This window comes from Corynebacterium sp. CCUG 71335 (assembly GCF_024454075.1).
Lineage (GTDB): Bacteria > Actinomycetota > Actinomycetes > Mycobacteriales > Mycobacteriaceae > Corynebacterium > Corynebacterium genitalium.
In genome coordinates this window covers 1-56,157 of record NZ_JAGPYY010000005.1, presented here as the reverse complement: position 1 = coordinate 56,157, position 56,157 = coordinate 1, and the positions used below count along the sequence as shown (strand labels likewise).

Annotated in this window: 58 protein-coding genes; 31 read left to right on the top strand and 27 right to left on the bottom strand. The window is 62.1% G+C overall.

The window, feature by feature from the left end; translation table 11 throughout:
• Positions 1-24: 24 nt before the first annotated feature.
• Positions 25-291: a glutaredoxin family protein gene (locus KBX19_RS05125; RefSeq protein ID WP_005286979.1), complete on the bottom strand. Its 267-nt coding sequence runs from the start codon at positions 289-291 to the stop codon at positions 25-27.
• A 53-nt stretch (positions 292-344) separates the two neighbouring features.
• On the opposite strand from KBX19_RS05125, the gene KBX19_RS05120 reads away from it, so the two are divergent.
• The gene (locus KBX19_RS05120; RefSeq protein WP_370686999.1) at positions 345-1,265 is read left to right on the top strand and encodes an HAD family hydrolase; all 921 of its coding nucleotides are present in this window, start codon (positions 345-347) and stop codon (positions 1,263-1,265) included.
• Positions 1,266-1,348: 83 nt separating this feature from the next.
• Here KBX19_RS05120 and KBX19_RS05115 read toward each other — a convergent pair whose 3' ends face one another.
• The 5 genes from KBX19_RS05115 to KBX19_RS05095 all read right to left on the bottom strand — a co-directional run bounded on the left by KBX19_RS05115 (position 1,349) and on the right by KBX19_RS05095 (position 5,113).
• Positions 1,349-1,450 (bottom strand): 30S ribosomal protein bS22, encoded by a 102-nt coding sequence (locus tag KBX19_RS05115; protein WP_003855542.1) that lies wholly within the window; start codon positions 1,448-1,450, stop codon positions 1,349-1,351.
• Between the two features lie 162 nt (positions 1,451-1,612).
• Entirely contained in the window at positions 1,613-1,816 is a 204-nt protein-coding gene (locus KBX19_RS05110) for a helix-turn-helix domain-containing protein (RefSeq protein WP_255997768.1), read from the bottom strand.
• 178 nt (positions 1,817-1,994) lie between these two features.
• Entirely contained in the window at positions 1,995-2,807 is an 813-nt protein-coding gene (gene proC, locus KBX19_RS05105) for a pyrroline-5-carboxylate reductase (RefSeq protein ID WP_255997767.1), read from the bottom strand.
• A 119-nt stretch (positions 2,808-2,926) separates the two neighbouring features.
• The gene (locus KBX19_RS05100) at positions 2,927-4,171 is read right to left on the bottom strand and encodes a hypothetical protein (RefSeq protein WP_255997765.1); all 1,245 of its coding nucleotides are present in this window, start codon (positions 4,169-4,171) and stop codon (positions 2,927-2,929) included.
• The gene (locus KBX19_RS05095; RefSeq protein ID WP_083770225.1) at positions 4,172-5,113 is read right to left on the bottom strand and encodes a Ppx/GppA phosphatase family protein; all 942 of its coding nucleotides are present in this window, start codon (positions 5,111-5,113) and stop codon (positions 4,172-4,174) included.
• 34 nt (positions 5,114-5,147) lie between these two features.
• Between KBX19_RS05095 and KBX19_RS05090 the strand changes: the two genes are divergently transcribed.
• Positions 5,148-6,020 (top strand): hypothetical protein, encoded by an 873-nt coding sequence (locus KBX19_RS05090; RefSeq protein WP_040423430.1) that lies wholly within the window; start codon positions 5,148-5,150, stop codon positions 6,018-6,020.
• A gap of 19 nt (positions 6,021-6,039) precedes the next feature.
• Here KBX19_RS05090 and KBX19_RS05085 read toward each other — a convergent pair whose 3' ends face one another.
• Genes KBX19_RS05085 through KBX19_RS05075 form a run of 3 tightly spaced genes read right to left on the bottom strand, consistent with a single transcriptional unit; the run spans position 6,040 to position 8,718 of the window.
• Complete coding sequence (locus tag KBX19_RS05085) at positions 6,040-6,741, bottom strand: response regulator (RefSeq protein ID WP_005286999.1); 702 nt, start codon at positions 6,739-6,741, stop codon at positions 6,040-6,042.
• Positions 6,738-7,940 carry an ATP-binding protein gene (locus KBX19_RS05080; protein WP_255997764.1) on the bottom strand — a complete coding sequence of 401 codons (1,203 nt, stop codon included), beginning with the start codon at positions 7,938-7,940 and terminating at the stop codon, positions 6,738-6,740. The genes KBX19_RS05085 and KBX19_RS05080 overlap by 4 nt, the downstream gene beginning before the upstream one ends.
• 31 nt (positions 7,941-7,971) lie before the next feature.
• On the bottom strand, positions 7,972-8,718 hold the full coding sequence (locus KBX19_RS05075; protein WP_255997762.1) for a phosphoglyceromutase: 747 nt from the start codon (positions 8,716-8,718) through the stop codon (positions 7,972-7,974).
• Between the two features lie 96 nt (positions 8,719-8,814).
• Here KBX19_RS05075 and KBX19_RS05070 point away from each other — a divergent pair, with 96 nt between their 5' ends.
• The gene (locus tag KBX19_RS05070; RefSeq protein ID WP_255997761.1) at positions 8,815-10,074 is read left to right on the top strand and encodes a hypothetical protein; all 1,260 of its coding nucleotides are present in this window, start codon (positions 8,815-8,817) and stop codon (positions 10,072-10,074) included.
• 4 nt (positions 10,075-10,078) lie between these two features.
• Here KBX19_RS05070 and mshA read toward each other — a convergent pair whose 3' ends face one another.
• Together mshA and KBX19_RS05060 are read right to left on the bottom strand one after the other, a co-directional pair.
• The gene (mshA, locus tag KBX19_RS05065; protein ID WP_255997760.1) at positions 10,079-11,350 is read right to left on the bottom strand and encodes a D-inositol-3-phosphate glycosyltransferase; all 1,272 of its coding nucleotides are present in this window, start codon (positions 11,348-11,350) and stop codon (positions 10,079-10,081) included.
• A gap of 10 nt (positions 11,351-11,360) precedes the next feature.
• Positions 11,361-12,422, bottom strand: coding sequence for a MinD/ParA family protein (locus KBX19_RS05060; protein WP_005287012.1), 1,062 nt, complete (start codon positions 12,420-12,422; stop codon positions 11,361-11,363).
• A gap of 256 nt (positions 12,423-12,678) precedes the next feature.
• Here KBX19_RS05060 and KBX19_RS05055 point away from each other — a divergent pair, with 256 nt between their 5' ends.
• A complete protein-coding gene (locus KBX19_RS05055; protein ID WP_255997756.1) occupies positions 12,679-14,598 on the top strand; it encodes a long-chain-fatty-acid--CoA ligase in 1,920 nt (639 codons plus the stop codon).
• A 234-nt stretch (positions 14,599-14,832) separates the two neighbouring features.
• Here KBX19_RS05055 and KBX19_RS05050 read toward each other — a convergent pair whose 3' ends face one another.
• Positions 14,833-15,945, bottom strand: coding sequence for a UDP-N-acetylmuramate dehydrogenase (locus KBX19_RS05050; protein WP_255997755.1), 1,113 nt, complete (start codon positions 15,943-15,945; stop codon positions 14,833-14,835).
• Here KBX19_RS05050 and KBX19_RS05045 point away from each other — a divergent pair.
• From KBX19_RS05045 to KBX19_RS05035, 3 genes are all read left to right on the top strand, one after another.
• Positions 15,934-16,425, top strand: a complete 492-nt coding sequence (locus KBX19_RS05045) for a DUF2505 domain-containing protein (RefSeq protein ID WP_255994357.1) — start codon at positions 15,934-15,936, stop codon at positions 16,423-16,425. The genes KBX19_RS05050 and KBX19_RS05045 overlap by 12 nt on opposite strands.
• Before the next feature lie 33 nt (positions 16,426-16,458).
• On the top strand, positions 16,459-17,274 hold the full coding sequence (locus KBX19_RS05040) for a class I SAM-dependent methyltransferase (RefSeq protein WP_255997754.1): 816 nt from the start codon (positions 16,459-16,461) through the stop codon (positions 17,272-17,274).
• A gap of 84 nt (positions 17,275-17,358) precedes the next feature.
• Complete coding sequence (locus KBX19_RS05035) at positions 17,359-18,165, top strand: LmeA family phospholipid-binding protein (RefSeq protein ID WP_255997753.1); 807 nt, start codon at positions 17,359-17,361, stop codon at positions 18,163-18,165.
• 16 nt (positions 18,166-18,181) lie between these two features.
• Here KBX19_RS05035 and KBX19_RS05030 read toward each other — a convergent pair whose 3' ends face one another.
• The 8 genes from KBX19_RS05030 to KBX19_RS04995 form a co-directional block, all read right to left on the bottom strand.
• Positions 18,182-18,790 carry a hypothetical protein gene (locus KBX19_RS05030; RefSeq protein WP_255997752.1) on the bottom strand — a complete coding sequence of 203 codons (609 nt, stop codon included), beginning with the start codon at positions 18,788-18,790 and terminating at the stop codon, positions 18,182-18,184.
• Positions 18,787-19,110 carry a DUF2516 family protein gene (locus tag KBX19_RS05025; RefSeq protein ID WP_005287032.1) on the bottom strand — a complete coding sequence of 108 codons (324 nt, stop codon included), beginning with the start codon at positions 19,108-19,110 and terminating at the stop codon, positions 18,787-18,789. The genes KBX19_RS05030 and KBX19_RS05025 overlap by 4 nt, the downstream gene beginning before the upstream one ends.
• Before the next feature lie 20 nt (positions 19,111-19,130).
• Positions 19,131-19,775 (bottom strand): CGLAU_01105 family protein, encoded by a 645-nt coding sequence (locus KBX19_RS05020; protein WP_005287033.1) that lies wholly within the window; start codon positions 19,773-19,775, stop codon positions 19,131-19,133.
• A gap of 84 nt (positions 19,776-19,859) precedes the next feature.
• Complete coding sequence (locus KBX19_RS05015; protein ID WP_255997750.1) at positions 19,860-21,173, bottom strand: DUF445 domain-containing protein; 1,314 nt, start codon at positions 21,171-21,173, stop codon at positions 19,860-19,862.
• Between the two features lie 67 nt (positions 21,174-21,240).
• Positions 21,241-21,618, bottom strand: a complete 378-nt coding sequence (locus KBX19_RS05010) for a hypothetical protein (protein WP_255997749.1) — start codon at positions 21,616-21,618, stop codon at positions 21,241-21,243.
• Between the two features lie 35 nt (positions 21,619-21,653).
• A complete protein-coding gene (locus KBX19_RS05005; RefSeq protein ID WP_005287042.1) occupies positions 21,654-22,403 on the bottom strand; it encodes a succinate dehydrogenase/fumarate reductase iron-sulfur subunit in 750 nt (249 codons plus the stop codon).
• A complete protein-coding gene (locus KBX19_RS05000) occupies positions 22,403-24,577 on the bottom strand; it encodes a fumarate reductase/succinate dehydrogenase flavoprotein subunit (RefSeq protein ID WP_255997747.1) in 2,175 nt (724 codons plus the stop codon). Before KBX19_RS05000 ends, KBX19_RS05005 begins: the two co-directional genes overlap by 1 nt.
• Before the next feature lie 21 nt (positions 24,578-24,598).
• A complete protein-coding gene (locus tag KBX19_RS04995; protein WP_255997746.1) occupies positions 24,599-25,357 on the bottom strand; it encodes a succinate dehydrogenase cytochrome b subunit in 759 nt (252 codons plus the stop codon).
• A 460-nt stretch (positions 25,358-25,817) separates the two neighbouring features.
• Here KBX19_RS04995 and KBX19_RS04990 point away from each other — a divergent pair, with 460 nt between their 5' ends.
• Complete coding sequence (locus KBX19_RS04990) at positions 25,818-26,300, top strand: SRPBCC family protein (RefSeq protein WP_005287052.1); 483 nt, start codon at positions 25,818-25,820, stop codon at positions 26,298-26,300.
• A gap of 84 nt (positions 26,301-26,384) precedes the next feature.
• Here the strand turns inward: KBX19_RS04990 and KBX19_RS04985 are convergent, their stop codons facing one another.
• Positions 26,385-27,560, bottom strand: a complete 1,176-nt coding sequence (locus KBX19_RS04985; protein ID WP_255997744.1) for a hypothetical protein — start codon at positions 27,558-27,560, stop codon at positions 26,385-26,387.
• Positions 27,561-27,795: 235 nt separating this feature from the next.
• Positions 27,796-29,208, bottom strand: a complete 1,413-nt coding sequence (gene lpdA, locus KBX19_RS04980) for a dihydrolipoyl dehydrogenase (RefSeq protein ID WP_255997743.1) — start codon at positions 29,206-29,208, stop codon at positions 27,796-27,798.
• A gap of 107 nt (positions 29,209-29,315) precedes the next feature.
• Between lpdA and KBX19_RS04975 the strand changes: the two genes are divergently transcribed.
• From KBX19_RS04975 to rfbB, 8 genes are all read left to right on the top strand, one after another.
• Complete coding sequence (locus KBX19_RS04975; RefSeq protein ID WP_255997742.1) at positions 29,316-29,870, top strand: hypothetical protein; 555 nt, start codon at positions 29,316-29,318, stop codon at positions 29,868-29,870.
• Positions 29,818-30,786, top strand: coding sequence for an alpha/beta hydrolase family protein (locus KBX19_RS04970; protein WP_255997740.1), 969 nt, complete (start codon positions 29,818-29,820; stop codon positions 30,784-30,786). The genes KBX19_RS04975 and KBX19_RS04970 overlap by 53 nt, the downstream gene beginning before the upstream one ends.
• A gap of 532 nt (positions 30,787-31,318) precedes the next feature.
• A complete protein-coding gene (locus KBX19_RS04965) occupies positions 31,319-32,461 on the top strand; it encodes an alpha/beta hydrolase family protein (protein WP_005287069.1) in 1,143 nt (380 codons plus the stop codon).
• 44 nt (positions 32,462-32,505) lie between these two features.
• Complete coding sequence (locus KBX19_RS04960; protein WP_255997738.1) at positions 32,506-34,467, top strand: prolyl oligopeptidase family protein; 1,962 nt, start codon at positions 32,506-32,508, stop codon at positions 34,465-34,467.
• A gap of 23 nt (positions 34,468-34,490) precedes the next feature.
• Entirely contained in the window at positions 34,491-35,117 is a 627-nt protein-coding gene (locus KBX19_RS04955; protein ID WP_255997737.1) for a copper chaperone PCu(A)C, read from the top strand.
• Between the two features lie 6 nt (positions 35,118-35,123).
• Complete coding sequence (locus KBX19_RS04950; protein WP_255997736.1) at positions 35,124-36,398, top strand: Dyp-type peroxidase; 1,275 nt, start codon at positions 35,124-35,126, stop codon at positions 36,396-36,398.
• Between the two features lie 12 nt (positions 36,399-36,410).
• Complete coding sequence (locus KBX19_RS04945; RefSeq protein WP_255997734.1) at positions 36,411-37,643, top strand: hypothetical protein; 1,233 nt, start codon at positions 36,411-36,413, stop codon at positions 37,641-37,643.
• A complete protein-coding gene (gene rfbB / locus KBX19_RS04940) occupies positions 37,640-38,644 on the top strand; it encodes a dTDP-glucose 4,6-dehydratase (protein WP_255997732.1) in 1,005 nt (334 codons plus the stop codon). The genes KBX19_RS04945 and rfbB overlap by 4 nt, the downstream gene beginning before the upstream one ends.
• A 397-nt stretch (positions 38,645-39,041) precedes the next feature.
• Here rfbB and KBX19_RS04935 read toward each other — a convergent pair whose 3' ends face one another.
• Both KBX19_RS04935 and KBX19_RS04930 read right to left on the bottom strand, forming a co-directional pair.
• On the bottom strand, positions 39,042-39,371 hold the full coding sequence (locus KBX19_RS04935; RefSeq protein ID WP_083770227.1) for a helix-turn-helix transcriptional regulator: 330 nt from the start codon (positions 39,369-39,371) through the stop codon (positions 39,042-39,044).
• A 576-nt stretch (positions 39,372-39,947) separates the two neighbouring features.
• Positions 39,948-41,189, bottom strand: coding sequence for an MFS transporter (locus KBX19_RS04930; protein ID WP_255997730.1), 1,242 nt, complete (start codon positions 41,187-41,189; stop codon positions 39,948-39,950).
• A 516-nt stretch (positions 41,190-41,705) separates the two neighbouring features.
• On the opposite strand from KBX19_RS04930, the gene KBX19_RS04925 reads away from it, so the two are divergent.
• From KBX19_RS04925 to KBX19_RS04890, 8 genes are all read left to right on the top strand, one after another.
• Positions 41,706-41,873, top strand: a complete 168-nt coding sequence (locus KBX19_RS04925; RefSeq protein ID WP_005287091.1) for a hypothetical protein — start codon at positions 41,706-41,708, stop codon at positions 41,871-41,873.
• Between the two features lie 25 nt (positions 41,874-41,898).
• Positions 41,899-43,248 (top strand): sugar nucleotide-binding protein, encoded by a 1,350-nt coding sequence (locus tag KBX19_RS04920; RefSeq protein ID WP_255997728.1) that lies wholly within the window; start codon positions 41,899-41,901, stop codon positions 43,246-43,248.
• A 240-nt stretch (positions 43,249-43,488) separates the two neighbouring features.
• A complete protein-coding gene (locus KBX19_RS04915) occupies positions 43,489-45,030 on the top strand; it encodes an HNH endonuclease signature motif containing protein (protein ID WP_255997727.1) in 1,542 nt (513 codons plus the stop codon).
• A gap of 139 nt (positions 45,031-45,169) precedes the next feature.
• Entirely contained in the window at positions 45,170-46,033 is an 864-nt protein-coding gene (rfbA, locus tag KBX19_RS04910) for a glucose-1-phosphate thymidylyltransferase RfbA (protein WP_255997861.1), read from the top strand.
• 6 nt (positions 46,034-46,039) lie between these two features.
• Positions 46,040-46,885 (top strand): glycosyltransferase, encoded by an 846-nt coding sequence (locus tag KBX19_RS04905; RefSeq protein WP_255997726.1) that lies wholly within the window; start codon positions 46,040-46,042, stop codon positions 46,883-46,885.
• A gap of 20 nt (positions 46,886-46,905) precedes the next feature.
• Positions 46,906-47,616: a glycosyltransferase family 2 protein gene (locus tag KBX19_RS04900; protein ID WP_005287108.1), complete on the top strand. Its 711-nt coding sequence runs from the start codon at positions 46,906-46,908 to the stop codon at positions 47,614-47,616.
• Entirely contained in the window at positions 47,613-48,008 is a 396-nt protein-coding gene (locus KBX19_RS04895) for a DUF2304 domain-containing protein (protein ID WP_255997725.1), read from the top strand. The genes KBX19_RS04900 and KBX19_RS04895 overlap by 4 nt, the downstream gene beginning before the upstream one ends.
• A 6-nt stretch (positions 48,009-48,014) precedes the next feature.
• Entirely contained in the window at positions 48,015-48,941 is a 927-nt protein-coding gene (locus KBX19_RS04890) for a thioredoxin domain-containing protein (protein WP_255997724.1), read from the top strand.
• A 36-nt stretch (positions 48,942-48,977) separates the two neighbouring features.
• On the opposite strand, the gene KBX19_RS04885 is transcribed toward KBX19_RS04890, so the two are convergent.
• Genes KBX19_RS04885 through KBX19_RS04875 form a run of 3 tightly spaced genes read right to left on the bottom strand, consistent with a single transcriptional unit; the run spans position 48,978 to position 51,608 of the window.
• Complete coding sequence (locus KBX19_RS04885) at positions 48,978-49,598, bottom strand: MBL fold metallo-hydrolase (RefSeq protein WP_255997723.1); 621 nt, start codon at positions 49,596-49,598, stop codon at positions 48,978-48,980.
• Positions 49,599-49,609: 11 nt separating this feature from the next.
• Positions 49,610-50,749 (bottom strand): S-(hydroxymethyl)mycothiol dehydrogenase, encoded by a 1,140-nt coding sequence (locus KBX19_RS04880; RefSeq protein ID WP_255997722.1) that lies wholly within the window; start codon positions 50,747-50,749, stop codon positions 49,610-49,612.
• A gap of 25 nt (positions 50,750-50,774) precedes the next feature.
• Entirely contained in the window at positions 50,775-51,608 is an 834-nt protein-coding gene (locus tag KBX19_RS04875; RefSeq protein WP_255997721.1) for a GDSL-type esterase/lipase family protein, read from the bottom strand.
• Positions 51,609-51,912: 304 nt separating this feature from the next.
• Here KBX19_RS04875 and KBX19_RS04870 point away from each other — a divergent pair, with 304 nt between their 5' ends.
• The 7 genes from KBX19_RS04870 to KBX19_RS04840 all read left to right on the top strand — a co-directional run bounded on the left by KBX19_RS04870 (position 51,913) and on the right by KBX19_RS04840 (position 56,042).
• Positions 51,913-52,257 (top strand): hypothetical protein, encoded by a 345-nt coding sequence (locus KBX19_RS04870; RefSeq protein ID WP_255997720.1) that lies wholly within the window; start codon positions 51,913-51,915, stop codon positions 52,255-52,257.
• Complete coding sequence (locus KBX19_RS04865; RefSeq protein ID WP_255997719.1) at positions 52,182-53,309, top strand: AMP-binding protein; 1,128 nt, start codon at positions 52,182-52,184, stop codon at positions 53,307-53,309. Before KBX19_RS04870 ends, KBX19_RS04865 begins: the two co-directional genes overlap by 76 nt.
• Positions 53,310-53,370: 61 nt before the next feature.
• Entirely contained in the window at positions 53,371-53,931 is a 561-nt protein-coding gene (locus KBX19_RS04860) for a DUF4442 domain-containing protein (RefSeq protein ID WP_255996019.1), read from the top strand.
• A 97-nt stretch (positions 53,932-54,028) separates the two neighbouring features.
• Complete coding sequence (locus KBX19_RS04855; RefSeq protein WP_255997717.1) at positions 54,029-54,484, top strand: MarR family winged helix-turn-helix transcriptional regulator; 456 nt, start codon at positions 54,029-54,031, stop codon at positions 54,482-54,484.
• A 95-nt stretch (positions 54,485-54,579) separates the two neighbouring features.
• Positions 54,580-55,200: a DsbA family protein gene (locus KBX19_RS04850; protein WP_255996015.1), complete on the top strand. Its 621-nt coding sequence runs from the start codon at positions 54,580-54,582 to the stop codon at positions 55,198-55,200.
• On the top strand, positions 55,197-55,670 hold the full coding sequence (locus KBX19_RS04845; RefSeq protein WP_255996013.1) for a nucleoside deaminase: 474 nt from the start codon (positions 55,197-55,199) through the stop codon (positions 55,668-55,670). The genes KBX19_RS04850 and KBX19_RS04845 overlap by 4 nt, the downstream gene beginning before the upstream one ends.
• 51 nt (positions 55,671-55,721) lie before the next feature.
• Entirely contained in the window at positions 55,722-56,042 is a 321-nt protein-coding gene (locus KBX19_RS04840; RefSeq protein WP_255997712.1) for a multidrug efflux SMR transporter, read from the top strand.
• The last annotated feature ends 115 nt before the right edge of the window (positions 56,043-56,157 follow it).

Genomic DNA, 56,157 nt, shown 5'->3' with positions numbered 1-56,157 from the left:
ATCCCCTGATCGTCGCGTGCGAATCTAGCGCGAGTCTACCTGCCCGCCACGGGCGAGTTCCGCAGCCAGTTCCGCGTTATCGACTTCCCAGCAGGCGAACTCTTCACCGTCGATGACCACGACGGGAACTCGGTCACCGAATTCGATGGCTAGGCCGGGGTGGGCGTCGACGTCGACAAGCGAAAGACGCGCTCCCGCTTCCGCCACCACGGGCGCGATCTGCGCCGCCACGCGCTCGCACGAGCCGCATGTGGAGCGGACCATTAGTTCAACCTCAGCTACTGCACCCATTGGGAACCTCCTAACATACGATGGATCACACTACACACGAAGGGAGAGAAGGCTTGAGCGGCAATCTGCGGCGCTACCTTGAGGAGACTGCGCTTCCGCCTATCGACGACGCCCACCAGCGCACCGCAGGCGAAGCCGCCGCCTCCGCCGCATCCTCGACCGTAGGCCAGAGCGCTGAGCGCGTCACCGAGCCCGACCCGGACATCCCGCAGCACGCGACCGCCGCTGCATTCTTCGATGTAGACAACACCCTGATCCAGGGAAATTCGCTCATCGCACTGGGATACCAGCTGTTCAAGCGCGGATTTTTGACGCTGAGCGAGATCTTCCCGTATCTCGTGGCTCAAGGCCGGTACCGTTTGTTCGGCGCGGAGCTGCCAGACGCGATCGCGCAGGGCCGTGAGAAAGCGCTGAGCTTCATCACGGGGTGGAGCGTGAGCGAACTGCGCGACCTGTGCGCAGAGCTTGTCGACGCTCACTTGATCGCCCGCACCTACACCGGCACCCGCGAACTCGCCTCGATGCACATCAACGCCGGCGAGCAAGTGTGGCTCGTGTCCGCAACACCAGTGCAGGTCGGGCAAATTCTGGCTGAGCGCCTCGGTTTCACCGGCGCCCTGGGCACCGTTGCGGAGGAAGAGGGCGGACAGTTCACCGGCCGTCTCGTCGGAGATATCCTCCACGGCCCGGGTAAGGCGCACGCCGTGGCTGCTCTGGCAAAGGCACAGGGGCTCAACTTGGAGGAGTGCACCGCCTACTCCGACTCCGCCAATGACATTCCCATGCTGTCCATGGTGGGCACCCCCGTGGCCATCAACCCCGACAGCCAATTGAGAAAGCACGCCGCGAAACACGGCTGGCTCATCCGGGACTACCGCCCGGTGCGCCGGGTGTTCCTCAGCGTGCTTGTCCCGCTCGGCGCCGTAGCCGGCATTGGTGGCGCGCTGGCGTGGCGCCGCCGCCGGAAGCGCTAGGCCGAACGCTCGCCGGGGTCAACCAAAGCCGAAAAACGCCCGCTCCGGCCAAACGGCGGGGACGGGCGTGAAGCGGGGCAGTTTTACTTGCCCAGTTTGCGACGCTGAACGCGTGTACGGCGCAGCATCTTGCGGTGCTTCTTCTTGGACATGCGCTTACGGCGCTTCTTGATCACAGAACCCATAGGTTTCCTCGCTTCTCTTTGTACGTACAGTTCCGTGCCGCGTTCCGGTTCCAGGGCAGGTCCGGGGCAACGCCGCGAGGTGCACTCTCGAGGCGGCGCTCACGCAACATGAATGGGTACAAAGTTTAGCGCCGTGACCGGGCGAATCCAAAAAGAGGGGGACTAGCTCACGTCGGAGTCGACGTCGTAGACCGAGGAATCCAGGTACTCGCTGACGGCGTTCTCGTTCACGCGGAACGAACGGCCCACGCGCACTGCCGGCAGCTCGCCGGAGTGGACCAGACGGTAGACCGTCATCTTGGAAACGCGCATGATCTCAGCGACCTCAGCGACGGTCAGGAACTTGCCTTTATCTTCAGTTGCCATGTTCTAGTTAAACCTCCAGCACTAGAGAGCCGGTGCGCGCTGTAGGCTTCCCCTCCCACAGTTGGACACGCACGTGCCGGGACCAGCCTAGCGTGAAAACAGTGTCACATGCGACTCAAAAGCAAGAAAACTTTCACTTTTTTCACAGCGGACCCCGGGGTCACTATCGTCAATCTGGTTATTCTCCCAGCTCAGCCGCCCGATTGGTCGCAGCCTCTACGGCCCGATAGAAGGCCCCACGCATCCCGGATTCCTCGAGTTCCCGGACGGCTTGGACAGTCGTTCCTGCCGGAGAACACACGTCTGCACGTAGATCTGCGGGCGGCTTACCCGAGCGCGCCAACATGGCCCCGGCACCTTCTGCCGTACCCGTGGCCAGCAGCATGGCAGTCTCACGCGGCAACCCCATCTGCACACCGGCATCCACCAACGTCTCCGTGAGGAGGAAGTAGTAGGCGGGGCCGGAACCGGACAGGGCTGCGGCAGCGTCGATAAGAGACTCAGGCACGACGGCGACCTTGCCGCACGCACCCAGCAGCTCCGTGACGAGCTCTTGCTGGTCCTCATCGACATACTTGCCAAATGCAACAACGCTGATGCCTTTGCCCACCTGCATCGGGGTGTTCGGCATGACGCGGACGATGGGTGTGCCCGCGCTCTGCGCCGCCTCCGTCATCGCACCGAGCGTGACGCCGGCTGCCATGGAGACGACGACAGTTGCAGTCTCGTTGCTCGCGATCGTCTCCGACAGCTCCTCGATCAAATCCGTGACCGCGTACGGCTTCACGCACAAAAAGCACACGTCAGCGTTCGTCGTAGCCGCCTCGTTGTCGTCTGTCGTGTTCACGCCGTACCGGCGGTTCAGCTCCTCACTGCGCTGCGGAGTGCGGTTTGTCGCTGTGATCGTTTCCGGGTCGACGCCAGAGTTGACCAGCCCTGAGATCAGGGCCTCACCGATATTGCCTGCGCCGATGACTGCAATGTTGCTCATGGCTCACTAGCGTGCCACACCCGCCGAAATTCTCAACGAGAACAACCACGGGGATTCTTCTCCTGTAAGCGCAAACCCCGCACGCTGAGCGTGCGGGGCGGGCGGGGTCAGTGTTGAGACTAGACGGCTGAGATCAGCGCCGGGCCGAACGTCATCACCGCGCCGGCAACACCGGCGAGCGTGAGAGTCAGGCCGTCGCGGCCGGTCTTCATCGCGCGAACGAGCAGCACAATGAGGCCCGTTGCGGCCACAGCCAACACTGCGACCACAATCGCATTCATGGTGGCCCAAAGGTACTGGAAACCAAGGAAGACCAGCACACCCAGGATCAAGCCAGCGAAGACGAGCAGCACCAGCATGATCGGGTTGACACTAGTGTCCTCTACCTCAGCGTCGTACTTGGCCACATCCTCGTAGGTCGGCTCCACAGCGCCATCGGCGCGGGCTTCATCAAGGCGATCCTCTGCCCGCTCCTGACGCGGCTCGACCTTGCGGTCCCGCACGTCCTCGCGGGCCCCTTCGCGAACGGGAGCGGCAAAAGCAGCCGTCTTCGGCTCGGTGCTCTGCTCATCCTCGACAACAGGGATGACGTTGGTTTCGCTCGAATCGCGCTTCACCGGGGTCTCGTGCTGGACAGATGTCATCGGCGCGGGCTTCTCAGCAGGTTCCGGACGCACGGCAGGCTGAACCTGCGTAGCCGGCTCCGTCTCCGCGGCCTCAGCAGTGTCGCGCTCCTGGACAGCATCCGCGCGGGAAACCTTGCGCAGGGTCACGCCATCTGCGTTGTCAGGCTGCTCCGACGTGAGCTGCGTCGGCTCGGGCTTGGCTGGCTGCGCTGCCTGTGCTGGCTGCGCTGCCTGTGCTGGCTGAGCTGTCTGATCCGCCTCAGACTGGGACGACTCAGCTTGGGACGGCGTGGACTGAACAGGACGGAACTTGGTCAGTGCGACCGGGGACTCGTCAGAACGCCCCTCGGTGGCAGACGCCTCGGCCGCATCCTTGGACGCGGACTTCTGCGCAGTCTTTTCCTCGGACTTCTGCTCGACCTTCTGCTCGTCCGCAGGCGCCTCCGACTCGGCGGACTTCACACCCGCGTCAGACTTAACTGCCTCGTCGGGCTTGACCGTTTCGGCTGACTCGGAGCTTTCGGCAGCATCGTCGTCAAGCGGCACAGAAGAGTGCTTGACCTGGGCCGGGCGGGCATTGACCTTCTTGAAGGAGCCAGTCAGTTCGGCGACGGTCACACCGCCTTCTTCAATGCTGCGGCGACGACGGCGGCGGGGCTGGCCCTCAGCGTCGGTGTCGGGATTCTCCTGCTGCGCCCGGGCCATCAGCTCGGCAACAGTGAGTTGCTTTTCGGCCATCTACTCGTCTCCTTCAGACTGTCCCATGTCTATCTGACGCAGGATCACGCCTTCGCGCAATGCCCACGGGCAGATATCTAACTTATCAAGTTTCAGTGCCCTCATGGCTGCTTCCGCCACCAGCGCGCCGGCCACAATTTGGTGGGAGCGGTCGGAGGACACGCCTTCAAGTTCCGCCCGATCGGACGCCGTCATGCGGGTAATGAAGGCGATGAGCTGGCGCAAACCCGGAGCCGTCAGCGTGCGCTGGACGTAGGGGCCAGCGGACGACGGAGCGGAACCGGTCAAACGCGCCAAGGTCCGGAACGTCTTCGAGGTACCCACGGCCAGACCTGCTTCACCGCGGACGAGGAACTCTTCAGCGGCGGAAGACAGTTCCGCGTCAATGAAATCACGAAGAGCGTTCACCGTCTTCTTTTCCGGCGGGTCAGAGTCAAACCATTCATGGGTCAGGCGGCCAGCACCCAAGTCAAGGGAAACGGCGATATCCGGGACTTCGTCATTACCCGTGCTCATCTCCAGCGAGCCGCCCCCGATGTCCAAGTTGGTAATGCGCCCAGCGGACCAGCCGTACCAGCGGCGCACTGCCAGAAATGTCAGCCGTGCTTCGTCCTGACCGGAAAGCACCTTGAGCTTCACGCCGGTCTTCTTTTCCAGGTGAGCCAGCACTTCTTGGGAGTTGGTGGCAGACCGCACCGCAGAGGTGGCGAAGGCGAGGAATTCTTCGCACTTGAGGTTATCCGCCAGATCAGCGGCCTCTTGCACCGCTTCGGTGAGCTTTTTCACGCCCTTGTCGTCGATGTTGCCCTCAGAATCGAGCATTTCCACGAGCCGCAGCGACTGCTTCCAGTCGCTCATCGGCGTCGGGCGGCCGCCGCTTTTTGCATCTACTGCCACGAGGTGGACAGTGTTACTGCCCACGTCCAATACACCTAGTCGCACAGGCTCAACACTAGACCGTCTACCGTGATTCACTGTGAACCAACCTGTGTTTTTGGGCTTTCCATCTGACTCCCCCGCTGGAAAATCAATCCGTGCAGGCCATGAATTGCCACCTGATTTCCCGCACGAATGGTTCGAATTCGTCCACCCCGACGATCCATTGCACTACTTCTCCCTCGACCTCACGTGGCTGGAATCGACATGGTCGTGCCGCTTCGGCACACCGCAGTGCCGCGGTATTTCACAAGAACTCCCAGTCGTTGGGTGCTGCATCCACGGTGCCTACCTGTCGGACGAGCACGACCGCGACGACCTTTACAACGCTGTCGCCGACATGCCCGCACGGTTCTGGCAGCTGCGCCCCGACGACGTCGACAGCTATATAGAGGCAGCCGACCCGACCGAGTTGGAGCCGTGGCTCGAGTGGGACGAGGACGATGAGGAACCCTCCATCAAAACAAAGCTTGTCGACGGAGCGTGCATCTTCGCCAACCGCCACGGCCACCCCACCGGCCCCGGGTGCGCACTGCACCAGTGGGCAATGGATGAAGGCCGCAACATCATCGGTTCAAAACCGGAAGTGTGCTGGCAGGTGCCATTTTCCCGCGAAGACTCGTGGGAGGAGCGCGGCGACGGCCAAGAAATCCTGCGCACCACCATCGGCGAGTACGACCGCCGTCAGTGGGGCGACGGGGGCGAAGACTTCGACTGGTGGTGCACCAACGACCCTGCCTGCCACTCTGGCTCGAGCACTGCGGTTCCTGTGTGGAAGTCGATGAAAGACGAGTTGACGCAGTTGATCGGTGCGGAGGCATACGGGATCGTCGCAAAGCATTGCGAAGCCCGCGCCGCACTACCCGCAGAAGCGAAGGCCGTGCACCCGGCGACCCGCGCCGCACAATCGTGACGCCGCGACGCCGGCGACATCACGCTTCGAACTTGTAGCCCAACCCGCGGACAGTGATGAGCTGCTCCGGACGGGAGGGCTCTTGTTCGATCTTCGTGCGCAGGCGCTTGACGTGCACATCGAGGGTCTTGGTGTCGCCGACGTAGTCCGAACCCCAGATACGGTCGATGAGCTGACCGCGGGTGAGCACACGGCCAGCGTTGCGCATAAGGTACTCGAGCAAGTCGAATTCCTTCAATGGCATCGGAACAGGCTGGTCGTCGACGTAGACGGTGTGACGCTCGACGTCGAGACGCACGCGGCCGCCCTCGAGGATGTTCTCGCTGGACTCTTCCTCCCCCGGCGGGTCCGCAACATCGGAACGGCGTCGCAGCACGGCCCGGATGCGGGCGATCAGTTCGCGGGTGGAGTACGGCTTGGTCACATAGTCATCCGCACCGAGCTCGAGGCCGACGACTTTGTCGATTTCCGTATCGCGCGCGGTGACCATGATGATCGGCACATCGGAGGTGGCACGCAGCTTCTTGCACACGTCGGTCCCCGACATGCCCGGCAGCATCAGGTCGAGCAGAACCAAGTCGACATTATTGGCCTCGAACTGCGTCAGCGCGGCCTGGCCGTCCGGCGCGACAACCGCCTCAAAGCCTTCCTTGCGCAGAAGGTAGGCAAGCGGGTCTGCCAGCGATTCCTCATCCTCGACGATCAGGATGGTCGGTGTCATTGCTGCTCCTTATTGTCCAACTCGGCGATCTCTGTGGGAACGACCGTTGCACTCGACGGGTCCGGTTTGTGCACCGGCAACTCGATCGTGAACGTTGATCCCGTTCCCAAACGCGACCACAGCTTGATATTACCGCCATGGTTTGCCACGACGTGCTTGACGATGGCCAAACCGAGCCCCGTCCCGCCCGTCTGCCTCGACCGCGCCTTGTCCACGCGGAAGAAACGCTCGAACACACGCTTCTGGTCTTCCGGCGCGATACCAATGCCGCGGTCAGTGACGCGGATGAGCACCACCGAGTCGCGGACGACTTTTTGGCTAACGCTGACTGGCTGACCTTTCGGCGAGTAATTGATCGCGTTTGTGATCAGGTTCGACAGAGCCGTGACCAACAGAGACTTGTCTGCCATGATCATTGTGTCGGTGCGTTCGCCGCGGTTGAGCTCGATCTCTTGGTTTTCGGCAGTGAGAAGGTTGCGTTCCATCGCTTCGTCGATGATCTCGTCGACGGTCACGGCGGCCATTTCCGGGAGCGCTTCAGCACCCTGCAGCTTGGACAGATTGATCAAGTCGGTGATCATTGCGCCCATGCGTTGAGCTTCCCCGACCAGTTTCTCACCGAAGTAGGTGACCATCTCCGGGTCGTTCGGGTCCTCCAGCAGAGCCTCGGCCAGCAACGACATGCCGCCGACGGGGGTTTTCAGCTCATGCGAGACGTTCGCCACGAAGTCGCGGCGGGCGGATTCCATGCGCACATTTTCAGACTCGTCCACCGAGTACACGATGATGTAGCTGTTCTCCGACAAGGTCAGCGGCTGAACCACCGCGCGCACGTTGTTCACGCGAGAGCCAGTGGAGCGGTGCTTGAGGTTCAAGTCCAAGACGCGGGTCTCTGCATCCTCAAACACTTGCTTGCCAACGCCCCACACCTCCGGGTTCAGCGTCCTGTCATGCACAATCGACATCTCGTGGGCGCGGCCGTTGGACAGGATGACGTCGCCTTTTCTGCCCACGACAGTGACACCGGTCGGCGACCCCTGGATGACCAAGTGCAGGATCTGGCTGACTGTGCGGACTTGGTTGTCTGCGGGGTTGTCACTGGTACGGCTACGCCCCCGCCAGTGGCGGAGCCTCTTGGTTCCGCCGATCGCGAGGGCGACGACAATGCCTCCCGCAAGGAAGGCGAGAACGTAATTCACGTGTTAATTATCGCCTACTGCGTCATGCAGGCTACTTGTTGCCCTGGTTGGCCACGGCGGCCGCGCCAGCCTCAGCGGCCTCCGGGTCCAGGTAGGTACCGCCCGGGTTGGTTACTTGGCCGTTGTCATCGAACTCGTACACCAGCGGCATACCGGTGGGAATGTTCAGTCCGGCAATGTCCTCGTCGGAAATGTTGTCCAGGTACTTCACCAGCGCACGCAGGGAGTTACCGTGTGCTGCGACCATGACGTTCTTACCGTCCAGAACCTGCGGCAGGATGGAGTCGATGTAGTACGGCAGGAAGCGCTCGACGACATCCTTGAGGCACTCGGTGCGGGGAACCTCCGGCAGGAACGCGTAGCGCGGGTCGTCGGTCTGCGCGTACTCGTTGTCCGTGTCGATCTCCGGAGGCGGAGTGTCGTAAGAGCGGCGCCACTCCATGAACTGTTCCTCGCCGAACTCCTCACGGATTTCTGCCTTGTTCAGGCCCTGGAGCTTGCCGTAGTGGCGCTCGTTGAGGCGCCAGTTGCGGGTCACCGGGATCCAGTGACGGTCGGCTGCATTCAGGGAAATGTTCGCGGTGCGAATCGCGCGACGCAGCAGGGAGGTGAACACGATGTCCGGCAGAATGCCCTTTTCTTTCATCAGCGTGCCGGCGTTGACTGCTTCAGCCTCGCCCTTTTCGGTCAGGTCAACATCGACCCAGCCCGTGAATTGGTTGGACTCGTTCCAGGTGCTCTGTCCGTGGCGTACAAGGATTAGCTTTCCGTTGCTCATAGCCCCCAGCATGCCATTTTCTGGCTATTTTCGCTGGTCATTTTTCTCACAGGAAGTTAAGTAGAAATTCAGAAAGATGTGGCTTATGTTCTTCATGTGATTACTCGTCGTATTTTCTCTCCCGCCGTCGTGCTGGCTTTCGCGTTCAGCACTCTCACCCTCGCCACCGCCACTGAGGCAGCACCGCAGGCCCATGCTGACACGGGCGCTGCAGCTGCTCCCGGCGCGCCCATGCGCGTGCTGCCGTATGACCCCGAATTCCCGTTTGGCCCCGATGTCAGCGTCGAAGAAGCCACGGGCATGAACATGCCGCCGGAGGCATTCTCGCTCTCCTGCAGCCAGGGCCCCATTGGTGACGTGCTCCTGCCTGATGGCACGACCCAGCGCATCATGGTGACCGCTGGCCACTGCGTCGTCGGTGACACCGAGACCGGCCTGCTGCTGGGCAGCGATGTCTACGCACCCACGCGCGACGGCTACGAGCGCATCGGCGCAACCGGCATGGTTCATTTCCAAGGCGGGGCGCCGGCGAATCCCCTCGCAATCCCGGAAACGGCGATGACCACGGTTGACTGGGGCATCGTGGTGCTTGACGACGACACTGCCGTCGACGGTTCCGCCTCCTCCAAGGACAAGGCGAACCGCAACGGCTCCACCCCCGTGACGCTGACCGGTGTGCGCGACTACCGCACGCTGCGCCCGGGCGAGGTCTCCTTCGACAACTTCGGCCAGCCGATCTGCAAGGACGGAATGATCGGCGCCCGCAAGTGCGGTTACCAGCTGCTCTACACGGCGGACAACGTCTGGCACGTCTCGCTGGATTACAAGCACGGCGACTCGGGCGGGGTGAACTTTGACCCCTCCACCGGTCAGATCATTGGCGTGTCCTCCCTCGGCGTGGGTCCGCTGGGCACTGCGCAGCGCGCTGACCGCGCCATCGAGCTCGCCTACGACGTTCCGGACGGCCAGGTCAACGACTACTTCACCCCCGCTGCTCCGAACCAGCCGCGTGCAGAGTTCGTCTCCATGGACGAAGAAGACAACGCTGTCGACTCCTACATCCTGGAGAACAACCCGGATGTGGCCCCGGAGGATCTGGTTCCGCCCACCAACCAAGAGGTCTTCGGCATGGTGGTTGAGTCCGCTCAGCAGGATGCCGCTGTCATCGGCGCAGAGGCGCAGACGCTCGCCGCTGGCTCGGCCGTGGCTGTCGCCACTGGACAGGCAACGGTTCCGGAGGTTGCCTCCGCTGCCAATGAGTTCGCCACCGAGGTGGGAACGGCCGCCACGGCCTACGGCAATGCCCTGTCCAATGTCGGCTTCCAGTGGGCACTGGAGGAACTCGGTTACGAGTAAAGGGCTACTCCCCCGTGGCGTCCCTGTGATCCATGGGGGTGAACCCCTCTAGCACCTCGGCGTACACCTGCGAGAGTGCTTCGGCTGACGCCGCCCAACTGAACACGGCAGCGCGTTTCACGGCGGCGGTGGCCATGGTGAGGCGGGTGGAGTCGTCGATAAGCAACTGCTCGAGCGCATCCGCCCACGCCTCGGGAGCGTGACCGTCGACAAGCACTCCCGTTTCCCCGTCTGCGACGGCCAGAGGCAGACCGCCCACCTGCGCCGCGACGACTGGCGTGCCCGCGGCCTGCGCCTCGATGGCGACAAGACCGAATGACTCGTTGTAGCTGGGCACCGCGACAATATCTGCGGCCTGGTAGATCTGGACGAGCTCTTCTGGCGGGCGCGGCCCCAAGAAGCGAACCTTGCGACCAATGCCCAGCTTATGGGCCATCGCACGGTAGAAGTCGACCGATGAATCCACACCCGACGCGCCACCGCACATGATGATGCGCAAGTTGCGGTCCGGGTCGCGGTCGAACAATTCCGCAGCCGCCCGGATAAGCACCTGCGGCCCCTTGAACTCCTGCATGCGGCCCACGAACGCGATCACTTTGCTGTCCAACGGGATGCCCAGGTGGCGGCGGGCAAGCTCCGTGTTGCGGTTCGTGCCCGGCGTGAACAGGCGCGTGTCAGCGCCGGGGGTGACCACGCTGATCCGCTCAGGCTCGGCATCGTAATAGCGGACTAGCTGTTGGGTCTCGTCGGCAGTGTTGACCACGATGCAATCGGCGTTGTCCACGAGCTGCTGCTCGCAAATGCGGCGGGCCTCCGTCTCTGGGGAATCCGAGTCCGCCGCAGCTTCGCGCGCCGCGTTCTTCACCGCCGCCCACGTGTGACCAGTGTGGATCAGCGGCACCCCGGCAAGGTCACGCAACAGCCACCCCACCTGGCCGGAGAGCCAATAGTGGGAATGGATCAGGTCGTAGGGACGGCCTTCCTGCCGGACAAACTGCATCACGCCACCGGCGAAGGCGGCGAGCTGGGTGGGCAGCTCTTCTTTGGCCAGACCCTCGTAAGGGCCGGCGACGACATTGACCACCCGCAAATTCTCGCTGACGCGCACCACCTCGCCCTGGCTGGTCCTCGTCGCACGGGTGAACACGTCCACCTCGGTGCCGCTTGCTGCGAGCTCGCGGGCGATGTTCAGAATGTAAACGTTCATCCCGCCAGCATCGCCGGAACCCGGCTGCTCCAGCGGGGAGGTGTGCATAGAGATCATGGCCACGCGCATGACCCGCAGTCTATCGCGCGTGCTTATGCCACTGCCCGAAGTCGCTGGCAACTGTCGCTGCGAGCTCGCGGTATGCCTGCATTGTCCGCGGGTGCAGGCGCGCAATGTCGACCACGGCACCTTCAGCAAGGTGCGGGTCATAAGGAATCACGTGCACGGCTCGGGTCCGCGCGCCGAAATGCGCAACCACACTGTCCATGTTCACCGGCGACTTCGGCGTGGCCGACGACACCACAACGACCGCGTTGGCCGCGAGCCTGTCATAACCGTGCAGGTTGAGCCAGTCCAAAGTCGCCGAGGCGGACTGTGCGCCGTCGAGAGCCGGGGAGCTGACCAGGATCAACGTGTTGGCCAAATCCAACACGCCCGCCATGGCAGAGTGCATCAGCCCTGTCCCGCAGTCAGTGAGGATGAGGTTGTAGTGGTGCTGCAGGATGTCGACGGCACGGCGGTAGTCGTACTCGCTGAACGCCTCCGACACGGCCGGGTCGCGTTCGGAGCCAATGACTTCGAGGCGGGAAGCCCCTTGGGTGGTAAACCCGCGGACGTGCGCGTACCGCGACGTGTCTGAGGCCGCGAGTAGATCGCGGATCGTCGCTGGGCCCGGCGCGGCGACACGTTGGGCCAAGGTGCCGAAGTCCGGGTTCGCGTCAATGGCGATCACCCTGTCACCGCGCGATTCCGCCAATACCGACCCCAACGCGACCGTCGTTGTCGTCTTGCCCACCCCGCCCTTGAGCGACATCACCGCGATCCGATAATCACCGCGTAAAGGCGTGCGCATGGCTTCCTCTAACGTCGCGGCAGCCAATTCTTTGCGAGAGGCACCGGGATTGATCCGTCCACCCGAGGCACCATGGACGAGCTTGCGCCACCCTTTCGCCGGGGGTGCTTTGACGCCGCGCACGACGTTTGCCTGGTCGAGGCTCTGCGGCGCTCGCTTGTGGCTTTCAGCATGCTTATCGACGGACCCCTGCCCCGCCTCAGCTCGCACCTCCGGCTGCGGGACGGGCCCATCCGGCACCCACTCCCCCAGCCCGGTGTTGGCGTACTTCTGGTACAGATCGGTCATCTCAATTCCCCCCGATGATCCCCTGAAAGTGCGGAAACGCCCGAAAGCTTTCCCCATTCATCGCGAGTGTACCGCCGACGGGCATGTTTCGCCCGGTTACCCTGCCGCCGGCAAGACTGCACCTGGCGGGCAGCGACATTCAGACAACTGGCAGCAAGGTGACAAAGATCATAAATATTCCGTCGAAACTGTCGAATCACAACTACACTTAGGCAAAGTAAATCAATCGCTGATCACGTTTGGAGGGCAGACAGCCATGTCGGCATACGAAGAAAAAGCCTGGTTATCCAGCTACGCGGAGTGGACCCCGCACGAGGTGGAGCTGGGCGACGACACCATTCTGGACATCTACGATGCCACGCTGGCAAAGAAGTCCTACAAGAACGCACTGTGGTTCTTCGGCAAGACCACGACTTACGCAGAGCTGGACAAGCAGGTCCGCAGCGCGGCCGCCGGCCTGAAGGCCTTCGGTGTCCGTCCGGGCGACCGCGTTGCTTTGGTCATGCCCAACTGCCCCGAGTTCGTCATCTCCTTCATCGCTGTTTTGAAGCTCGGCGCATCCGTGGTCGCCCACAACCCGCTCTACACCGAGCACGAACTGCGCGTCCAGTTCAACGACCACGGCGCACGCGTGGCCATCATGTGGGACAAGGCTGCCGGCAACCTGGGCGGCCTGCGCAAGGACACTCCACTGGAGACCATCGTCTCCGTCGACATGACCAAGTCCATGCCGAAGTACATGGAGCTGGCCCTGAAATACGTGCCGCTGAAGAAGCTGCGCGAGTCCCGTAAGAAGCTCTCCGGCCCGGCCCCCGACACTATTCCGTTCGAAACCCTGCTGTCGTCCGCGATCGGCGGCGAAGGCCACGACCTGCAAAACCCGGACATCGACCAGGACACCACCGCGGTCATCCTCTACACCTCCGGCACCACCGGCGAACCCAAGGGTGCGCAGATCACCCACGGCAACTTCAACCACCAGATGAAGGCCGGCAAGGCCTGGGTGCGGGACCTGGGCAAGGAAGACGAGAAGATCCTGGCTGTCCTGCCGCTCTTCCACGTCTACGGTCTCGCCCTCAACCTCGGCCTGGGCATCATGGTCGGCGGTGAAATCATCCTGCTGCCCGCTCCGGAGCCGGACCTGATCCAGGACGCGCTGAAGAAGAACCCTCCGACTTGGATGCCGGGCGTTCCCACCCTGTACCAGCGCATCGGCCAGTCTGCACTGGAGGGCGGCAAGAAGCTGACCTCGATCCGCAACTCCTTCTCCGGGGCTTCCACCCTGCCGGTCACCACCGTGGAGACGTGGGAGAAGGTCACCGGCGGCAACCTGGTTGAAGGTTACGGCCTGACCGAGACCTCTCCGATTGTCACTGCCAACCCGATGGACGGCTCGCGCCGCCCAGGCTACGTCGGCGTGCCGTTCCCGAACACCATCGTGCGCATTGTCAACCCGGACAACCCGACCGAGGTCATGCCCGACGGCGAAGCGGGCGAGCTCGTGGTCAAGGGCCCGCAGGTCATGAAGGGCTACCTGAACAAGCCCGAAGCCACCGAGAAGGCCTTCGCCGACGGTTACTTCCGCACCGGCGACATGGGTGTCATGGAGGAAGACGGCTGGATCCGCCTGGTCTCCCGTATCAAGGAGATGATCATCACCGGTGGTTTCAACGTCTACCCGGACGAGGTCGAAAACGTCATGCGTGAACACCGCGACATCGAGGACATCGCCGTCGTCGGTCGCCCGCGCGAGGACGGCTCCGAGGACGTCGTCGCCTGTGTCACCCTTGCCGAGGGTGCCGCTCTCGACCCGCAGGGCCTGCAGGACTACGCCCGTGAGCGCCTCACCCCGTACAAGGTGCCGCGCACCTTCTACCACTTCGAGGAACTCAACCGCGATATGACCGGCAAGATCCGCCGCCGCGAGGTCCAGCAGTCACTACTCGACCGCCTCAACGCCGGCACCGCCGCCGACGGCGAGAACTCCGACGGCAAGCCAGAGCAGCCCACCGAGGAAGAGATCCAGAAGGGCGAGAAGGAAAACAACTGGTCTGTCGAGCAGGCCCCCGAAGGCAACGAGGTTCAGGCTGGCCAGGCTGAGCAGACTGATCAGTCCGACCAGGGCGACGCCGACGACAACGCCGGACGTCACCGCCTCAACGAGCCCGAGAACTAATCGCTCACAGAAACCCGGCCAGGTCGAACCATTCAGGTTCCGCACGTGACCGGGTTTTCGCATGCGCACGTGGGGCCGCACGGGTATTGGCGCGAGCATCCGCGCGGTTGCGCAAAACTTTACATGCGCTTTAGCTTATGGTTTCAAAGCGCCTGGTAGGGGTTTTCTATCGCTCTACCAATACAATCGAAATGTCAACTTTTGCGCAGCTCGGATCACGAGCGAGCTAGCGCGCTAATCGATGGACACGCCGATCCAGACCGGCTCCGGCTCGAGTGTCACGCCGAACTTGTCCTGGACACCCGCGCGGATGGTGCGGGCCAGGGCGACAATGTCGTCGGCGGTAGCGGTGCCGCGGTTGGTCAGCGCGAGAGTGTGCTTGGTGGACAGCCGGGCGGGAGCGTTGGGATCGGCGTCGCCGGGGAAGCCACGGGGGAAGCCGGCGCGCTCGATAATCCAGGCGGCGGAGAGCTTCACGGCCCCATCAGGGTGTTCTCCAGACGCGGGCACCGGGTAGCGGGGCATGGTGTCGCCTTCACCCGGCGCGACGTCATTGACCAGCGCGGCAACCCGGTCCGCAACAGCCGGGGTCACAATCGGGTTGGTGAAGAAGGACCCGGCGGACCAGGTGTCGTGGTCTGCGGGGTCGAGGACCATGCCTTTGGAGGCGCGGACGCGGAGGATCTCTGCGCGGGCGTCGGCAAGCGGGAGGCGCTCACCACCCAGGTGGCGCAGCGGGATGGCGAGTTCGGACGGCTCGAGCTGCATCTCGATCTCCAGGACAACGGCACGGCCTGTGAATTTCAGGTTGGAGTAGCGGTACGCCAGGTCGAGCGAGCTGGCGGGGACCCACTCGTCTTCACCGGTTTCGCGGTTGTACAGGCGCACACGGGTGAGCACGTCGGAGACCTCGGCACCGTACGCGCCGACATTCTGCACTGGGGTCGCACCGGCGGACCCGGGGATTCCCGACAACGTCTCGATGCCGGACAGCCCGGCCGCGACAGTTTGCGCGACCACGTCGTCCCACACTGCCCCGGCCCCGGCGCGGACCAGGCCCGGCACACCGTCTGCATTGACAGTCACGTCGTCGTTCGCCACGAGCACTACGTCGAGGTCCAGATCGCCCTCGGCCACCACGAGGTTCGAGCCACCGCCGACGATGATGAGGGGGGTGGTGGAAGCGTCGAGAAGCGAGACTGTGCGTGCGAGCTCATCTGCTGTTTCCGCGCGGTGCACCGCACGTGGCACGCCGCCGACGCGCAGCGTGGTGAGATCCTTGAAGCTCAGGGGCGCTAATGATTCAGACACGTGAACAACGGTAGTCTGTATCCCATGGCAACTCATAGCGAAAACACTGTGACCATTAACCAGCCGGCTGAGAAGGTGCACAAGGCACTGTCAACGCGCGAGTACTGGGATTACATTGCGCAGCACCTCTCCCCCGAGCCGGGTGAGGTCGCCGAGTTCACCGACAACTCGGTCACCCTGTACGAGGTTCTGCCCACCACCGTCCTGCCGGAGGCCGTGCAGTCCATGGTTTCTCAGGCCCTGAAGGTCAAGCGTGTGGTCAACATCGGCGCGCTTGAGGGTGAGAACGCAGATGTTTCCTACACCGCGGACGTGAAGGGCACACCGGTTGACTTCGGCGGCTCCATTAAGCTTGCCGGCTCTGGTGACACCACCACCCTGAGCTACGACAACGAAGTCTCCGTGAACATCCCTTTCATGGGCCCGGCTATTGAGCCGAAGGTCGGCGAGGCGCTCGGCGACCTGTTCAGCCAGGAAGGCGAGCTCACCGACAAGTGGATTTCTGAGAACCTGTAGTTTCGCACGCTCGCGAACGAGACACCCCTAGAAATGGCCGACCACGCCCATAATCTGCGCGCACAGACTGGGCCTGGTCGGCCTTTTGGCGTGATCACCCGCGGCACGACTGGATATAACCGTTTGCGCCGCTCCGACAGGTGGACGCGCTACCACCCGCAGGTCCAGTCACTGTTGCGCGCGGAGCCTGCGCCTGTGCTTATCGACGTCGGCTACGGCGCCTCCCACACCACCACCGTCGAATGGGCCCGCTGGATGCGCCAGATCAACCCTTCTGCCCGCGTCATCGGGCTCGAGATCGACCCGGATCGGGTGCTTCCGCCCCGCGACGGCGTGACCTTCGAACTCGGCGGGTTTGAACTGGCCGGTTACCAACCCCACTTAGTCCGGGCGTTCAACGTGCTGCGCCAGTACGACGTCGCGGATGTGGAGGCGGCCTGGGCATCCGTCTGCGGGCGGCTTGCCCCGGGCGGGCTGTTCATCGAGGGCACGTGCGACGAGTTGGGTCGCCGTGCAGCGTGGGTGCTGCTCAGCGCGACTGGACCGGAGTCGTTGACGTTGGCGTGGGACCCGGAGGACGTCGATAAGCCGAGCGACGTCGCCGAACGCCTGCCGAAGGTGCTCATCCACCGCAATGTCCCCGGTGAACCCATTCATGCGCTGCTCTCGGCCGCAGACGCTGCCTGGGAGCGCTCCTCCGGGTGGGCGCCGCACGGCCCGCGCGTCCGCTGGCGGGAGGCACGCGCGCTTTTGCTTGCCGACGGCTGGCCCCTCGACCCCATCCGCCGCCGCATCCGCGACAACACTCTCACGGTGGGGTGGGACATCGTCGCGCCAAGTAACCAGTAATCTTGGGGTGTACAGCCACTTCACAGCGGATTCCTCCGGTGGCATGTTGGCAAACGGCATAGAACTCAACCAGAATGGCTTTCCATGACACGCAATTATCCTGCGGGCCCGGCTGGCTCCAGAGGCTCCACCGGGAAAGGCTGGAAAATCGCCTTCGGCATCATTGCCGTCATCTTGGTGCTGTTCTTCATCGCTGAGCTAGCGCTGCGCTGGTTCATCACCGATCAGATAAAGACCAGTCTGCGGGAAAGTGCGCCCGAAAGCGTCGCCGCCCAACAGGACGCCGAGGTCCACTTCGGCGCCATGCCCGTTGTCTTCGGGCTGGTGCAGGGCAAACTCCACCAGATCAATATCGATGTGCCGTCCACGCTCACACCGGATAGCAACGCCATTGTGGGCAACCCGCCGGCGACCATCAACGCCACCGGCTTCGTCCTCGACTCCGAGGATCCGAGTGCGGACGAACTCACCCTGTCCACCGAAGTACCCAAAGCCCTCGTCCGCGACATGCTGCAAAAAGAGCTGGGTAATGCGCTGGAGGAATCCAACGAAGGCCGGTTCGCCGAGTACAACGAGATCCTCACCGTCTCCGACGTGGACACCAACCCCGCCGACGGAACCTTCAACATCACGTTCTCCAACGGCGCGTTCGGGGTCGAGCTCCGCCCGGAGATCGTCGATAACCAACTCTCCTTCACGGCCGTGTCCACCCAGATTCTCGGCCGGAACCTACCGGACTTCTTCTCCGAGGCAGTCAGTGCCGCACTCGAAAGCGGCATCAACGACCAGGTAGCCGGGCCGCTGGAATTCCGCGAGTTCTCCGTCATCGACAACGGGTTCAAGATCGTTGTCTACGGCCACAACGTGCACCTCAACGAACTAGCCGTGTAGCCTGCGCGCACCGCAGCTACACGTATATGCGCGCGGCGCCTGCCAGCAGCAGGTCCAGCGCAGCGTCCAACGTGGGGATGGTGCCGTAAAAGGCTGTTTCGCACGCGAGCCCATTCAGCGCAGGCGGCTCGCTTGATTCCCTGAGCTCCACCGCGAGGAGATCGACTCCCCCACGCTGGGCCACGGCGTCCAGCTGAGTGATGGCATCCACCCCCACTGCGGCGGGGCACGTCACCCCAAGCCGCGCGCGGGAATCCACGACTTGGCGCACAGCAATGATGTCTGCGAGCACGGCGTTTAAGCCATCCGTGGTGCCGACCAATGTGTCGTCGATGGCCAACCAGACCTCGGTCGCTCCTTCATCTACGGCAAGGCGCGCCTCGGCGGCTTTGATCAGGCTGTGGTGGCGGCCCGTCGGCCACCCGATGAGAGCGATGACGCTGCCCATACCGTCGCCCGTGCCCGTGTTCGGTGCCGCAGCCTGGGCGGTGACGCCGGTGGGTTCGACGATGTGGCCGGCGCGTGCGACGTCGATAAGCGACGCGAACTCTTCATCGCTGACCCTACCGCTGAGAACGCGGTTGCGGCCGACGCGCGGGGCGAGCCAGGTGAGATCGTCGGTCACCAGCTGTAATTCCCGCCGATGATGTTCTTCAGGTGCGGACGGACATCGAAGAAGTACAAACCGATGAACACGCAGCCAATCAGGCCGATGAATGCCCTACCGCTCAAGCACGCAAGCGAGCTGACCAGCAAGATGCCTACCCACGCGACCTTCGGCATGCGGTCGCCTGCCGGGAATGCGTCCGAACGGGTCAGGCCCGCCATGACTGCCCCCGCAATGCCCGCCAGACCCACAATCAGCATGAGGACGCTGCGGAGCAAAGCTGGCGACAGCATGATCCATCCCTCAAGCGGCATGTTCTGGAGGTTGAGAAGCGTCATAGCGTTCAGGCCGAACCTTTCTAGCGGTTGTCAGTTTCGTCGGGGTTGTTACCGTCGGTCGGGTCGTGCTCCACAATATCGGAGGCGTTGTCGCCGCCGTTGAACGTGTTGCTCACTCGGCCGATCACTTCCTCCAGGCGGCTGCGCAGATCGGCCACAGTGCCTTCGACATCCACGTCAGACTCTTCAGCGCGGCTGCGGACCTGCCCGACAGCGGTGTTGAAGGTCTCGCGGATCTCATCGAGAGCGGAGCCGAAAGCGGCCTTGGTCTGATTCGCCTCATCGGACTCGCGGGCAGTGTCCACGGCGCGGGTAACGCTGCCGGCGAAGTCGCGGAAAATGGACTCTGCATCCGAGGCGAACGAGGTGGTCGCGGCGCGGAAGTCACGGTCGTTGGCTGCGCCCTGGTAAGCCTCGCGGGCGTTGGCGATAGCCGCCTTGAGCTGCTCCGTAAGACCCGAGTGGGCATGGGTGAGCTCCTCATCCACGCCGTGGTGGGCACCAGTGTCCACGTCAGCATCGCGGTCCGCGCGGAAGTTGCGGCTGAACTCGCCCGCAAGGTCCCCCAAGCGGGACCACGCGTTGAGCGAAGCATCGCCCACGCCGCGCAGAGCGTTCATGAAGGTGTCGTCGTTAGCAGGGCCGTTCGGGGTTGCGTTGGTCATGGCAGAGGTCTCCAGAATCGTAGAACGTGATCGGCAGGTGTGCGCCTCTCAGTCTAGACAGCCCGGCGGCAAAACAACCGGGGGCTAGAACAGCAACTGCGACACCGTGTAGATGACCAGGCCAGCCAGGGCACCGACGATCGTGCCGTTGACGCGGATGAACTGCAGGTCTTTGCCCACCATCAGCTCGATCTTGTCGGCAGCCTCACGGCCGTCCCAGCGCTCAATGGTGTCGGAGATGATCGCCGTAATGTCGCCGGCGTAATTGTCCGCAATGAACCGGGACGCACCCTCGATCCGTGCGTCCAAGTCTGCACGCAGCTGCGGGTCGGTGGTGATGCGAGTGCCCCATTCCCGCGCCAGTTCGGTGATGCGCCGCCGCAGGAGGGAGGAAGGGTCGGTGGAAGCGTCGATAAGCGATTGCGACGCTGAGGCCCAGATTCCGCTCGCCGCTGACTGCACGGCGTTGGACCCCATGATGTCGGCTTTGATGTCCTCGACCCGCGTGATCATCTTCGGGTCGGACTGCAGATCCTGCGCGAACTGTGAAATCGTGCGACGGACAGCGCGGCGCGCCTCGTGCTGGGGGTTGGTGTCGATCTCCCACATGAAGTCCTGCAGCTCGCGGTACACGCGCTCACCGACAAGGTCTTTGGCGAATTTCGGGGCCCAACGCGGCATGCGCTCGTCAATCATGGTGACCACGGATTCCTCCATGGTGTTCACCTTGTTGCGGCCCCAGGAGATGATCTCCTCCACAATCGGCTCGACCTTGCCGTCTGTGATCAGCCCATCGAGTGCGCGGCCCAGCGGCGGCCCCCAGGCAGGCTCCGCCACCCGGTCAATGAATTGGTGGTTGATCAGCGCTTCCGCGTCTTCCGGATCGATTGCCGCGACCGCGCTCGCCGTGAAGCGGCCGACCTGCTCCGATGCCTTCTCGGCATTCTCCGGCTGCGCAAGCCATGCACCGACCTTCTCCGGAATGTTGGCTTCGGAGACTTTCTCCGTGATCAGCTGCGCGTTGAGAAAGTTCTCGCCGACGAATTCGCTCAGGGCCCCGCCGATCTGGTCCTTTTTCTTGGGAACCAGCGCCGTGTGCGGAATCGGAATGCCCATCGGGTAGCGGAACAGCGCCGTGACAGCGAACCAGTCCGCCAGGCCGCCGACCATGCCGGCCTCCGCGGCCGCGCGAACGTACCCCACCCAGGCGGGCGCGTGATGCACGTCGTGCTCAATCCACCACGTGCACGCCAGGAAGATCACTGCGGCCAGGACCAGCAGGCCCGTCACCCACGTCTTGTGCATCCGCAACGAGCGGCGACGCTCCGCCTCAACTTCCGGCGACGGTCCCGGGACCTCCAGCGGCGCGCGGGTGTACGCAAGTTCGTGGTTTGTCATGAGTTGATTAAAGCGCAAAAAACCTCCCGCGCGAAGCGGGAGGCACTTGCTTAACGACGATCACCGCCTAGTTAAGACGGCCCGTCTCCTTCCGGTAGGCCTTGTAGCCGCTGCGGCCGGAAACGATCGCGATGATCGCACCGATCAGCGTGACAGCCGTGAACACCCCACCCACGATGAAAAGCGTGTTGGTGATGTCCGGGCTTGCACCGTGGCCCCACAGGTGCGTTCCAGCAGCGTAGATCAGGGTGCCAATGCCAGCCAGAGAAGCCAGCATCAGCCCCATGCCCACCCAGGTGCGGGTCTTCATTAGGGAGGAGTGCGGCGCACCGAGGGAAACCGGGTCATACCCGTCCAGGTAGCCCGAATGAAGGGATTGGCCGTACTCCGGGAAACTCTCGGAGGCGATGTCCGCAACGGGTGCGGGACCTGCGTGTCCGCTCATCGTTTCGTCTCTCTTTCTAGAAGGTGACTTCTACTTTAGTCGTCCTTGCCACGGAAGGCGGCGCGTGCGCGCTCCTTGTTGATGGCGCCGACAGCCTCGAGCGGGATGCCTGCCGGGCAGACGTCCGCGCACTCGCCGAAGAGGGTGCAGTGGCCGAAGTTGGTCTCCAGCTCGTCCACCATCTGGCGGGCGCGCTTGCCACGCTCTTCCTTGCCCAGCGGCAGGAGCTTGAGGTGGTTCAGCTTCGCGCCGGTGAACAGGTGCGCAGCGCCGTTCGGGCACGCAGCCACACACGCACCGCAGCCGATGCAGGCAGCAAAGTCCAGAGCCTTCTCCGCGGTCTGGTGGTTGACGTGCAACGTGTCAGCGTCCGGTGCAGTACCAGCCTGGATGGACACGTAGCCGCCCTGCTCCATCACGCGGTCCAGCGCGGAGCGGTCCACGGTGAGGTCCTTGATCACCGGGAAAGCAGCCGAGCGGAACGGCTCGATCTTCAGGGTGTCGCCGTCCTTGTAGTTCCACAGGCGCTGCAGGCAAGCCGTGGTGTTCTGGCCGGCACCGTGGGGGCGGCCATTGACCGACAGGCCACAGGTGCCGCAAATGCCCTCGCGGCAATCGGAGGCGAAGGTGAAGGGTTCTTCACCGGCCTCGACGCGGGCGTTGTTGACGTGGTCCAGCAGCTCCAGGATGGACATCTGCTCCACAGCGTCGTCGACCTGGACGGTCTCGAAGTTTCCCTCGGTGTCGGGTCCGGCCTGACGCCAGATCTCAAGTGTCAGTTTCATTACTTGTAGTTCCTTGTCATCAGCGGGATCGAGTCGAAGTACAGGGGTTCTGCGTGGCGGATGAACTGCTCATCGCCGGCGGGCTCCCAGGCGGAGACGAAGCACCAGTTCTCATCGTCGCGCTCTGCCTCGCCGTCCTCGGAGAGGTGGTCCTCGCGGTAGTGGGCACCACAGGACTCATCGCGGTCGAGAGCGTCGATGATCATCAGCTCACCCAGGTTGATGTAGTCCGCCACACGGATGGCGTTCTCCAGCGTCTGGTTCATGTCCATCGCGTCACCCGGGATGTTCACGTTCGCCCAGAACTCGCGACGCAGCTCGCGCACGCGCTCCAGGCCCTTCTCCATGTTCTCCACGTTGCGGGCAACACCGCAAGACTCGTAGAGAATAGCGCCGAGCTGCTCGTGGTAGAAGTCCGGGCCGTGCGGCTCCTCACCCTCGACGGTCATCAGACGGTTGACCAGGTCCTGGGCGCGGGTCACAGCTGCGGTGACCTCCTCAGCCTCGAGTTCCAGAACCGGCTCGTTGAGGTGGCCGGCCAGGAAGTTCGGGATGCAGAACGGGAGGGTGAACCAGCCGTCCACGGATGCGGACAGAAGCGAGTTCGCACCCAGGCGGTTAGCACCGTGGTAGGTCCAGGAGCACTCGCCGGCAGCGAAGAGACCGTCGATGGAGGTCATTTCGTTGAAGTCGGTCCACAGGCCACCCATGGTGAAGTGAACGGTCGGGGCGATGAGCATCGGGGACTCGTACGGGTCGTCACCGACGGAGTCGTAGTACATCTCGAACAGGTTCGAGTAACGCTCCTTGATGGTGTCCTTACCCAGGCGCTCGATGGCGTCCGTGAAGTCAAGGTACGCAGCGTTGTTCAGCGCACCGACACCGCGGCCAGCGTTGATTTCCTGGGAGATGGCACGCGATGCGACGTCGCGGGGCACAAGGTTACCGAAGGCCGGGTAGCGGCGCTCCAGGAAGTAGTCGCGCTCCTCCTCCGGGATGTCCTTCGGGTCGCGGTCGTCGCCTTCTTCCTTCGGGACCCAGATGCGGCCGTCGTTACGCAGCGACTCGGACATCAGAGTCGTCTTCGCCTGCCACTTCGCATTGACCGGAAGACCCGTCGGGTGGAACTGCACGAACGCCGGCGATGCCATGTAAGCACCGTGCTCGTAGGCACGCATGATGGCGGAAGCGTTGGAGTTCTTCGCCAGCGTGGTCTTGTGGTACACGTTGCCGTAACCACCGGTAGCCAGAATGACGGCGTGGCCGGTGAACGGGACAATCTCACCCGTGATCAGGTTGCGGGTGACAATGCCTTCGCAGCGCTTCTTTCCGTCCTTCTCCGTGATGATGTAGTCGAGCAGGTCGTTGTGGGTGAAGATCTCCACGTTGCCCAGGTGGATCTGACGCTGCAGGGCAGATGCCGTGGACAGCTGGAGCTGCTGACCTGTTTGGCCACGGGTGTAGTAGGTGCGGGACACCTGGACACCACCGAAGGAACGGGTCGCCAGGGTGCCGCCGTACTCGCGGGCGAACGGAGCACCGATGGCGTTCATGTGGTCGATGACGCGGACGGACTCAATAGCCAGGCGCCAGCAGTCGGACTCGCGGCAGCGGTAGTCGCCGCCCTTGACGGTGTCCTTGGTGTGGCGGTACGCGCCGTCATTATCCATCTTCTTACCGCGGGCGGAGTTCACGCCGCCCTGTGCAGCGATGGAGTGCGCGCGACGCGGTGCGTCGTGGTACGTGAAGTTCTTCACGTTGTAGCCCAGCTCACCCAGTGCAGCTGCAGCTGCACCGCCGGACAGGCCGGTACCCACCACGATGACGGTGAACTTGCGGCGGTTGAGCGGGGAGACCATCTCCATGTGGTCCTTCTGGTAAGCCCACATGTCGCGCATCGGCACGCCCTTGGGCTCGTTGCTCTCCAGAATGTTGCCCGGGGTCACGCCAGCAGCCTTGGACTGCGGGTTGGTGAAGTCCTTGTTCTCGTCCTTCTCCGCAGCCGGGGTGGTGTCAGCGCCCTCGGCCTCAGCCGGGCGATCAACGGTTGCCTGCTCGCTGGCGGGCTTGACGATCTTCTCGCCCTGTTCGCCAAGGCCCTTACCCGTGCTGTGGGTCTCCGCTTGCGGGTCTTTGGGCTTGTCGGCGCCCGCCGCGTTGTGTGCAGTAGTCATTTCAGATTCCTCCAGCGTTTCCTAGTGCACGATTCCAAATGCAATGGACAGCGGCATAGCGATGTTGGCAAGCACCACAATCGCCGGGACCCAGTAAGCCAACACGATCATGATCGCGTGGCCGCGCTTACCCAGCCAGCCCAGGTCAGACACAGCCAGGTACACACCGTGGGTGAGGTGCATGAACAGCGCGAGCATAGCCACGACGTAGAACAGGGTGACCGGCCAGCGTGCGGGTGCGAAGGTGGCCAGCATGTTGTTCTTCACTGCGCCAGCCTCGAAGGCGTTGGACGCGACGACCTCACCAATGGTCAGGTCGAGCAGGTGGAAGATGATGAACAGCAGCAGGATCACACCGGTGATCAGCATCCAGCGCGCAGCGGTGGACTGGATTCCGCCCATCAGGTTGGTGCGGCGGAACTTACCGCGGGACTGGCGCGAGCGGGCGTTCAGCGCGAACGCGCCCCAAATGTGCAGGAACAGGCAGGCCAGCAGCACAATGCGAACCATCCAGAGGAAGGACTCGCCCGGGAACAGCGGGTTTCCGATTGTGCGCAAGAAGTGGCCGTATTCATCGATAGCCGGCACATCGCCGTGATCTGGCATGAAGATCTTGAGGTTACCGACCATGTGGCCGATGACGAACAAGAAGAAAATCAGGCCGGTCACGGCCATGATGAGCTTGAGCGCCCAGGTAGGCACTCCTGGCCGCTCACGCAGCGGCTCTTCGGTAATTTTGCCGTGACGAATTGCGTCGCGGTCTGCATTTTGAACAGTCATGGCACCTCCAGTGTCGATTTAACTTTACGGTTCCCTGCAGCCTTCTCACTACTTAGTGGTTTCTTAGATCTTCAGTCACCCCCGCCCGCGATCGCAGTCGCGGTCGCTGCATGTGGGCCTGAGCACATTCGCTTATCGACGTTTCGACCTCCCCGCCCGGCGACCCCACCACGTCACCGCGATACACAGTGGTTTCGCCATCCCGGGCACGCAACCGTCACATGTGCCTGTTTACCAACGTTCCAATCCACCCTTAAGTTGTGACGTGCGACACCCAAGGCAGGGATAAGCGATTACCCCCACTGGGTCCACCCCGAAGGGTGTCATCCTTTCGTTGGTTGCTTGGCCCTAATTGTTCCCTTGCTGGCAGATTCCGCAATAGCCCACGGTCACCCGGCCCCGCCGGGGCCTCAATCCCAGCGCAACCCCACCCCCGAATGTTTTCGGTACCGTGGGGGCCATGACTGAAACGAATTCCGCAACACGCGTTATTGACGCTTCCGCTAAAGACATCTTCGACATCCTCTCCAATCCCGCACGCCACCCAGAGACCGATAACTCCGGCATGGTGGTCTCCCTCGACCAGGGCGACCGTATCCAGGCTGTGGGCGACACCTTCACCATGAACATGACCAAGGAGGACGGCGACTACCAGACCCGTAACGAGGTCTTCGCCTTCCAGGAGAACAAGGTCATCGGCTGGCAGAACGTGGAAAACACTACCGCCGAGGTCAAGGTGGGCGCCAAGTGGCTGTACGAGCTCGAATCCGAGGGCTCTGACTCCACCCGCGTTACCCTCACCTACGACCGCTCCGAAATCGAGCTGGACAACGTCCGCAAGATGTCCGAGGAGAACTTCACCGACGAGGTCATGGAGGAGTCCCTCTCTGCCCTTGCAGCTGCAGTCGATGGCACCGACAACCCGACCCAGAAGTCTTCCTAGGACCTAGCCAGCTCCACCGCTATTTAGCACCGGCAGCAAAAGTGCCCAGGTAGAGCATTACCCGGGCACTTTTCTTATGCGCACTTACTTCACCGCGTAGAAGACCTTCTCGCCGGAGTACAAGTCAGCCTCGACGACGATCGTGCCCTCTTCCTTCCCCTCAATCGGAATGGACACACCGATGTTGCCCGACGTGTCCGCCCCGTTGTAGAGGGTGGTGGAAAGATCGAACATGTCCGGCTCCACGAGCGTGACCTCGTGAGACTCATAGGTCTTACCCTCCGGCGACACGTACGACACAAAGATAAGCGGGCTCTCACCCTGGGGATCGTCACCAATGTACTTCGCCGTCATGTTGACCAAGATGTGCACCATCCCGTCTTCCGGCTCGTCACTAAACTGGTTCTCCTCCATGATCTCGTCGGTCGCGTCCAAGTTGACCGAGTTGATCGTGACTTCCCAGTCCCCCTGAGTGATGGTGCTACCCAGCGGCAGCGGGTTCTCGCGGCTCTTGCCTGCATCAGAACCCTTGGCCTTACTCTTGCCCTTGTCTTTACCGTTATCGGCTGCCCCTCCTGCGGAGGCGCCGTCAGCTGGCGCATCGTCGCCGGCATCCTCGGCAGCGCTGTCGCTCGTGGAGCTCGCAGCCACAAAGAACACGGTCAGCGCGATGAGCCCGCCGACAACCGCAGTAATCACACCGGCGATGGCCGGACCTTTCGACATGTCTTTCATGACCAAGCCGATGATGCCGACCGCGAGCGCGATGGGAAGCAGAAGCCACCCGAACACCAGTGTCGCCGGGAAGAAAGACATGATCGTGCCCAGGACCGCGAGAGCAATCGAAATAATGCCCAGAATGTTCAGCTTCGATCCCCCGGGCTGCTGCGGCGGGCCGTACTGGGGCTGATCAAAGCCGTACTGGCCTTGGCCCTGGTTCTGAAAAAGGGACTGGGTTTGGTTCTGCTCATACGGTGCCGCAGCCCCAGCACCGTACTGGCCCGCACCGTACTGCTGCCCGGCGCCCGTACCGTATTGGCCCGTACCGTACTGGCCGGTTCCATATTGCCCGGCACCTGCACCGTACTGCCCGGCGCCGTACTGTCCCGCGCCGTACTCCTGACCAGCACCAGCGCCATATTGGCCCGCGCCGTAACCACCGGTGTAGCGGGTCGATCCACCGGAACTGTCCGCACCACCCGATGTCCAATCCGGTTGCTGTGAACCGTATGGGTTATTCGGATTGTAGCTGTTGGACATGACTGCCTCCTTAGCCTTTCAGCAGGCACCGTTTAATCTCGAGAACGATGTCACTTTCGCTCGTCGAAGCGTGTTGTCACAGTTACTGTACAGACGAATACTACGGTCCGCGCATCTGCGCTTCCCCAATCGAGCCTGCTGCGGTAGCCCTCAAGGGATGAGGTGATGGGGTGGGGTGGGTTTAAACGTCGAAAAGCGCCCCGGCGAAGAACCGGGGCGCTTGAAGCGACATGATTTAGAGGTTGATCATGTGGCCCTCGACACCGTGAGCGATCTCCTTGAGCACCTCGGACAGCGTCGGGTGAATGTGGACGTTGCGCGCGATCTCACCGGCGGTGAGGTCGAAGCGCTGAGCCAGGTTGATCTCCGGCAGCAGCTCGGACACGTTGGCGCCCACCAGGTGGCAGCCGATGATCTCGCCGTACTCGCCGTCGACGACGAGCTTGCCGAAGCCCTGGGGCTCAGCCAGGCCGAGAGCCTTACCGTTCGCGGAGAACGGGAAGGTAGCCACCTTGATGTCCTTGTCGGCGAACTTCTCCTTCGCCTGCTCCTCGGTGTAGCCCATGGACGCGACCTGCGGGTTGCAGAAGGTTGCACGCGGCATCATCTGGTAGTCGCCGAGCTCCATGGTCTCAGCGCCAGCGATGGTCTCTGCGGCCACGATGCCCTGAGCCTCAGCAACGTGGGCGAGCTGCAGCTTCGCGGTCACGTCGCCGATGGCGTAGATGCCCTCGACGTTGGTGCGCATACGCTCGTCGACCTCGATGGCGCCACGCTCAGTGAGCTTGACACCGGTGTTGTCCAGGCCGAAGCCCTCGACACGCGGCTGGAAGCCGACGGCCACCATGACGCGGTCGACGGTGAGGGTCTCCACATCGTCGGAGTCCTTCTTCTTGATGTCCACCTCGACCGAATCACCGTTGTCACGCACCTCGGTGGTGGCGTGGCCGGTCAGCAGCTTCACACCGAGCTTCTTGTACGCCTTGGCGATCTCCTTGGACACGTCCTTGTCCTCGTTCGGTAGAACGCGGTCCATGAACTCGACGACGGTGACGTCCACGCCGTAGTTGGACAGCACGTAGGCGAACTCCATGCCGATCGCGCCAGCGCCGACGATGACCATCTTCTTGGGAGCCTCCGGGTTGAGGATCTGCTCCTCGTAGGAGACGACATTGTCAGACAGCTCGATGCCCGGCAGCGTCTTCACAATGGAACCGGTAGCGATGATGCAGTTATCGAAGGAGATTTCCTTGCCCTGGTCATCGCCCTCGGTGATCTCAATGGTCTTGGCGTCCTTGAAGGAACCGACACCGTTGATCTCGGTGATCTTGTTCTTCTTCATCAGGTAGTGGACACCGCCGACGATCTTCTCGGAGACCTTGCGGGAGCGCTGGTGCGCATCGCCGTACTCGAAGGAAACGTCACCCTTGATGCCGAAGGTCTTCGCCTCGTGGTTGAAGATGTGCGCCACTTCAGCGTTCTTGATCAGAGACTTCGACGGGATGCAGCCCACGTTAAGGCAGACACCGCCCCAGTACTGCTTCTCTACGACTGCAACTTTCTGTCCAAGCTGAGCCGCACGGATAGCGGCGACGTAGCCGCCAGGGCCCGCGCCGATTACTACAACGTCATAATGTTCTTTAGCCACGTCTCCTAGGATACGTTCGTTCGCCAGATCCTGCTTGCACGTGCTTTGACGGGCCTATTTCGCTTCCCACTTCAAAGTTCCCTGCCAGTTTGGCATGATTAACATTCATGAAGCTCTCCCGCCCCGCCCTCGCTTCGGCTGCCGCGCTCGTTATCGCCGCTAGCTCGCTGTCTTTGGTCCACTCGACACCCGCCGACGAGCCGCTCGCTGTCACGCCGCTTGACGACGGTACGCAGCACCCCGCCCCCGAACCCGACCCGAAAGCAGCAGCCGACTCCGGTGCAGAAGCCGAGAAACCTGCAGCAAAGAAAGACGCCGCTGAGGGCGGGACAGAGCTGGACCCGGCAGCTGAGCTTCCCAAGCCCGGAGCCGGTGCTGACCAGGTTGACGATGACGTGAAACGGGAGTCCGAGACGACCCCTAACCACGCCGACCAGACACCCGTCTTGGCAAAGATGACTGAGCTGACGGAGGCCCCGAAGAAGGTGTCCGGCGGAGGCAAGGATGATCAGTGGTGGTTCAAGACCACCAAGCAAAAGCGCAACGAGAAGGAATTGGGTCAAGGGCGCGAAACCGATCGTCGAGGCCTGGAACGTTTACTCCGAGTCGATGAGGCGCGATATCCCTGTGGCCATCATCCCGGCCCGAGACGAGAACGGTAACCCCATCACGGGTGCCCCGACGCTCTACATGTTGAACGGAGCCGGCGGCGCGGAGCAGAATGCCGACTGGATTACCTCTGGCGACGCTGACATCTTCTTTGAGAACAAGGGGGTGAACGTGGTCATCCCGATGGAGGGCGCCTTCTCCTACTACGTCGACTGGCTTGAAGACGGTGAATACCTGAAGCAGAACTCCTCCTACTTCAAAGGCCTGCAGAAGTGGACGACGTTCCTGGGCCGCGAATTGCGCCCTGCCGTGGAGGACCACTTGGAGGCTAACGGCAAGCGCGCTGTGGTGGGCATGTCCATGTCAGCCACCTCTTCCCTCTTGCTCGCGGAGCACTACCCAGGCGAGTTCGGCGCTGTGGGATCCTTCTCCGGTTGTGCGGCGACCTCAACTCCAATTCCTTGGGCGTTCGCTGGCCTGACTGTGAACCGTGCGGCGTCGAACGGGGGCCGCATTACCCCGGCGCACGCGTGGGGTCCGATGGGCAGCCCCTACAACCGCTACAACGACGCGCTTGTCAATGCCGACAAGCTCGAAGGCTCCAAGCTATACATCTCCAACGCGTCCGGTCTTGGAGCGAACGAAGACATGTTCGGCTACCGCACCGAGGTCCGCGGCCAGAAGTCTGCTGACGCGCTTTCCGGTTCCGCAACCACAGTCGTTGAGGGTGGCGTGATCGAAGGTGCGACCAACGCGTGCACCCACGACCTTCGGGCGAAGCTGAACGGACTGGGAATCGAAGCCCACTACGAATTCAAGAATGCTGGCACCCACTCTTGGCCTGTGTGGGAGGATGACATGCGTCGCTCCTGGAACACCGTCATCGGCCCGACACTGATCGGAGAAGGATTCAAGCCGGACGAGTCTCTGCAGGAATCGAACTCCTGGAACGCGAACGGGTCTAGCTAGAACGACCCCGCCGCCGGCGCTTCTTGCCCGAACGGTGACAATGCCCCGGTAACTTAGCTCGTTTTGGCGCTGTTTTCACGCGCTTTTTGAGCATTGTTACCGGGGCATTGTTGCCATTCGCCGATTGGAGAGCTGAGCTGGGATGGGCTGTTAGCCCTTTTAGAACATGCCCAGGCTCAGAGCGATCTGGGAAGAGGTGGAAGATGCCTCGTGGATCAGGCCGCCGAGGAACTGGTTGATTGCCAGCTGTGCCTGTTCGATCGGGTTGAGTGCGTTCATGGTTCGCGTCCTTTCAGTTAGGGCTATTGCGGGTGACTCTAGGAAGATATTCGGAGGTTGGGGTGGGGTTGTTACGTCGAAAAGCACCTTGACATGCTTAACTTGAGGCACAATAGTAACATCCTCCCACTTGTGGTACTGCCTATCCACGGTTAGAGTCAAGTGCAGTTTGATTGTATCCCCCGGTAACAACCATGACGCTTCAAGCGAATAACAAGGTTGAAGCTAACGGACCATTAGTAAGGAAACACCCATGAAGTTCCTCCGCTCAGCCCTCGCAGTTGCGGCCGCAACCTCGATTGCGCTCGGTGCCGCCCCGGCCATTGCCCAAGCAGCTCCGGTTTCGGCAGCTCAAGCGGCCGGCCAAGCTCCGGTAGGCGTGGTGAAGAACTGGGACGCCAACCCGGCCCCGAAGGCGATCAACACCGGCGAGACCGCAAAGTGGGTCCACGAGGTCGACCACAACAAGGTTTGGGCTTTCTGGGTCCACTCCCCGTCCATGGGCCGTGACATCCCAGTTGCTGTCATCCCGGCGCGCAACGCGCAGGGCCAGCCGGTCAAGAACGCCCCGACGGTCTACCTGCTCAACGGTGCTGGCGGTGCGGAGCAGAACAACGACTGGTTGACCTACGCCGAAACCCAGAAGTTCTACGCCGACAAGGGCGTCAACGTGGTCATCCCGATGGAGGGCGCGTTCTCCTACTACACCGACTGGCTGAACACCCCGAACGCCAAGTACTTCCGTGGCCCGCAGAAGTGGGAGACGTTCCTGACGAAGGAGCTGCCGGGACCGATCGAGAATCGTCTGGGCGCTGACAGCCGCCGCGCGGTCGTCGGCTTCTCCATGTCTGGCACCTCCGCGCTGGTTCTGCCGACCAAGGTGCCCGGTTTCTACGACGCCGCTGCATCCTTCTCCGGTTGTGCTGCCACCTCCAGCCCGGCTGGGTACAACTTCGCCCGCCTGACCGTCAACCGCGGTGCTGGCTCGGCTGCGAACTACCAGACGGTTACCCCGGAGCAGATGTGGGGCCCGATGGGCGGCCCGTACAACCGCGCCAACGACGCACTGGTGAACGCCGACAAGCTGCGCGGCACCAACCTGTACGTCTCCACCGCTACGGGCCTGGCATCCGAGAACGATATGGTGTCTACCCTGGTCGGCAAGGGTGCTCAGGTTCCGGCGGCATCTGCGAACGCGATGGTGCTCCAGGTTGAAGGTGGCGTGATCGAGGCTGCCATCAACACCTGCAACCACGACCTGAAGGCGAAGCTGAACAGCCTGAACATTCCGGCCCACTACGAGTTCCGCAACGTGGGCACCCACTCCTGGCCGGACTGGCGCAAGGACCTGGAGAACTCCTGGTACAAGACCATTAAGCCGGCATTCGGCATGTAGCCCGCCATTCGGCGCGTGCCCACGGGGGCGTTAGGGTTGTCTGTATGACCTCTAACGCCCCCGATCTGTCTATTGCCCCAGCTGAACTCGACGAGATCACGGGCGACAAAGCCCTCGCATGGGCCTCCGCTTGGTCCGCCCACACGGAGCAGCAGAACCAGGACGAGGAGCTGGCGGGCCGCATCCGGGACGCCTTGGACACTGACGAGAAGATCCCGTACGTCACGCGGCGCGGGGATTACCTCTACAACTTCTGGCGCGACCGTGAGCACCCGCGCGGGATCTGGCGCCGCACAACCACTGACGCTTACCTGCGGGGAACTGGTGAGTGGGAAGTGGTGGTAGACGTCGATAAGCTCGCGCGCGATGAAGGAGAAGACTGGGTCTGGAAAGGTGCCGTGGTCAGGCCCATCGCGAACGACCGCGCACTGATCAAGCTCTCGCGCGGCGGCGCGGACGCGGTGACGGTGCGTGAATACCACGTCGACGACCGAGCATTCATTGACGGCTTCGAGCTCCCTGAAGCCAAGACCGACGTCAGCTGGATCGACCGCGACACGCTACTCGTGGGCACTGACATAGGCAAAGACTCGGTCACGGAGTCCGGATACCCGGTCGAGGTGCGGAAGTGGGAGCGCGGAACCGCGATCGAGGACGCGCCGGTGGTCTTCCGCGGTGAGCGCAGCGACGTCGCAGTAGGCGCGCACGTCGACCACACCCCCGGCTTTGAGCGCGTGATTTTCGAGCGCGCGCTGGACTTCTACACCTCGCGCACGTACATCGACGGCGAGCTCGTGGATGTCCCCGAGGACTGCATCGTCGTGCCGCACAAACAGTGGCTGTTCCTGCTGCCGCGCACGGCGTTCGACGGCATCCCGGCGGGTGCTCTCGCAGTGGCATCGTTGGATCTCACCGAGAAGCGCGTGCTTATCGACGACTTCCCCATCGAAGACCTCTCCGTCACCGCCACCACCCTGCTGGTGACGGTGCTGGACAACGTGGTCACGCGCATCTTCCGCTTCGAGCTGGGCACATGGGACCGTTCCGAAGTCGAACTCCCGGAAGCGGCGACAGCGTCGGTGGTGGGAACGAGCCCGCTCGACGGCGATGAAACCTGGATCAACGTGTCGTCTTTCACCACTCCCTCCACGCTGCTGCGTGACGGCGAGGTGGTGCGCCAAGCACCCGCGCTTTTCGACGCGTCCGGCCTGGAAACCCGCCAACACTGGGCCACCTCAGCGGACGGGACGAAGGTGCCGTACTTCATCACCGGCGACTTTTCGCAGGGTCAGCGGCCGTGCTTGGTCGGCGGATACGGCGGCTTCGAGGTGTCACTCACCCCGGGGTACTCCGCTGTGCGCGGAATCTCCTGGTTGGAGAAGGGCTACTACTTCGTCCAACCCAATCTGCGGGGCGGCGGCGAGTTCGGCCCCGAATGGCACTCGCAGGTGGTCAAGACCAACCGGCACAAGGTGTGGGAGGACCACCGGGCAGTGCTCGAAGACGTAGTCGCCCGCGGTTATTCCACGCCGGAGCAGCTAGCCATCCGCGGCGGCTCCAACGGCGGACTGCTCACATCCGGCGCGCTGGTGCAGTACCCGGGCCTGTTCGGCGCGGCCGTGATCCAGGTGCCACTGACCGACATGCTGCGCTACCACACTCTGTCAGCAGGAGCGTCCTGGATGGCCGAGTACGGCGACCCGGACGTACCGGAGGAACGCGCCGCGCTAGAGAGCTGGTCGCCCCTGCACAACGTGACCGACTCCCCTACCTATCCCCCAGCGCTGGTGACCACCTCCACCCGTGATGACCGTGTGCACCCCGCGCACGCCCGAACCTTCGCGCTCGCCTTGGCAAAGGCCGGTCAGCCCGTGGATTACTTCGAGAACACCGCCGGCGGTCACGCCGGTGCCGCCGACAACGAGCAGGTCGCACGGGTTGAATCGCTCATCTATACCTGGCTGGAGAATCAGATCGGGAACTCTTCAGATCAAACTTCCGACTGATGTTCAATGGAAAGGACAGCATCATGAAGAAACCACTGACTCTCGCCGCCGTCCTGTGCGCTGGCGCCCTCGGGCTGGCCGGGTGCGGCGACAACACGGAGACTGCAGGCACATCAGACGCAACATCAGAAGCCACCCCGGATGCCGCGTCGGGCGCTCCGTCGGATGTTGCGTCCGAGGCTTCCTCTGAGGCAACCATCGAGCTTGTCGACGGCTACTGCCGCGCCAAGCCCGCCGCCGAAGACGACGTCGCCATGGAGAGTGCGACCGACTTGGACAAGAAGCACTCCGACATGACGGCCTGCTTCGGCACTCTGAAAAACACCTCCGATCAGGACATCTCCGTCAAGTCCTTCGCCGTCCCCTCGCTCGAAGGCGCATCGACCGAACTCCACGAAGTCGTGGACGGCGTCATGCAAGAAAAGCCGGGCGGCTTCACCGTCGCCCCGGGTGAGACCTACGAGCTGGTCCCCGGCGGCGACCACCTGATGATCATGAACTACGCCGACGCCATTCCCGCCGGTGAGACGCTGGAGGTCGAGATCACGACCGACGCCGACACCACCCTTTCCATCGAAATCCCGGTGCGCGAGCAGCCCTCCGGCGAGGAGAACTACGGTGGCCACGAGGGCCACGACGATCACGAGTAAGGAACCATGACCGACAACCCCCGCCCCAGAGCGCACCAACCGTCCCGCCGCCAATTCCTGCACGGCGCAGGAGTTGCCGGAGCTGCTGGAGTGGTAGCTGCTGGGGCTTCGGCGTGCGCGAATGAAGGGGGCGGGGAAGGAAGCGTCGATAAGCCACAGGACGCGTGGCCCGGGCAAGGCATGGGCGAAGAAGCGGACGCGTATCTCGCTGACTCGCGCGTTGATTTCGACGGGGAGCACCAGGCTGGTGTTACCACGCCCGAGCAGGCCTTCAACAAACTCATCGCGTTCAATCTCCAGGACGGCAAGGCCTCCGTGGAGGACGCGCGGCGCCTGATGCGGCTGTGGACTGATGACGCCCGGCGCATGTGCTCTGGCCTCGCCGGGCTTGCGGACCTCGAGCCGGAGAACATGGTCTCCACCGCGAACCTGACCATCACGGTCGGGTTTGGCCGCAGCTTCCTGGACAAGCTCGGACTGGATGCGCCGGAGTGGCTCGGGGACCTTCCTGCATACTCGCGCGATGAGCTCCGTGAGGAATGGTCCGGCGGCGACCTTTGCCTGCAGATCTGCGCGGACGACCGCTTCACCGTCTCGCACGCGGCGCGGTTCATGACGAAGACGGCGCGCACCTACGTCGACACCGCGTGGATCCAGGACGGGTTCCTGCACGCCCGCAGCTCGATCAAACAGGGTGAAACGCCGCGCAACCTCTTCGGGCAGCTCGACGGGTCCGGCAACCCGTCTACCGATGACTTTGATGACATCGTCTGGATCTCCGACGGCCCCGCGTGGCTGAACGGCGGCACCGCGATGGTGGTGCGGCGCGTTGCCATGCTTCTCGACGAATGGGACATCCTCGACCGCCCCTCCCGCGAAGTCGCAGTGGGACGGACGTTAGACACCGGTGCCCCGTTGACCGGGGAGGATGAATTCGACGAACCCGACTTTGATGCCCGCGACGAATACGGCTTGCCCGTCATCGACCCGAACTCCCACATGGCCAGGGCCTTTTCCTCCGATCCCGCCAAGCGCATTTTCCGCCGCCCCTACAACTACGACATGCCGCCCGGGCCAGACTCCCGCGGCACCTCCAACGCGGGGCAAATGTTCATCTGCTTCCAGAAGAACCCCTTGCAGCAGTTCGACCCGATCCAGAAGCGTCTCGACGACGCCGACCGCCTCAACGAGTGGATCACCCACATCGGCTCCGCCGTCTTCGCCATCCCGCGCGGGACGCGCGACGGCGAGTACTGGGGCCAACATCTGCTCGAGGGCTAGAATCAGCCCACGATGAAGGCTCTGTCATTCGCGACGGTGTTCGCGGCGCTCTCCGGGTTCGTGGTCCTCTGGGTCGCGTCCTGGTCGCTCGACGCCGGCACACAGATGCTGTATTTCCAGGCGTATTGGAGCTTGTTCTTCGCCTCGGCGGGCTTTATCGACGGCATCACCCAAGAAACCACCCGCGCCGTGTCCTCCGCGCGAACCAGCGGTATGGCGGGCACAGCGAACCCATGGCGTCTAGGAGCCGTCATTGCGGCCGTAGTGGCCGTGCTCGCCCTTGTCTTCGGGGTTGTGTTGATGGGTCAGCTCGTGCCCTTGGACAGGTCCGTGGCAGCTGGTCTGTTGGTATTCGGCCTGTCCAGCTACGTTTTCCAGGCTGTGCTGTCCGGCATATTGAGCGGCACTCAGTTGTGGAGCCAGTACGCGGCACTCGTCGCCTTCGATTCTGGGATCCGCCTCGTGCTCGCAGGTGTTGCTTGGGCGGCGGGGTTCGGCTTGCCGGCATTCCTGATCATCACCGTGATCGGTGCTCTGACGTGGGTGCTGATCCTCGCAGCGTCGTCGCACGCCCGCAGCCAGATTCGTGTCACCCTAGATGTGGACCGGTCTGAGTTCACCCGCCGCGTTGGCGCCGCGATCGTGGCGACTGGCGCCTCTGCAACCCTGATCACCGGCTTTCCGATGCTGGTCAAATTCGCCTTCCCCTCCCTCGACCCTGCCGCAGGTGCCGCCGTCGCCGCTATCAACCAGGCAGTGCTGCTCACCCGCGCACCGGTGTTGGTTCCCCTACAGCGCTTCCAGTCGGCCCTTGTGGTGCGCTTTGTCACCAACCGGGCACGGATCTACTCTTCGCTGCTCCGCCCGATCGCGGCCGTCCTTGGGATAGGCGTGGTCGGGTTTGCCGCCGCGTGGCTGATCGGGCCGTGGATCCTGCGGGCGTTCTTCCCACCAGAACTCTTCGTGCCAGGCTTGCCGCTGGGCCTACTCACGTTCGCGTCAGCAGTCATGGGCGCGCTCATCATCACCGGCACAGCTGTTCTCGCGCTCGAGCTGCACGCGTGGTACGTCGCAGGCTGGGTGGCCGGCTCGGTGGCCACCTTCGCCCTGCTTTTCGCACTGCCTGCCGTAGGCGGCACCGGTGTGGCCACGACAGTGATCGCGGCGTTGATATTCGGCCCACTGTCTGGCGCGTTAGTGCACGTCATCGGCTTGTCAGGGAACCGGGATAAAGTGAACGCATGACATCTTCTGCGAACACGATGCTCGTCACTGGCGGCGCCGGCTTCATCGGCTCCAACTTCGTGCGCATGGCGGCCCAGCGCCAACCGGAGACGAAGATCGTCGTGCTCGACGCGCTGACCTACGCAGGCAACGCCGAGAATCTCGCCGGGTTGGACGAGGCGGCTGTGACTCTGGTTGAGGGCAGGGTGGAGGATGCTGGGGTCGTCGATACGCTCGTGCGCGATGCTGATGTCGTGGTGCATTTCGCCGCGGAGTCGCACAACGACAACTCTCTGCGGGACCCCTCGCCGTTCGTGGCGACCAACATTATGGGCACATACACGCTGCTCGAGGCCGTGCGGAAGTACGGAACGCGGTTCCACCACGTGTCCACCGACGAAGTGTTCGGCGATCTCGCGCTGGATGATCCCGCGAAGTTCACTGAGTCGACACCGTACAACCCGTCCTCGCCGTACTCCGCGACAAAGGCCGGGTCGGACCACCTCGTGCGCGCGTGGGTGCGGTCCTTCGGCATCGACGCGACGATTTCGAACTGCTCCAACAACTACGGCCCCTACCAGCACATTGAGAAGTTCATTCCGCGGCAGATCACCAATCTGCTCTCCGGGCGGCCCGCGAAGCTGTACGGCACGGGCGAGCAGGTGCGCGATTGGATCCACGTCGACGACCACAATGACGCCGTCCTGGCCATTCTCGAGCGCGGCAAAGCCGGTGAAACGTACAACATCGGTGCAAGCGGCGAGCGCTCGAACCTCGAGGTCATCACCATGATCTGCGAACTGATGGGCGGCGAGTTCGAGCACGTCGCCGACCGGCCCGGCCACGACATGCGCTACGCCATGGACGCCACCAAGCTTCACGACGAGCTCGCCTGGCAGCCCCACTACACCGACATGCGCGAAGGCCTAGCCAACACGATCGAGTGGTACCGCACCCACGAAGCGTGGTGGCAGGAGGCGAAGGACGCGGTCGAAGAGGGGTATGCACAGCGCGGGCAGTAGCCCACCTTCAGCTACCTTCGAAACGCACGGTCTCGCCCCGCTGCGCACACATGTCATCTTCCAACCAGCGGCCTAGCACGTGGGCGAAGAGGATGGCGACGACCAAACACTCGCGCACTCTGACCCCAATAAACGGGGGGTCAGGTAAAAACTCCGCGTTCACCCACCCCGGGGAACCCCGCTAGTCAGAGCCCGGAATCCGACTAACCAGAAGTGCTGTTCGACATCGCAGAGGCCATTTTTTGATGGGTGGCACAAATCCGAGGCCCAGCTTTCTACCCCGAGGGCGCGAAGACATAAGGAATCCCGTGAGTCGGGCGAATGTCAGATGACATCTCCCAGTAAGAAGGAAGTAGCAAAGTCATACTCAGTCTAAAATTCAATCTTGAAGTTTCTGTCACTTCAGCTGGCCGTTTCCACTCGAGATAATTATCTGGTCCAGCAAGCCCGGAAACACTTCCTCAAGATCAGTTCGACGCAGACGCGTCATGCGTCCGTTTCCCACGTCACGCTGCCAGACCAAACCGGCATTACGCAGAACTTTGAAGTGATGTGTTCGCGTTGAAGGCGCCCACGGGGTACCAAATTCTGAACATAGTTGTTCAGTCCCATCTGGCTGTGCAGCCAGTTTTACAATCACTTTACGTCGGTTAGCGTCTGACAATGCGTGCAAAATTTTAGAGAGGTCAAACTCGTCGATACTCGGGTGGCCATCCTGATCAGGCATACGATCTCCTTTCAAGGAATGAAGGAACTAATAAAATCGTAGCTGTTCAAGATCGTGCGATATCATTCCAGTTAACTACACCACGCGAGGAAACTATTTACTCACAGGAGTCGACAAGGGACGATGCACTAAAACTCCCGTATCCACTTGATGTTCTCAGGAGGCACTGCCATGAATAACCTCGGCAGCTATTCAGTCAGTGCTCCCACCGACTCGCGAATGACCACCCGTGCTATTGCTGCCCACATACAATGATGCATGCCGTATCCAAGATGCATACCGTATCCAAACGGTAGATGTTTCTTCTAGTTACGCTGAACACTCACCGTCCACAGCGAAGCGAAGACCGTTTGGTCTCTGTTTGCCGCATGAGCATCTACGTACACAACTTCACCTGGATAGGTTTCCCCTTCTTCCATTTTAATCCGCCTCGATGCAATGCACGGAAAGGTAGGAGTTCATCCCGGAGAAAGACGGCGGAGAAGTTCTTCAGTCGTGGAGGGTAGTCATCGAAACAGGCGAGAGACTGGAAACGTCTCGAGTTTCAGAGGAACGAATAGTTGTGCTCATTGTTTCTTACTCCTTTTCATTTAACTTAGCGCTGGAACCGCGCCGTACGAGCAAGACAGACACAGTTACCAACGAAACAAGGGCCGTCAGCGTGAGCGCGCTTGTACTGAAAGCGTCAGCATAGACATCTGGGTGGCCCGGTTGCCCAGCCGCAGTACTTGTCGCAGCTTCGCCGGAAAGCTGTTGTTGAATTTGCAGGGAAAGCATGAACGCATACCCGGCAACGAACAAAGCCTCGCTACCCACACGGAAAAAGTTGAGCACGCCAGCCGCTGTGCCGGTCCTTTCAGGAGGAACAACCCCCAGTGCGTGTCCATCTACAAGGCCAATGGGTAGGCCGAAGCCCAAGCCAAGCAAGATCATCGGAATAATTACGAGCCCGATTGACCCCTCGGGCGTGAGCAGCATCAGGCCAAGGTCTCCGACAATAAGACAGATCAGACTGAGGTACACCACAAAGCCAACCGTTATCCACGTGACTTTCTCAATCAGTTTGGCCACTAGGATTGGCGCAACAACGACTGGGATTGTCATCGCAAGCATGATCAGGCCAGCTTGTCCCGCACCGATACCTTTAATGCCACTGAAGGCAGAGGGTAGATAAGTCAGCACTGTAACGAATCCAATAGAACCCGCAATCGGCACCAGACACATGGCGAGGAACTCTCTGTTCTTAAGAATGGAAAGATCTAACAGCGGTGTCTTTGTCTCATTAATATCCTGCGCAGCGTCGGTGGCTGTAGGAAGGATTCTTGCATTCAATGTAACCAACGCAAGAATTACACCATGAACAGCAAAAACTCCTCGCCACCCAAAGCTCGAAACCAAAATTCCTGAGATAGTTGGGCCTAAGGTCAAGCCCAATCCATTGATAGTTCCAAACAGGGCGAATGCTCGGCCTCGCGCACTGCCTTCATAGGCGTTAGAGAGCATAGAGCTAGCTCCAGTGAGGACGGCTGCCGCCCCACAACCTGCAATAAGTCGCATGAAATCAAGCAAAAGAAGCGACGGGCTAGCAGCGCTTATCAGGCTGGACACCGAGAATAGGGCAGATCCGACGACAAAAGTCACACGAAAGCCAATACGGTCACTTACAGCTCCCCAGCCAAGAACTCCCAGTGCAAACGCAACGTTGAAACCGTTAACGACCCATTGAAGTGCTGTCGTGTTTGCCCCAAGGTCAGTGGAGATCTGCGGAAGAGCGATGCCCGTTCCGGAAATTGACATCGGCGTAATGAATTGCGCCACAAGGACTATAGGCAAAGTCCATCGACTTGGGGTGGTGTCCGCCACGACTTTCTCTTCTGGCGTAACTCTTGTCATCCTGTTCCCTTCGGTAGATACTACTTCTATAGTAGCTACCAAGTATTTAGTACATATGCAAGCGGAGGGAAAGTTTTTGTGGAACTTGAGCAGGATTCATCCGACGTTGCGATTGTCGACGGTGGCTCTTCAGGCATGCTCATGGCACTTTAACTGTCATTACAGGGGTTAGAGATTCTGCTCTTCGAACCTCGGCCGAGCGCAGACCGCCGTCCAAGAGTTGACATGACTCATGTACGTTCACTCTCGCGCCCAATCCGCCGTGGATACATTCCATTAACTGACCCCCACCTACTTGGAAAACGTTCCGAACTTAAGAACGTTGCCGGTCTCCAGCCCCCCGCCGGTGCCCCGCGGAGGCGACACCCGTCGCAACCCGGCAAATCCGAAGCCTCTACCGAAGCCTGAGGAACAACCGACCAAGAGTGCCTCTACGCCGACGTGGGAGGCGCCGATGACGCAGCCGACGACGAGCTCTCCTGGCGGCCCCACTACACCGACATGCGCGAAGGTCTTGCCAATACGATCGAGTGGTACCGCAGCAACGAAGCGTGGTGGCGGGAGGCGAAAGACGCCGTCGAAGATGCCTACGCGTCGCGCGGGCAATAGCTTCCTGCGGCCGTAGGATGAGCGTATGGCTGAGCTTGAGACGCTGACAAGCGTGCCCATCGAGGGACTTGAAGTCCGCACCTTAACTGTTCACGGCGACAACCGGGGATGGTTCAAGGAAAATTGGGCCGGCGACCCCGCGATGCGCGTGGAGCAGAACAACGTCAGTTTCAACGCGCAGCGTGGGGCGACGCGCGGCATGCACGCGGAACCGTGGGACAAATACGTCTCTGTTGCAACGGGGCGCGTCTACGGCGCGTGGGTTGACCTGCGCGAAGGTTCACCGACATTCGGCGCGAAGTACGGGTGCGAAATCGGTCCGGACACTGCGGTGTTCGTGCCGCGCGGCGTCGCCAACGGCTTCCAGGCGCTCGAGGACGCTACGACGTACATTTACCTGTGCAACGCGCGCTGGAGCCCACACGCGCAATACGCGTTCTGCTCCTACCGCGAGATCGACTGGCCGCTCGAGCCCACTGAAGTTTCAGCGAAGGATCTCGAGCATCCGATGCTTGCCGACGCCTCCCCCGTCCCCCCTCGCCGCGTGCTAGTGACCGGGGCGAACGGGCAGTTGGGCCGGGCGTTGCGCCCGTTGCTGCCCCACGGGGATTTCGTGGGCCACGACGAGTTCGATCTGACTTCTGATGTCTCGACGTTGATGTCCGCTCGGGATTGGACACAATACTCCGCGATCATCAACGCAGCGGCGTTCAACGACGTCAACGGCGCAGAAGGTGACGGCCGAGCCGGGGCCTGGGCCGTCAATGCGCTGGGTCCAGCGAAGCTCGCGCAGATTGCCGCGCGCTACGACCTGACACTGGTGAACGTGTCCACGGACTACGTCTTCGACGGGACTGTGGGGGTGCATACCGAGGACGAGGCACCCAGCCCGCTGTCCGTGTACGGCGCCTCCAAAGCCGCGGGTGAGGCCGCTACCGCCGCCTGCCCCCGGCACTACCTAGTGCGGACGTCCTGGGTGTTCGGCGACGGGGGTAACTTCATGACGACCATGGCGCGGCTCGCACGCGAAGACGCCAGCCCGCAGGTGGTCAGTGATCAGCGCGGGCGACCGACGTGGGCCGAAGACTTGGCACGAGGCATCGTGCACCTGCTTGATTCAGGCGCCGAGTACGGCGTGTACAACATCACCTCCGGCGGCGACACCGCCTCCCGTGACGAGATCGCCATGGCCGTCTTCATCGCCTGCGGCGGCGACCCCTCCTCCGTCCAGCCGGTCACGACCGCGCAATACCAAGAGGCCTTCGGGCCCGAGGCGCCCCGGCCGGCCGAGTCCACGCTGGCACTGGACAAGATTGAGGCGACCGGATTCAAGCCGACGAACTGGCGCGCGGCCCTGGCGATGTACCTGGGGTAGGGCCAGCTCTTTAGAACGCGTGCACTAACGATCAGTAGGGCGCTTGAGGAGCCTTTTCGCTGTTCGATAACCTGGATCTCCTAAACTTTTTTAGGCCTTTAACCAGCGCCATCACGAGCTTCCCGAAAAACTTGAGCCCTTTAATCGAACATACGTACGCTTTTCATGGCTCGGTTGTCCACGTGAGGTTGTAAGTTGTGTGGCAAAGACCAAGCGACATACAAACAGGGGGTGGCGAAGATGACCGAACGAGTTGGCGCAAATTCCTTGGCGGATGCCGTGGATGCCATCGCGGAAGCAATGGCTGACATTTCGCGCATCTTTGCTGACCCCCACGCTTTAGCCTTCGATGCTGTCCGCACCGACATGGAGCGCCTCGAAGAGATCCTCTCAGGCCAGAAGGCATATGCCGACGCTGCGTTTGCCTACCTGTGTGACCGTGACGGAGCTGGCCGAATTGTCGGCGCGAACCAGCCTGCCGCGTATCTGCGCGATGTTCTCGGTCTATCCCAGGCAGAGGCCATGGGGCGCCTACGCCGGGGAGAGGACCTCTTCGCGCCAGTCGAAGACACCACCCCCGACGACGAGTTCCTCTTCGCCGGCATCGACCCTGACTCCCCCGACGCGGACGAAGCAGCTGCGGCGGTAGCGGCAGCTGCGGAAGAGGCCCGTCGGAAAGCGGAAGAAGAGCGTGAGGCGAAGCGCCGGGCGAAAGAGGCTGCGCTGAAGGCGGCGAAGGAAAAGCAAGACATCATCAACCGCGAGCTGATGAATCTTCGCGACGACGCGGTTCCGGGGCGCCCGGTCATTCTCGCCAAAGCTCTCGACGAGGCTAACAGGCGCAGCCCAGAAGACCTGCGCAAATTTGTCCGCCGGCTCGTGGACAACGCCAACGCTGCCGGCCGGAAGAACAGCCCGGACAAGCCGCAATCGGACTTTGATGCGCGGAAACTGATCATGGGCAAGCCCGACAGCGCAGGCATGTGCCGGGTCACCATCGATCTTCCGGCCGGCGAAGCCGCGGTGCTTAAGGCGGCGCTGGACCTTGGGCGCGGCGGAATCGGCGACAAGTCGGGCTCTTCCGAGCAGGAGCCAAAGGACACGCGCACGATGTCGCAGCGGCGCTTCGACCAATTCATGCACATCGTGACCAACTTCTCCGGAACCAAGGCTGGCTCGCAGGGCGGTATCGGCACTGTCGTCGTCGGCATGACCCTCGATGACCTGAACAATGCCGACCACACCACCACGTTCATGACCAACACCGGGATCAGCCTCACGGCGTACGACATGCTCCGCCTCGGTTTCACGGGCACCGACTTCATCGCTCAGCTCGACTCGGTCACCGGCGTCCCCCTCTCGCTGGGGCGCACCCGCCTGGCAAGTGTCCACCAGCGCATCGCACTGCTGGCCATGCAGGGAGTATGCGCCTGGCACGGGTGCGACCGCCCGATGAGCGAGCTAGACATCCACCACATGGAGTCCTTCTTCGACGGCGGGCTGACAGACATCGAGAACCTCATCGCCCTGTGCCGCGAACACCACATGTGCAACAACGACCGCAGAGATGGCAGAGGTAACAAGGGTTACGTCGACCGCGACCCCGAAACCGGCCGGGTGGGGGTAGTCCCCGCAGACGGCGGGCCGATGAGATTCAACGAAACCGTCGACGCCCACGAAAGCATCGGCCACAAACTCCGCAAGCGCCAGAACCGGCAGCACCCGCCACCGGGGTCCACCCCCGGAGACCCTCCTGACCCGGTACTCTTCCCCGTCGCTTAATCGTCACCTATTCTCCCCTACCCGCAGGCCGCCGAAGCGCAGAAATGCTGCCGGTGTGTCTGCGGGCTGGCACGCGTGGGCGTCGATAAGCACGGCGATGCGCGTGCGGTTGCGCGGGCGCGCACTAGACTCCACCTCTATGAAGGGCATCATCCTCGCGGGCGGATCGGGCACACGGTTGTACCCGATCACGAAGGGCATCTCGAAACAGCTCATGCCCATTTATGACAAGCCGATGATCTACTACCCGCTGTCCACGCTGATCAGCGCTGGCATTCGCGAGATCTTGGTGATCACCACGCCGGAAGACCGGGGCGCATTCGAGCGTTTGCTTGGCGACGGCTCCGCCTGGGGCCTCATGATCGACTACGCCGTCCAACCCTCCCCGGACGGGCTGGCGCAGGCGTTCATCATCGGTGAGGACTTCATCGGGGACGACTCGGTGGCTCTGGTCCTGGGCGACAACATCTTTGAAGGGGCCGAACTAGCCCGGCTGATGGGCGACGCGTTCGACCCCGCTGGCGGCGCCATCTTCGCCTACGAAGTCTCCGACCCGGAGCGTTACGGCGTGGTGAGTTTCGACGAGCACGGCACCGCGACCGCCATTGAGGAAAAGCCTGCCCAGCCGCAGTCCAACTACGCCGTGGTCGGCCTGTACTTCTACGACAATGACGTGGTCCGGATCGCGAAAACGATCGAGCCGAGCGAGCGCGGAGAGCTGGAAATCACCAGCGTCAACGATGCGTACCTGCAAAAGGGCGCGCTCAAGGTGCACCGCCTCCACCGCGGCGACGTGTGGTTGGACACCGGCACGATCGACTCGATGAGTGAAGCGAGCGCATACGTAGAAGTGATTCAGAAGCGCACCGGCACCGTCATCGGGTCGCCGGAGGTCGCGGCCTACCGCCAGGGCTTCATCGACGCGGCCGCGCTGGAAAGTCTTGCTCAGCCGATGTTGAAGTCGGGCTACGGCCAGTACTTGCTCGATGCGGCGCGGGAGTGATCCGACATGACCCATGAACAACCCAATGAACAGCCCGGCGCGGTCACGGTCTTGATGTCGGTGTACCGCAACACCACCGCCGACGAGCTCGCGCTGACGCTGGATAGTCTCGCGGCCCAGACGCGGCCGGCGGAGCGGATTCTCGTGACCAAAGACGGCCCAGTGCCCCACGAGGTGGAGGACTTGCTGTCCGCGACGGCCGCGGTGGACACGGTAGCGCTGGAGCGCAACAGCGGACTCGGCGTCGCGTTGGCAGAGGGCTTCAAGCACATCGATACGGAATTCGTCGCACGGTTGGACTCCGACGACGCCGCGTTCCCGGAGCGCTTGGAGAAGCAACTGGCGTTCATGCGCGGGCACCCGGAGGTGGCGGTTCTGGGCACCGCGATGCAGGAGTTCGACGGCGAGCGCCCAGGCCCGTCGACCACTGGCGGGATCCGGCGTCTGCCGGAGACCCACGAGGCGATCGCCCGCTACGCTCGGATCAACTCCCCGATGAACCACCCGTCCGTGCTCATGCGCACCGAGGCGGTCCGAAGCGTCGGCGGCTACCAGCCGATGCACAACATGGAGGATTACGACCTCTGGGCTCGCCTCATCGCGGCGGGTGAGAAACTCCACAATCTGCCAGAGCCGCTGACGTACTTCCGGGTGAATGACGCCCAGATGAAGCGCCGCACGACCGCAGAAACGCGGAAGGCTGAACGCGAATTGCAGGCCAAACTTGTTCAGTACGGCCTGATCTCCCGCCCCCGCGCCGCCGTCAATCTAGCGGTGCGGAACCTCTACCGCGCACTGCCGTTGAGCACTATGAAAAGGGTTTATGCGGTCCTGTTCCACCGCGGCCGGTAAGCGCGACTAGTCTGTCGGTCATGGCCCTCAATCCTTTGCGCAACGAGTTCGCAGACACGTGGCTGATCGTGCCGTGTTACAACGAGGGCCCTGTGATCAACCAGGTTTTGGCGAATGCGCTGCAGACGTTTCCCAATATTGTGGCGGTCAATGATGGCTCGGCCGATGATTCGGCAGTGCAGATCCACGCGGCCGGCGCGCACTTGGTGAATCACCCGGTCAATCTCGGGCAGGGTGCGGCAATCCAGACGGGTGTCGAGTACGCCAGAGCCCAGCCCGGCGCGCGCTTCTTTGTCACCTTTGACGCTGACGGCCAGCACCAGGTCAAGGACGTGGTGCGTATGGTGGGCCGGTTGCGGTCGGAGCCGGTGGATATCATCGTCGGCACGCGTTTTGCAGGCGACCAGGAGAATTCGCAGGTGCCGCTGATCAAGCGCATCGTGTTGAAGACGGTGGTGTTCTTGTCGCCGCGGACCCGCAAGCTGGGGTTGAGCGACGCGCACAACGGGCTGCGCGCCTTCAACGCGAAGGTGGCGGCGGAGATGAACATCCGGATGAACGGGATGTCGCACGCGTCCGAGATCGTCGCGATGATGGATGAGCGCAAGTGGCGCGTCGCGGAGGAGCCGGTGGACATTTTGTACACGGAATACTCGATGTCGAAGGGCCAATCGCTGGTCAACGGCGTGAATATTCTTGCTGACGGGCTTGTGGCCAGGAGGCTGCCATGATCCAATTCATTCTGCTCATCGCGGCGGTAGTGCTCGCGGTGTACTTCTTCACCCAGCGCAAGAAGGCATTCGCGAAGGCGTGGGTGAAAATCGGGTTCGCGCTGCTGGCAATAGCGGCCGTGTGGGCGATTCTGCGCCCCGACGATGTGACCATTCTGGCGAACTGGCTCGGAGTGGACCGCGGCACGGACCTGATGCTGTACGTCATGATCATCGCGTTTTTCTTCACCACGATGTCCACGTGGGTGCGGTTCCGCGAGCAGGAGCTGCGGTACGCACGGCTCGCACGCGCGGTCGCCCTCCAGAACGCGGTGCCGCCCATGCTTATCGACGCCCCAACCAACCCCTCCCAAACCCCTCCCCCAGGTAACTCCCGTGACGGTCTAGACTGAAGTTTCATGAGCTCTGGTAAGGACGAGTCCGAGAAGTCCACTACGAAGATCCCGCCCCTGATGTGGGCGTTCACGTTGGTGCTGGCCGTGGGGTCCGGTGTCGGCGGCTACATCATTGGTGAGCGCGAAGGCCAGCAGAATGCTGTGGATCAGATTGCCGAGCAAATCGGTGCCGACGGCACTGATCGCGCTGGCGGCGCGGGCGCTGCGGGCGACGGTTCCGGAGAGGCCGAGGAGCCCCAAGTCAAGGAAGTTCCCGATAACGTCGAGCCGGGCACGGACTTCAGCCCGGCGAAGAAGCAGGACAACGGCTACTACGACGCCACGATTCACGGCCCGGGCTCCCCGGTGACGTCCCCCGAGGAGATCGCGAACACGGCTCGCCGCGACCCAGCGGATCCCATGTCTCAGGGCGCTCTCGACGCCCCGGTGGTCATCGCGGAGTTCACCGACTGGGAGTGCCCGTACTGCATCCGCCATGCGGCTGAGACGGAGCAGGAGCTGATCGACGAGTACGTCGATGCTGGCCTTGTCCGTATCGAGTGGAATGACATGCCGACCCAGGGCCCGAACTCCGTGGCGGCCGCCAAGGCGGGGCGCGCCGCCGCCGAGCAGGGCATGTTTACCGAGTACAAGAAGGTGTACATGGCTGAGGCTGCTGAGCGCGGCGGCCACCCGGGTTTCACCATCGACGATTACGTCCGGTTCGCCGGCACCGCTGGGGTGCCGGACTTGGCGAAGTTCCGCGAGGACGCGGAGAGCGAAAAATACGACGAAGCGCTTGAGAAGTCACTCGAGTACGCCCAGGAATTGGGGATCACCGGCACGCCCGGCTTCGTGGTGAACACGGAGTTCATCGGCGGGGCGCTGCCGGTGCAGGAGTTCCGTTACGTGATCAACGGTGAGCTGAAGAAGGTCGCCGACAAGAACTAGCCGGCGACCCTGGCAATGCGGAGAGCACCGTGGTGCCTAGTAGCCCCTGCGGATCCATTCCTCGAGGTGCGGGGCTTCCTCCCCCACCGTGGTGGCGTCGCCGTGGCCGGTACGCACCACAGTCTCCGGCGGAAGATCCAAAACGGACTTCTGCAGCGACTCGATGATGGTGTCGAAGGACGAGAAGCTGCGTCCCGTTGCGCCCGGCCCGCCCTGGAACAGGGTATCGCCGGAGAACAGCTCGCCGGCCTCAGGTAGGTACAGCACGATGGATCCCGGAGAGTGGCCGGGGGTGGACATGACCTGCATGTCGGTACCCGCCACAGAGAACACCGCGCCGTCTTCCAACTCGAGGAATTTTTCCTCCGGGTTGGCGTCGTACCAGAGCATGTCGTCGCCGGGGTGGAGGTAGACGGGGGCGTCGACAAGCTTGCTCAGCAGCGGTGCCGCGTCGACGTGGTCGTTGTGGCCGTGCGTGGCAATGATGCCTTTGACCTTGCGGTCTCCCACGGCGGCGGCGATGGTTTCAGCGTCGTGGGCCGCGTCGATGATGTAGACTTCACTGTCGTCGCCGACGATCCAGACGTTGTTGTCCACCTCCCATTCGCCGCCGTCGAGCTTGAACAGGCCGGAGGTGACTACGTTTTCAATCTTCATGGGGCTACTCCTTAAAACTCGACCACAGAGCGCAGCACGTCGCCCTGCTTCATCTTGGTGAATGCATCCTCGACGTCGTCCAGTCCGATGCGCTCGGAGACGAATTCGCCGAGCGGGAAGCGGCCGTTGAGGTGCAGGTCGACGTATGCCGGGAAGTCGCGCTCGGGCAGGCAGTCGCCGTACCAGGCGGGCTTGATGGAGCCGCCGCGGGAGTAGAGGTCAATCGCGGGGATGTCTACGTGGTCGGTCTGGTTGGGCACACCGACCATGACCATGCGGCCAGCAAGGTCGCGGGAGTAGAAGGCTTGGCGCCACGTCGGCTGGATACCCACCGCATCGATGGTCACGTCGGGGCCGAAGCCGCCGGTGAGTTCCTGGATTTTCTCGATCACGGCGTCTTCGTCCATGTCCTTCGTGCAGACTGCGTGCGTTGCGCCGAATCGCTCGGTAGCGGCGTCGCATTTGCGCTGATCGACGTCCACCGCCACGATCGTCGTCGCCCCCGCCAGGGCCGCACCCGCCACGGCTGCCAGGCCCACGCCACCGAGTCCGAAGACGGCGACGGATTCGCCTTGCTGGATCTCACCGGTGTTCACTGCTGCGCCGAGACCGGCCATGATGCCGCATCCGAGGAGGCCTGCAGCCGCTGGATCTTCGTCCGGGTTCACTTTGGTGCACTGCTTTTCGTGGACAAGGGTTTTTTCGGCAAAGGAGCCGATGCCGAGGGCGGCGGTGAGCTCGGTGCCGTCGGCAAGCGTCATCGGCGTAGACGCGTTGAATGTGTTGAAGCAGTTCTTGGTGTCGCCCTTGCGGCATGCGCGGCAGTCCCCGCAGACGGCGCGCCAGTTGAGGACAACGAAGTCACCCGGCTCGACGTGGGTGACCTCGTCTCCGACGGTTTCGACGACACCTGCGGTCTCGTGGCCGAGAAGGAAAGGGTAGGCATCTTCAATGTCGCCGTCGCGGTAAGCCAGGTCGGTGTGGCAGACACCGGTGGCCTGCACTTGCACCACAACGTCGTGGGCGCCGGGGGCGGGGATCACAATGTCTGCGATCTCGACCTCGGCGCCTTTCTCACGGGCGATGACGCCCTTGACGGTCTGCTGGCTCTGTTCGTTTTGTTCGTCAGCTTGGGGGTCTGTAGAAGTCATGGCCCGAGCCTAGCGATCTTTGCGCTTAGCTTGCCGCGACGATTTCGCCCATGTGGCGGTGGCCCTGGTGGGTCGAGTGAATCGGAGCGTTGCCTGGGCCGGCGTAGAAGTCGATGAGACCAGCGAATTCGCGGTCGCCATCGCGGGCGCACATGCCGTTCTTGGCGGTGCCCGGCTTGAGGTCGACGAACTGGGTGCCGGTGGCGCGGGCCAGGTCAACGTTCATCCACTGGGCGAGGTTTTCAAAGTCGCGGATCATCGGCATCGGGGTCGCGTCGTACATGTTCGGGCCAAGGTGGAACAGGCACACGCGGTCGCCGCCGGTGATGGTGGGGTAGCCAATGAGCTGGATCTTTGCGTTCGGCGCGGCGCGGCGGATCTTGTCCACCTGCGGGCGCATGAAGTCGACGTACTTGCGACGGACCTGCATCGGGTCTTCGCCCATATGGTTGTAGGTGTCGTTGAAGCCCACCTGGAGGACGACGCGGCGCGTGTTGCCGTCGAGGCCGCGCTCACGCACGGCGCGGTCGATCTGGGCGGTGATGTTCGGGCCCGGGGAGATACTCACGGCACCGGGGCAGGAAAAGTCGCGCGGCTGCAGGCCGAGCTTGCGCGCAGCGATCTTGCCGAAGTTCTGGTCGGAGGTCGGGCACCACCGGCCCGGGTTGGAAGAGCCGTTGGGGTGCAGGCCCATCCGGGCACCCAGGTACTCGATGGAGTGAGCGTCGGCGATCACGGAGTCGCCGAAGATCACCATGTTGCCCTGCTGCGCGTTGGCGTTAGGGGCAGCCATGATTCCCGCGCCCACGAGGACGGCGGCGATGAATGCAGTCACAGCTTGACGGGTACGGTTAAGCATTGTTCGTCGACTTTCTGCTGGTAGTGAGTTGTTCATCGGAAAGACCCCTGATGAGGCCCACAGGAGTGATGTCGGTTCCAGGAGGGAAGATGTTACGTCCTAGCCTTGCAAACGCTTGCCACTACCTGTCACTTCTATCACAATTGGATCTTTTGCACCGCCACTATAGATGACCCGGCAGTCCCAGATCTAAGAAGAAGCCTAGCGAAACACTTGTGCCCACAAAAGCGATAGCCTAATCAAATGAGAATTCGCTGCCAGTAGCTTACGCACGCTTGTCCTAGCCTGCAGAAGGGAACCCCGGATGTCCAACCGAGTCAGCTACACCCCAATCCAGCAGGTCGGAGCGTTTCTGGATCTTGCCTCGCTGATCGTCCGTCGCGGCATTGTCGGCTTCGAGGGCGGCCCAGGGGTCTTCATCCGCGGTTTCGGCGACATCCCACGCTGGGGCATCACAACCGCCCGCGAGGTAGAACAGGGTGCGCGCTGCTGTCCGCACCGCAACGCGCTTATCGACGACTCAGGGGTCCTGTCCTACCGCGATCTCCGCAACGGATCCCGCAAAGTCGCCCAGTGGCTACTGTTTCGGGAGCTACGAGCGTCGATAAGCTGCTGGTCAGCAACGAGAAACTGCCGCGCCTGCCTTTGATCCCCAAACAAGGCGACCTGGTGCTCATGTCGTCTGGCACGACCGGCATCCCGAAGGGGATCCTGCGCAACGAGCCGAAGGTCCCTTATGTTCTCACCGGCTTGTTGTCGGCGGTGCCGTGGTATTCCAACCAGACGCTGCTGCAATCCGCGTCGATGTTCCACACGTGGGGCTGGTCGACACTCAACGTGGCGTTGGGGTCGCGCGCAACCATTGTCATGCAGCGCGAGTTCGACCCGGCGAAGACGATGCAGCAAATCCAGGACTTCAAGGTCGACGGGCTGATTTCATCCCCGATCTTCTACAAACAGATGCTCGACTTGCCGAACAGCGACGACTATGACACGTCCTCCCTGAAGTGGATCGCCTCCTCCGGCAACGCGCTGACGCCCGATGTGGTCCAGCGCGTGCACAAACGTTTCGGCCCGATTCTGGCCAACATCTACGGCTCGACTGAACTGTCGCTGACCGCCGTGTCCACCGCCGAGGAGGTCGCGGAGCACCCGACAGCGGCGGGGCGAGTGGTGCCAGGAAGCGTAGTCAAGCTTTTCGACGACGACGGCAACGAAGTCCCCCAAGGCCAACCGGGCCGCATCTTCCTCAACAACGAGACTGCCCTGAAGGGATACTCCAACCCGAACACGCCGATCGTGATGATCGGCAAGCTCATCGAGATGGGCGACCGCGGATACTTCGATGAGAAAGGCCGCTTCCACGTCTTGGGCCGCAACGACGACATGATCATCATTGGCGGCGAGAACGTCCACCCGCAGTCGGTGACGGAGACCCTCGAGCCGATGCCGGGTGTCGCCGACGTGTACGCCGGCGGCGTCGACGACGAAGAAACCTTCAAGCGCGTCGCCGTGTGGGTCGTGCGTTCCGACGATGACCACGGCCGCTCCCTGACCGCCGACGCCGTCCGCGACTGGGTGCGCGACAAGCTCGCCCACCACTCCATCCCCCGTGACGTCAACTTCGTCGACTCCCTCCCCCGCAACCCGACGGGCAAGGTGGTCGCGCGCTTCCTGCCGGAGTCCCGCCGCGACGATTAAGCGCGCGTATAGTTAGCTCCGTTTCCAGCCCGCTCATTACGGTTACGAACGGAGCTTTATCATGGCCCACTTTTCTGCCCGCCAACTCAAGCACTTCATGCGATTCTGGCCGCCGTTGCTCGGCGCCGGCATCAAGATCGAGGAGTTCACCGACGACGGTACCCAAGTCGTGGTCTCCCACAAGCCCAACATGCTGACCAAGAACGCGATGGGTGTGGCCTTCGGCGGAACCATGTCTGCGATGACGGACCCGTTCTACATGCTCGCGTCCATGCACCGTCTGGGCAAGGAGTACAAGATCTGGGACACCGGCGGAGAGATCAAATTCCTCAAACCCGGCCGCGGCAAGATCACCGCCGACATGCGCATCCCCGAGGAAACCTATGCGTTGATCAAGGAAAAGACCGCTGGAGGCGACAAGTATCTCCACTGGTTCGAAGTGGACATCACCGATGAGGAAGGCGACGTGGTCGCGCACGTGCGCCGCCAGGTGTACTACCGGCTGAACCAGAAGAAGGAAGAAACCCAAGACAAGGTCGCTGACGAGGCCCAAGATACGGACCAGGGTAACGACAAAAGCCAAGTCAAGAGCAAGTCAGCATCCAAAGAAAAAACCGTCTAAAGGGCCCCCGACTAAAGGGGGGTGCGGATGGCAGCGATTTTTCGCCCCCATTCGAGACAAAATGGCACTCCGCATACTTGGTGTAATTTGAATGCACATGGAAGGAATTGATTCGGGCTCCCTTTCTCCAGCCATGAGCCTTACTGATCGGTGGACGAAGATAGCCAGAGAAGTTTCTTTCATTGACTCGGCTCTCAACAAGTGGCTCGAAAGCAGCTTTGGCATCGGCCTGACTGAATTCCGTGCAGCGCTCCTCATCAGCAAGAGTCCTGATCGAGAACTACGAATCACGGAATTGGCCCAACAACTCGGCCTTAGTCAGAGTTCGGCAACTCGCTTGGTGGAGCGAATGGAACGCAAAGAGCTGGCTTTCCGAGATGATTGCCCCGACGATGGGCGCGGTATCTACGCGGCTTTGACCGAGGACGGATCAAACAAGGCTGCCACCATTGCAGAACCATTCGATGACAAACTCCGGTCCCTAATCGGGGACATGCAGCCGGATTGGCTCGACCTTCACCTAGCAGCCCGCAGTTCAGATAGCGACGACTAGCTGGGAAGACGCAACGAGCGCATGCTTTTGCATTGATCCATGCATGTACATGCACTAAGGTTAGTTTTGTCGTCGCCACAAGAAAGAGAGAACAGTTGAAAACCCACGTAGATGTTTTCATTGATTACGTATGTCCATACTGCTATCTGGTCGAAAGCGCCCTCGACGAGCTCAAGCGAGACAGAGACGTTCACGCAACAATTCGCCCATTCGAACTTCGCCCCTCCCCTGTTCCCACCCTTCGGCCGGAAGATGACTATCTTCCGCGGGTCTGGAAGCAATCGGTCTATCCGATGGCCCGACGGCTTGGTATCCCCATGACTCTTCCGTCAGTTTCGCCACAACCCCGTACCCAGAAAGCTTTTCTGGCACTACAGCTTGCCCAAGAGCAAGGTAAAGCAAACGAGTACTCCGAAGCCATGTTCAAAGCATTCTTCCAGGACGATCGCGATATCGGAGTGGATGACGTCATTATTGACGTTGCCGCATCAGTTGGACTGAACCCTGACGACGTCCAAACCGCCTTGAATGACGAAGCGCGTCGCCAGCAGCACCGTCTCGACCAAGACTTCGCGGTTAACACGGTTGGGGTCACGTCGGTTCCGGGAATACTCATCAATGGCCATCTCCTGCGTGGCGTTCCCAGCGCGTCTAGATTGAAGAAAGCTTTTGATGAGATCGCGGCAAAGCCACCGTTGCCGGGGGCGGATTCATGAGCATTTCCCTTGAACAGCTGCACCGCGAGATGCGCACTGCAGTCGACTTTTCAACCCGACACGTTGATGGCGGCGGTCTCCCATTCGTCGGTGCCGTCGCTGATAACTCCGGAATCATCTCGCGCCTTGGAGTAAATGAAGTACATGAAACGGGGGACCCCAGCGCCCACGCTGAAATCGTCGCGATGCGGGACGCGCTTTCATCTCATGGCCGCGAAACACTGACCGGAACCATTCTGCTGGCTACCGGAGAACCATGCGGCCTGTGTTATCGCTTCGCCATCGACCATGGGATCGACACAATTTACACAGCCGTTGATCGCGACGCTGTCGCGGCGTTCGGTTTCGATTACCGAGCCAGCTACCGAACCATGCGTATTAACGATTATCTGCGTGATCGCATGCTTCATCACCTACCCACTACGAACGCTCACGAGCCGTTCACCCGCTATCTCGAAAAGCACATGTAGGCGGATTCCCCCAACGACACCTAACCCGGAAAAACGAAAAGGACATTAATCATGCACTGGCTTTACCTTGCAATCGCCGTAGTCTTCGAAGTCACTGTAGGCATAGCAGCCGGAAAGGCGAACGGCTTCAAAAATATCCCCTGGACGATCGCCACCCTCGTCAGCGGTGCGATCGCAACTTTCTTTCTAAGTCTCACGCTGCTCACCTTTGACGTCGGTGTCGGATATGCCCTTTGGACCTCCATTGCAGGTATCGGAATCGTCATCGTCGGAGCCTTGTTCCTAGGCCAGAAGTTGACCTTAAAGAAACTCGTCGGAATCGGAATCGTCATCGTCGGAGTTGTCGGCCTCAATCTTGCCGGCACCGCCTAACCACACTCCCACACACCTACAGAAAGGCTTACCTTCATTGAAGTGTCCTGGGTTTGGTTCCGATCGTTTCTAGAGGAGGATTGGATCATGCCTAGGAAGTTCAGTGACGAGTTCA

What these genes read in the sequence shown, in the direction of transcription:
- KBX19_RS05125 (WP_005286979.1), bottom strand. Translation starts at nt 291, where the DNA reads ATGGGTGCAGTAGCTGAGGTTGAACTAATGGTCCGCTCCACATGCGGC.
- KBX19_RS05115 (WP_003855542.1), bottom strand. Translation starts at nt 1,450, where the DNA reads ATGGGTTCTGTGATCAAGAAGCGCCGTAAGCGCATGTCCAAGAAGAAG.
- KBX19_RS05110 (WP_255997768.1), bottom strand. Translation starts at nt 1,816, where the DNA reads ATGGCAACTGAAGATAAAGGCAAGTTCCTGACCGTCGCTGAGGTCGCT.
- proC (WP_255997767.1), bottom strand. Translation starts at nt 2,807, where the DNA reads ATGAGCAACATTGCAGTCATCGGCGCAGGCAATATCGGTGAGGCCCTG.
- KBX19_RS05100 (WP_255997765.1), bottom strand. Translation starts at nt 4,171, where the DNA reads ATGGCCGAAAAGCAACTCACTGTTGCCGAGCTGATGGCCCGGGCGCAG.
- KBX19_RS05085 (WP_005286999.1), bottom strand. Translation starts at nt 6,741, where the DNA reads ATGACACCGACCATCCTGATCGTCGAGGATGAGGAATCGCTGGCAGAC.
- KBX19_RS05075 (WP_255997762.1), bottom strand. Translation starts at nt 8,718, where the DNA reads ATGAGCAACGGAAAGCTAATCCTTGTACGCCACGGACAGAGCACCTGG.
- mshA (WP_255997760.1), bottom strand. Translation starts at nt 11,350, where the DNA reads ATGCGCGTGGCCATGATCTCTATGCACACCTCCCCGCTGGAGCAGCCG.
- KBX19_RS05060 (WP_005287012.1), bottom strand. Translation starts at nt 12,422, where the DNA reads ATGACCGATCTGTACCAGAAGTACGCCAACACCGGGCTGGGGGAGTGG.
- KBX19_RS05055 (WP_255997756.1), top strand. Translation starts at nt 12,679, where the DNA reads ATGTCGGCATACGAAGAAAAAGCCTGGTTATCCAGCTACGCGGAGTGG.
- KBX19_RS05045 (WP_255994357.1), top strand. Translation starts at nt 15,934, where the DNA reads ATGGCAACTCATAGCGAAAACACTGTGACCATTAACCAGCCGGCTGAG.
- KBX19_RS05050 (WP_255997755.1), bottom strand. Translation starts at nt 15,945, where the DNA reads ATGAGTTGCCATGGGATACAGACTACCGTTGTTCACGTGTCTGAATCA.
- KBX19_RS05040 (WP_255997754.1), top strand. Translation starts at nt 16,459, where the DNA reads ATGGCCGACCACGCCCATAATCTGCGCGCACAGACTGGGCCTGGTCGG.
- KBX19_RS05035 (WP_255997753.1), top strand. Translation starts at nt 17,359, where the DNA reads ATGACACGCAATTATCCTGCGGGCCCGGCTGGCTCCAGAGGCTCCACC.
- KBX19_RS05025 (WP_005287032.1), bottom strand. Translation starts at nt 19,110, where the DNA reads ATGACGCTTCTCAACCTCCAGAACATGCCGCTTGAGGGATGGATCATG.
- KBX19_RS05020 (WP_005287033.1), bottom strand. Translation starts at nt 19,775, where the DNA reads ATGACCAACGCAACCCCGAACGGCCCTGCTAACGACGACACCTTCATG.
- KBX19_RS05015 (WP_255997750.1), bottom strand. Translation starts at nt 21,173, where the DNA reads ATGACAAACCACGAACTTGCGTACACCCGCGCGCCGCTGGAGGTCCCG.
- KBX19_RS05010 (WP_255997749.1), bottom strand. Translation starts at nt 21,618, where the DNA reads ATGAGCGGACACGCAGGTCCCGCACCCGTTGCGGACATCGCCTCCGAG.
- KBX19_RS05005 (WP_005287042.1), bottom strand. Translation starts at nt 22,403, where the DNA reads ATGAAACTGACACTTGAGATCTGGCGTCAGGCCGGACCCGACACCGAG.
- KBX19_RS05000 (WP_255997747.1), bottom strand. Translation starts at nt 24,577, where the DNA reads ATGACTACTGCACACAACGCGGCGGGCGCCGACAAGCCCAAAGACCCG.
- KBX19_RS04995 (WP_255997746.1), bottom strand. Translation starts at nt 25,357, where the DNA reads ATGACTGTTCAAAATGCAGACCGCGACGCAATTCGTCACGGCAAAATT.
- KBX19_RS04990 (WP_005287052.1), top strand. Translation starts at nt 25,818, where the DNA reads ATGACTGAAACGAATTCCGCAACACGCGTTATTGACGCTTCCGCTAAA.
- KBX19_RS04985 (WP_255997744.1), bottom strand. Translation starts at nt 27,560, where the DNA reads ATGTCCAACAGCTACAATCCGAATAACCCATACGGTTCACAGCAACCG.
- KBX19_RS04975 (WP_255997742.1), top strand. Translation starts at nt 29,316, where the DNA reads ATGAAGCTCTCCCGCCCCGCCCTCGCTTCGGCTGCCGCGCTCGTTATC.
- KBX19_RS04970 (WP_255997740.1), top strand. Translation starts at nt 29,818, where the DNA reads ATGAGGCGCGATATCCCTGTGGCCATCATCCCGGCCCGAGACGAGAAC.
- KBX19_RS04965 (WP_005287069.1), top strand. Translation starts at nt 31,319, where the DNA reads ATGAAGTTCCTCCGCTCAGCCCTCGCAGTTGCGGCCGCAACCTCGATT.
- KBX19_RS04960 (WP_255997738.1), top strand. Translation starts at nt 32,506, where the DNA reads ATGACCTCTAACGCCCCCGATCTGTCTATTGCCCCAGCTGAACTCGAC.
- KBX19_RS04955 (WP_255997737.1), top strand. Translation starts at nt 34,491, where the DNA reads ATGAAGAAACCACTGACTCTCGCCGCCGTCCTGTGCGCTGGCGCCCTC.
- KBX19_RS04950 (WP_255997736.1), top strand. Translation starts at nt 35,124, where the DNA reads ATGACCGACAACCCCCGCCCCAGAGCGCACCAACCGTCCCGCCGCCAA.
- KBX19_RS04945 (WP_255997734.1), top strand. Translation starts at nt 36,411, where the DNA reads ATGAAGGCTCTGTCATTCGCGACGGTGTTCGCGGCGCTCTCCGGGTTC.
- rfbB (WP_255997732.1), top strand. Translation starts at nt 37,640, where the DNA reads ATGACATCTTCTGCGAACACGATGCTCGTCACTGGCGGCGCCGGCTTC.
- KBX19_RS04935 (WP_083770227.1), bottom strand. Translation starts at nt 39,371, where the DNA reads ATGCCTGATCAGGATGGCCACCCGAGTATCGACGAGTTTGACCTCTCT.
- KBX19_RS04920 (WP_255997728.1), top strand. Translation starts at nt 41,899, where the DNA reads ATGGCTGAGCTTGAGACGCTGACAAGCGTGCCCATCGAGGGACTTGAA.
- KBX19_RS04915 (WP_255997727.1), top strand. Translation starts at nt 43,489, where the DNA reads ATGACCGAACGAGTTGGCGCAAATTCCTTGGCGGATGCCGTGGATGCC.
- rfbA (WP_255997861.1), top strand. Translation starts at nt 45,170, where the DNA reads ATGAAGGGCATCATCCTCGCGGGCGGATCGGGCACACGGTTGTACCCG.
- KBX19_RS04905 (WP_255997726.1), top strand. Translation starts at nt 46,040, where the DNA reads ATGACCCATGAACAACCCAATGAACAGCCCGGCGCGGTCACGGTCTTG.
- KBX19_RS04900 (WP_005287108.1), top strand. Translation starts at nt 46,906, where the DNA reads ATGGCCCTCAATCCTTTGCGCAACGAGTTCGCAGACACGTGGCTGATC.
- KBX19_RS04895 (WP_255997725.1), top strand. Translation starts at nt 47,613, where the DNA reads ATGATCCAATTCATTCTGCTCATCGCGGCGGTAGTGCTCGCGGTGTAC.
- KBX19_RS04890 (WP_255997724.1), top strand. Translation starts at nt 48,015, where the DNA reads ATGAGCTCTGGTAAGGACGAGTCCGAGAAGTCCACTACGAAGATCCCG.
- KBX19_RS04885 (WP_255997723.1), bottom strand. Translation starts at nt 49,598, where the DNA reads ATGAAGATTGAAAACGTAGTCACCTCCGGCCTGTTCAAGCTCGACGGC.
- KBX19_RS04880 (WP_255997722.1), bottom strand. Translation starts at nt 50,749, where the DNA reads ATGACTTCTACAGACCCCCAAGCTGACGAACAAAACGAACAGAGCCAG.
- KBX19_RS04875 (WP_255997721.1), bottom strand. Translation starts at nt 51,608, where the DNA reads ATGCTTAACCGTACCCGTCAAGCTGTGACTGCATTCATCGCCGCCGTC.
- KBX19_RS04870 (WP_255997720.1), top strand. Translation starts at nt 51,913, where the DNA reads ATGTCCAACCGAGTCAGCTACACCCCAATCCAGCAGGTCGGAGCGTTT.
- KBX19_RS04860 (WP_255996019.1), top strand. Translation starts at nt 53,371, where the DNA reads ATGGCCCACTTTTCTGCCCGCCAACTCAAGCACTTCATGCGATTCTGG.
- KBX19_RS04855 (WP_255997717.1), top strand. Translation starts at nt 54,029, where the DNA reads ATGGAAGGAATTGATTCGGGCTCCCTTTCTCCAGCCATGAGCCTTACT.
- KBX19_RS04845 (WP_255996013.1), top strand. Translation starts at nt 55,197, where the DNA reads ATGAGCATTTCCCTTGAACAGCTGCACCGCGAGATGCGCACTGCAGTC.
- KBX19_RS04840 (WP_255997712.1), top strand. Translation starts at nt 55,722, where the DNA reads ATGCACTGGCTTTACCTTGCAATCGCCGTAGTCTTCGAAGTCACTGTA.